Genomic DNA, 56782 nt, shown 5'->3' on the forward strand with positions numbered 1-56782 from the left:
TCGAGTTTCTCTTCGAGATTCCAGTCATGGAGGATGTGCCCCATCACAAGCACGTCTGCTGCCGGGCAGGGGTCCTTGAAAAAGTTGCCCGCATGGAAGCGCACCCGTTCCTGCAAACCGTGCAACGTCACGTACTCGTTAAATACCGGGCCCACTTCCGGTAGATCGAAGCCACCACCGAGCAAGTGAGCATGAGCGAGCGCGATCTGCACAGGTAGCGCGCCTTGTGCCGTGCCAATGTCGATGAAAGTGCTGTAATTCTTCCAGGGGAATTTCTGCGCAATCGCCTTGGCCGCCCCAAGACTGACTCCGGTCATCGCTCGCAGGAAGCGCCGCAGGCCTGCTTCATCGCGATAGATCGTGTCAAACAGGTTGCCGCCGTGCTTCGCCTCGTTCTGTGGCCGCCCGGTGCGAAGCGCTTCTGTCAGTGACCCCCAGAACGGATACAGCCGGGCGTTGGCCATTTCAAGTAGTCCACCCACGTAACCGGGCTTGGTCATGTCCAGAAAGAGCCCGGTCTCCGGCGTATTGCGATATATCCCGGCTTCGCGTTCCAGCAGATTCAATGCAACCAGTGCGTCGAGAAAATCGAGGGCCGATCTCGGATGCAATCCGAGCGCCTCGATGAGTTCCGCCGCGTCGCTCGGACCGCTTGCGAGGCGCGTGAACACACCGAGTTCGACCGCGGACAGCAACGTCTTCGACGCCCAAAATCCCATGCCCAGTTGCAAAAGTCGCTCAGGAGTAGGTTCGGGTTGATACTTGACGTCAGCGCCAGGTCCCTGCTGACCCACGTTTGGTGTACTTGGCATCGATGCCTCCGGCGGACACGTGTGGTGAAGCGCCAGGTGCCATGGCAGGCGGCGCGACGTTCTAAGCGTAGTCATCGTATGAAACTAAGTCCAGCCGCTTACGTGCTGGCTAATATCGGACATTCGGTCAGGGAACCGCTGCAAGCGGCGTGTCTCCGGCCTACACTCGTAGTGTTGCGACCGACGCGAATCCTCAGACTAGAGAAAACTGAAATGACTCTTGACAACGCGGACCCAGGCGAGCTGATCACGGTCGGTCGTCTGACGATTCGGTACCTGATTGATGGAGCCGGCACAGGCGGGTTGGGCGTATTCGAGTTGACCGTGCCTCCCGGCTCGAGCGTTCCTCCACCACACAGTCACACACATAACGAGGAGTGCGTGTATGTGCTGGAGGGCATGCTTCGGTACTCTGTCGACGGAGTAGTCCGGGATCTGGCCCAAGGACAATGGATGCATTCCCGACGCGGATCGGTCCATCAGTTCAGCAATCCACACGGTGACACCGCTCGTGCCTTGATCATACTTACGCCCGACATTGGCGCGCAGTATTTCCGCGATGTCGGAGCCATAATCAATGCGGGTGAGCCGCCCGACCGCGCGAAGCTTATCGCTGTGATGTCCGGGTACGGACTGGTCCCAGCGTCGCCTAAATGAGTTGGAAGCGATCCACTGCGGCTGAATAACTACCGGCCGACGCGAAGACGCGGAAGCGACCGTTGGTCTCTGTTAGCTACCCTAATCGCCTGGCCGCACGACCGGCGGCACCGCGTCGCCTTCTGCCTTTCCCATACGCGCCTTGATTCACGAACGATCAAGGCGTGCGAGGGACTGGGTGCGGGCAGGAACAGTCATTCGCCTCCACCAGAAGTCGGCCGGTTGAACGTCACCTTCAGAATGCGGCCGTTTGACTGGGAGCACGCGGCGCGCATACTCCGCCTCGCGCCTAAATCTCCTATTGGCTTAGAAGCTGTTGCGAAATTAAGTTCTGGGGCTGTTAACTTTTCTGGCTTGGTGTTAACTTTCTGTCTTGTTTTGCCTGACAGGAAGCGATGTCTAAAGAACTCATAGACGACGAACTGTGGTCACTCATCGAACCACTTCTGCCTGCGCGAGCACCTCGCAATCGGCAATATGCCGGGCGCAAGCCAACACCCGACCGCGCTGTACTGACGGGCATCGTGTTCGTACTGCGCTCAGGCATTGCGTGGAATCTCCTGCCGCAGGAGATGGGGTGCGGCTCAGGCACTGCCTGTTGGCGACGGCTCGTCGCATGGCAGGAAGCAGGCGTCTGGCAACGCATCCACGAAACGCTGCTGGCCGAACTGCGTCGTCGTGGCGAAATCGATTTATCGCGCGCGCTCGTGGACAGTTCATCGATTCGCGCCGTGCTGGCGGGAAAAAAACCGGCCCGAATCCCACGGACCGGCGCAAGCTCGGCAGCAAACACCACCTCATCGTCGACGCGCAAGGCATCCCGCTCGCGGTCATCCTGAGTGCAGCGAACCGCCACGACATTACCCAACTCGATGCGCTGGTTGAGGCAATTCCGCACATCAGAGGCAAGCGGGGGCACCCCTTGCATAAACCACAAATCGTTCAGGGCGACCGGGGCTACAGTTCCGAACCACATCGGCAACGTTTGAGAGAACGCGGCATCACGCCGGTGCTCGCAAAAATTGGCTCGCCCCATGGAAGTGGTCTCGGCAAAACGCGCTGGCCAGTCGAGCGTTCGATTGCATGGCTTCACTCGTTTCGACGCCTGAAAATTCGCTACGAACGTTATGCCCATATCCATGAAGCCTTCCTGTCTCTGGCTTGTGCCTTAATTTGCTGGACACGTCTCAAGCCAATGTTTAACTAATTTCGCAACAGCTTCTTAGACGTTGGCCAGATGGTTGCTCGCCGTTGGAGCCATTTGGCGGCCCTCGTTTTTGCAGTGCCGCGGCGACATATATCACCATGCAGCCCAAACCATAACCAACGATCCCGGGAAAGATCTGTTGCTAGTTCTGCATTAATTTGAACGGCTTTTGGCCGTTAGCTAGGGAGTGACCTCGCACACGCCGTACCCTATTAGCTTGACATGCACACGTCGCATGCATCGGCCCCAAATTCACACCTTCTATCGCCATGATCAGAAATTTAAGCATTCGTGCCCGCCTAGCGCTGGCGATGGGTTTTCTTGGAATGCTGCTAGTCGCCGGTGGCATCATCGGTGTCGTTGGCGTGGCAATTGGCAACAACGATGTGAAGGAGCTGTATTCTAGCCGGCTGGCATCTTCAGAGGCTCTCGGTCAGGCAAACGTAGCACTCTCGCGAACCCGTCTATGGCTGTATCGCATCGCGCTTGACCCGGCCAGTCCAGATGTGCCCAAGGAAACTCAGACCGCCCGTGATCTGCTCACCGCCTCGAAGAGGGCGTGGGGTACATATCGCATGCTGCCCTTTTCCAGCTCCGATGAAGCACACCGTGCCGCCGACACGAACGCGAAGTTCGACGCATTCGTGGCAAACGGCCTGGAACCGATGTTCAGCGCCATTGCCACTCATGATGCGGCGAAGATCCTCGAAGTCTGGCTGCATGTACCGCCGTCGTTGTTTATCGATGTGTCCGACGGCATGGATTCACTCGAACAGATTCAAGTCGCGGCTGCACGAGCGACGTTTGATGCCGCGCAAGCACGCTTTCACTTGTTCGTTGGTATAGCCATCGCCGGTAGTCTGGTGGCGCTTGGTGCGGCGGCGCTCGCATGGTGGTCGCTGCAGCGGGCGATCGGCACGCCGCTAGCCCAGGCACTGTCCCACTTCGGGGCAATTGCCGACGGTGACCTGACCACGCTGGTCGAGGTCCACTCGGGGGATGAAATGGGGCAGCTGATGACAGGCCTGCAGGCGATGCAAAGCAAGCTGGTTCAGACAATCAGTATCGTGCGACAGGGATCGCGGTCGATCGACACCGCCGCCCATGAAATTTCGGCCGGTAATATGGACCTGTCGCAACGGACCGAAGAACAGGCCGCGTCGCTTGAGGAGACCGCCTCGTCCATGGAAGAACTGACTTCGACGGTTCGCCAGAACGCCGACAACGCGAAACAGGTTAACCAGGTGGTGAGCAGTACGGCAATGCTAACCGAGCAGGGCAATCAGGCGACGCAGGATGTCGTCCAGACGATGCGGGGTCTGTCCGACTCTTCCGGCAAGATTGCTGAAATTACAGGCGTAATCGAAGGGATTGCGTTCCAGACCAATATCCTGTCTCTGAATGCGGCCGTGGAAGCGGCACGCGCAGGCGAGCAGGGTCGCGGGTTCGCGGTGGTCGCAAGCGAAGTGCGCTCATTGGCCCAACGCAGCGCCACGGCGTCAAGGGAAATCAAGGCGCTCATTACGGATTCGCTGAGCCGCGTCGAAACCGGTGCGCAGCAGGCGGATCGCGCAACCCGGACGATGGCAGAAATCCTGACTTCTGTGCGAAGAGTCAGCGACCTGATCGGCGAAATTGCCGCCGCGTCCGAAGAACAGTCCAAGGGTATCGAACAGGTCAATCAAGCGGTCGCGCAAATGGATCAGGTAACCCAGCAGAACGCGGCGCTGGTCGAGCAGGCATCAGCGGCGGCGCTATCGCTCAAAGAGCAGGCGGGACAGCTGGAGACTACTGTTTCGGTATTTCGTGTCGGTGCCGTCAAGGATCCCGAGGGTGGATACGCCTCCAGGTAAGTAGCTAGACGGCGCCGGAAGCTGGGGGTCTGCAAGGCAGTATGTCGCACTATGGGCTGGCGTATCTGCATATCGTCCAGCCGCGTGTGCGCGGTAACGATGACGTCGACGCAGCGGCGTCCGCAGTCTCGGCGAAAGACCTGCGGCGCGTGTTCAAAGGCACAGTCATCGCTGCGGGCGGCTTTACTGCGGATAGCGCGCATCGCCTGATCGAAGCAGGCGATGCCGATCTCGTCGCGTTCGGGCGCCTGTTGATCTCCAATCCGGATTTGCACGAGCGACTGCGCGTCCAGGCACCGCTGAACCATTACGATCGCTCGACGTTCTATGGTGGCAACCCACGCGGTTACACCGATTATTCCTTTCACAGCGCGGCGCCGGTTATCTGAACCGGACTGCACGCATCGCGGACTGGCCCGGCCGCAGGATCGCCCGCGGCGGGGCCGTTTTGTGTTTGCAGATTGTGTTCGTCAATCGGGTTTGCGATGCAAATTGCAAAGGCCGCTCGACGCGATCAAATTCATCGTAGGTGTTCTGACGCGCTAGACTTCCGGCTGAATACATCGTAGCCACGACACGGACTTCACGGTCCTTCAAGGAGAAGCAGCGGCATGGACCGGATGGCAGCAATGGAAACATACGTCAGCGTCGTGGAGGCGGGGTCGTTCTCGGCAGCCGCAAAGCGGCTCAAGCTCGGGCAACCGGCCGTTTCGAAGTCGATCGCGCAACTCGAGGAGCGACTCGGCGTGCGGCTCCTGTTGCGCTCGACACGCGGCCTGACGCCGACCGATGCGGGTCAGCGCTTCTATGAGCACGCACGGCGCGCAATCGAAGAGGTGGACCTCGCCGAGCATGTCGCACGCGACGCGTCGACCGGACTATCCGGTGTGTTGCGCATCAGCGCCGCTGTGACCTTCGCGCGATTGCATATCCTGCCGGCGCTCAAGACGTTTCTGGACCGGCACCCTAACCTGCAGATCGATATCGTGCTGGACGATCGCACCATCGACCTGCTCGAAAAAGGCGTGGACGTGGCGCTGCGCATGGGATCGCTCGACGATTCGACGATGACCGCACGCCGCATTGCGCAAAGCCGTCGGCTGGTGGTCGGAACGCCTGCGTATCTCGCCGAAGCGGGCGTGCCGAAGACGCCTGCGGACCTCAGCCAGCATCAGGTGATCGTGTATTCGTTGCGAGGCGGCGGTGAATCGTGGGCGTTCAGCCAGCACGGCAAGGAAGTGGCAGTCGTCGTGTCCGGGCGCGTCAGCGTCAGCGCCGCCGAAGGCATGCGTACGACGGTGCTCGGTGGATTGGGTCTCGCGATTGCGTCGGAATGGATGTTCTCGCCGGAACTTGCCGACGGGTCGGTTCAAGCGGTACTGCCCGACTGGGAACTGCCCTCGATCGACTTATGGGCAGTTTTCCCGGCCGGACGCCTGGTGAGTGCGAAGGCGCGAGCGTTCATCGCCTTCGTCGAAGAGATACTCGGTGCCGGTGGTAGCGGCACCGGCGGCGCGCCCTCAGAAAGCCAGCTTGCCGATTGACGCTCCGCCGTCGACGTAAAGCGTCTGACCGGTCATGAAAGCGGCCGCGTCGGATAGCAGAAACCCGATCGTCGCGGCAATTTCATGGGGCTGACCGAAGCGGCCCATCGGTACTGCGGACAGATAGCGCTTCTCGCCCTCGCTGCCGGGCGGATTGTTCGCGCGAAACAGCACGGTCTCGGTCGGACCCGGGGCGACGGCATTGACCGTAATACCTGTCCCTGCCAGTTCCAGTGCGCACGAACGCGCAAAACTCACTAGCGCGGCCTTCGCCGCTGCATAGGCCGTGCGTTGCGGCATGCCGAGAATCGTCAAGCTGGAAATGTTCACGATCCGGCCCCAGCCGCGTGTGCGCATACCGGGAAGCAGCGCCTGCACCGTTTGCACGGCAGGGTGAAGATTCAGCGCGAGAACGTCGTCGAGATCGTTTAGCGCGACTTCACCCAGATGCTGCGGCCTGACTAGCGCGACGTTGTTCACCACGCCATCGAACGCATGACGTCGCACGAGCTCATCAAGCACCGCACCGGTTGCAGCACGGTCGGCCAGATCGACGCGGACCGGTTCACCCGCAAAATCGCTTGCTTCGCGGGCGAGACCCACCACGTGGTGGCCATCGGCAATCAGCCGTTCCGTCAACGCGAGGCCAATGCCCTTGGTCGCGCCGGTTATGAGAAATGTACGCTGTGTCATCAAATGTCTTTTAGGAGCCGGAAGGAATCGAAATGCCGCGCCGGGTTCTGCGGCGCGGAGTGGCAACCGCGTGGCGTTGAGCGGTAAGGCTCAGGCATTGGCCGTCGCTTTTTCCAGAACCGGGAACATGTCCGACGGGTCCGGACGACGCGTGTAATCCGGGTTGACCTCCGAATACAGCACGATCCCATCCTGTCCGATGACGTACCGCGCTGGCATCGGCAAGGTCCAGCTGGGGTCGTTATTGAATGCTGGTAGATCGTTTTTCAGGTTTTTGTACAACTCGATCAGATAGTCGGGCAAGGCGAAACGCAATCCGAAGTCGGCGCCCGTTTGACCCTTCACGTCGCTCAGCACCGGGAAGCCCAGTTCGCTGGTGCGCACGGACTTGCGGCTGTTGACCGGCGTCTGCGGCGAGATCGCCACGACATTCGCGCCGTAGGCCTGAATCTGCGGCAACACCTCGTTCATCGCCTGCAATTCGATGTTGCAATACGGGCACCAGACACCGCGATAGAACGTCACTACCAGCGGCCCCTTCACCAGCAACGCTGCGGAAGATACGTCGTTGCCATCCTGATCCTTGAGGTTGAAATGCGGGGCGCGGTCGCCGGCCTTGATCGCGCGGCCAGCTTGTCCGCTGGCGATCAGTTCTGCCGTGGCGCGTTCCATCACCGGATGAATCTCCGCAGGAGCGTTAAAGGGCGGCTTGCCCGCCTTGAAGTCGGCCCGGAATGCGTCGAGTTTGTCTTGCAGTGACATGAGTGTTCTCCGTCGAGAGTAATAGAGGAATCAATAAATTCAGGCGGCGTTCTGTGCTGCTGCGATGCGCGCCACTTCGGCCGCGGTGATGCCTTCGAGCGCGAGGCCGTAGCCGATGCCCTCGTCGATGACGCGACGCAGGCGTTGAGTCAGGCCGATGCGGGTGTATTTGGTGGTGAGCGGCGGTTGCTTTGCGATCGTCGCGGCGATGGCATGCGCGCGATCGAGCAGTTGATCCGCGGGGACAATTTCATTGACGACGCCCAGAGACTTCGCCTCTGCAGCGTCGAGCTTTTGCTGCGTGAGCACGAAGTACCGGCCGCGAATGCTGCCAATCATTTCCGGCCACAGCAGATGCACGCCATCGTTGGGAGCAATACCGAATGCGGCATGCGGCATGTCCTGGAACACGGTCTCGGGCGTCGCCACCACGATGTCGCACAGCAGGACATATTCCGAATGCAGCAGGACCGGGCCGTTGAGCGCTGCAATCATCGGCACTTCGATGTCGAGGATGTTCATCAGGATCTTGCGGCCTTCGCGGAAGATCTTGTCGTAGCCACGCGGCGTGAAGAAATCGAAACCTTCCGGCGAGATCGCGTCCATGAATGCGTCGCCGCTTCCGGTCAGGATGACCACGCGGTTATCCGGATCTTCGCCGATCTGATGAAACATATCGGTGAACTGCTCATGCGTGTGGCCGTTGAAGACGAGCTTCGCGCCTTCGGTATGGAAACGGACTTCGAGCACGCCGTCGGGTGTACGGGTCAGGCGGGCATTGGGATAAGCGTCTTTGTAGCGGTCGAACGTGGACATGGCGGTTTCTCGGGAGGTTCGGTATAAGATGGTCGGGAGTCGCGAGGGCTCCCAAAGACGGCCTAGGCCGCTGCAGCGGTAGCGACCGGTTTGGTCCACTCGTTACCGGCCATGAAGCCGTCGAGTTCGGTGTGGACGATGTGGTTCGTGTAGTTGCTCATCACCTTGGTCGCCACACCCAGAATCACTTCGAGGACGTTCTGACGGGTGTAGCCGGCGGCGAGGAACGCGTCGACATCTGCGTCCGGGACGAAGCCCCGCTCACGTACCACGAGCGTCGCGAAGCGATGCAGCGCTTCGAGCTTTGCATCGGGCAGAGGCGTGCCGGCACGCAATGCGGCGATCACGCCCGCGTCCATCTCGATCATCTTTGCCAGCGTGCTGTGACCGGCCATGCAGTAGTGGCAGTTGTTCTCGAAGTTCGAGTTCAGGTAGACCACCTGCTGTTCGTGCGGTGTCAGCGTGCTTTTTGAGAACAGGTCCCATAGCGCCGAGTAGCCAGCCAGCAGCGCGGGCGATTCCGCCATATGCGCCTGAAGATTGGGGACGAAGCCAAAGGTGCGTTTCGTGTTTTCGAGGCTGGCCTTCGAGGCGGCCGGTGCGTTATCGATCGTGTAGGTTTGGAAGTTGCTCATCGTCTTGCTCCTGTTGGTTGACGGTGAGCAAATGATGAAGGTCAGCGCCCCTTCAAAGAAGGCAGGCGCCGTCGATAACAGTCATTCCTGGGAGGCATAAAACGATTGCTGGGCTGGTGAGCTGCACACGCTTGAAGAGCGCAGATGGTCCCACGTAACGCAGCGAAGTGTGTGGAATCTGGTCGAGGGGTTTCGATATATCAACGTCAGGACGGGACCGACCGTTCTAGGTTCGAAAGCGGCGACACAGGTCGCGGAGGAGCAATTGGCGGCTCCGGGTCGGCCAGCGGCATCCGCCTGCGCGGCAGACATTGGTGGTCTCCAGCCGTACGCTTGCGCATAGGAGCGAACGAGGCTGGCTCCAATGATCCGACGTACCGCTCGTCCGTATTGCTAAGACGAACGTGTGGCAGGCGAAGCTGCTGCTCGATCTCGACGCACTCGGTGTCTGTTTTCCGATGCCGACGATGCGCGTTGCTGCTCAGGTGGCTGTAAGGGCTTTTCGTTCTCCCTCGAAGGGCGAGCGGTTCTGGGGTTTCAACTCGCGCCCAGCTGCTTGCGCAGGAACGGTACGATCATGCGCGCGACGGCGTCAGGGTCGTCGATGAAAGGCCAGTGCCCACTGTCGCGCAGGATCAACACCTCGGCACGGGGAAAGAACTTGCGCTGTTGCTCGGCGAAGTCCACGGAAATATAGGGATCGTGGGCGCCCCATACAACCTGTGCAGGCAGATCCAGCGGACGCAACGCGTTGGCGATGTCCTGCATGGCGCCGTTCGTCTCGCGAGTGTTGCGATAGAGCCGCAGCACTGCGCGTCGGGTGCGAGCGTCGAAGTTGCCAAACGCCCGGTCGACGTATTCCACCGGCAAGCCTCGCGGGTTCCCGTGCCGAAGCAGGAGCCGCATCCCGGCACGCGTTGTCGTGGCCATGAACAATTCGCCCAGCCACGGCGTCTGCCAGATACGCGCGAGATAGTGCCACCGGTAGTCAAGCAAGATACCTGTGTTGATGAGTGTAACGCTGGCGATAGCGCGAGGGTTGGCAGCGGCCCAAGCGAGGCCCCAAGGGCCGCCAAAGTCGTGCATGACGAGATGGGCACGAAGGACATTGCATTCAACCAGCAGACGACCGAGATGTCGTGCGTAGCCCCGCACGCTGTAGTCAAACTGTTCAGGTTTGTCGGCAGCGCCGAAACCTGGCATGTCCATGGCGAGGGCGCGGCCGAATTCACCCACCTCGGACACCAATCGCGTCCAGTCAGCAGTTGATCCCGGATTGCCATGCACGAAAACGACTGCGTCGACGGCGTCAGGCGGTCCCGCCTCCAACAGGGGGGAGCGGATTCCATCGACGCGGACGGATGTCTCTTTCATGGCTTTTCAGGGGAGAGACGGCGGACGCGTCGTTCAGACCGGCGCGTCAGGTTGCGCGGACCGCGCGGCGGGCCGACGTAGATCGACCCAAGCGGCCCTCAGCAGAGCGCCGGGCGACAAGAACTTTGCCGGCCCGATCAGACGGGCGCCAAAGGCGTGCAGATGTCTCGCCGCTGCCGCGTCTTTCGCTGCCGCCGAGAAGTTCAGCCGTTCGATCGCGTTGAGTCCGCGTCGGCGTGCAAAATCGACTATGAGAGAGCGATGTCCATTGAGTTCCCGAGAAACACGCTTCGCGTAGCTGTGCAGGGCCGGCGCAATCGCCCGCTCCTGTCGTAGAGCTGGGGTAAGCGCATCAACCAGCCACTCCGCCGTCTGGAACGCGAACCCGCAACCAACGCCCCACAGAGGGTCGATACTCATCAGCGCATCGCCCACGAAAGCGATGTTGCCGACAGCTGGCCGCCGCCATAAGTTCGGATAATCCTTGACAAGCAGCGCGTTACCGAGCGGCTCGGCGGAGGTCAGATCGGGGGCATCTGGAAACCCAGCCATGCTTCGCTCGAGTGCTTCACCCGGATTGGCGCGAAAGCCGTCGAGCTTGTCCTTGGTCGCCATGTAGGCAATCACGGTAATGCCGTGGTCGTTGGGAAATACGTAGCCGACCTCAGGGCCGCGCAACCACATTTGCGAGCAATTTCCCCGCCGCAGTGCCACGCCGCGATAAGCGCGAATCGCGCCGAAACGACAGTTCTCCGACGACGCGGGCTTGATACCGGCGAGCGTCGCCAGCGGCGAACTTCGACCATCCGCAGCGACGATCAGTGGGGCTGAGACCACTCCCGTGCGGTCCCCGCCGAGATCGACACCACTGACAACTCCGTCCTGTTTCACCAGCGCACGCACGCCGCACCCTAACAGGGATGTGACGCCTGGAGTGTTCGTCGTCAGTCGGCGCAGGATCGGATCGAGGGTTCGGCGCTGAATGTTGTACCCGAAGACAGGCTCGCCGTTCTCGTCGAGCGGGGCGAGGTCTCCGGTCCAGCCATAGCGTGTCCAGATATCAACGCCGTTGCGCAGGCCGCCAGCGTCCTCAATGAGCGGGGCAAGACCCAGATGCCGCAGCGTTGCCGTGGCCGAAGCCTGGATAAAATGTGTACATAACTGCTTGAAAGCGTCCACGTCGGCATGATGTTCGACCAGCGCGACGCGTAGGTCCTGCAACCCAAACAACCGCGCGGCGGTACACCCAGCGAGACCCGCGCCTATAATTACGACATCAAAGCGCTCATTAATCCGCGTGCCAGATGGTGGCGGTTCGGTGTTGCAGGCTTCGGTATTGTTCACCCCGTTCTCCCGCTAGAATCAGGCCCATACAAGGCGCGAACTCTGTTCAGTATAGGCGGCGCTTGGGTATGAACCGTCGCTATCCGGGTGATTTACTTCGTTTGGCGTATGACGCCGAGTGATCACTTGTCGCGCACGAGCTGGCGTGCGATGACGAGCTTCAACGCATGCATAGCCTGCGCGATCACACTACGCGGCGGCGCATGCAACGCACACGCGAAGCCGGCCGGCAGCACAATGATGCGCGTTGCACTAAGCGCCCCGCCACCGCCACCGCCACCGAGATCGGCGTATTGGTGGCGACGCCGCCATCGATGAGATCCACGCCTTCAATTCGCACCGGCGGGAACACCCCGGGGATTGCTGCGCTCGCCAGGACGGCGTTCACCACCGGACCAGTAGAATGAACAATTTCGCCGCCGGTAGCCATATCGGTCGCGGCGATGTGAAGCGGCGAGTTCGCCTGCTCGATGCGCTGATACGACAGATGCTTCTCCAGCATCTGACGCAACGCGTTCGCCTCGACGAGGTGCGCACGACCGCGCAGGATCATCGCGAGCAGTCCGAGCATGGAAACAGGCATGATGTCCTGCCGCCGGATCTTGCATCAAAGCGCTTCGAGCATTGCTACGCCACCGCCGTCCGGTTGCCGGGCAAAATATGCTGCGTCGATCGCGCCTGCCGAGGCGCCCACCACGCAGCCCGGATGCTCACCGCGTTCGGGCAGCATGCGAACCTCGATCGCGCCAAGGCTGCCACCGCCAGCGAAAACAAAGACGGTAAAACCCGAAAGCTCGGAGTTCATAGTTAATTAAAAACATCTGCCTGTGGTCAACGCCAGTTGCGCCGGCAGCAGCACGCTGAGGCAGCCTGAGCAATTCATCGCCACGTCGTCTTCATCCCTTTGATCGGACCCCGCAGTTCAGTCTGCATCGTATGCCCCTTTTCAATGTATCCGCCAATCGTCGATAGGATGAGGCGATATCTCTTGGTGTGTCCGGCAGCGTACTGCACGTTAAGGCTGCTGCGCAGGTTCTGGAGACAATCCGCAACTGTTCGCGGACATTGCCGCCGCCGAAGGTGCGGTCGACCGTTGGTCCCAAGGAAGCTATCGTCGGAGTGGGCTCTGTCCAGCGGTCGGAGCGGCTCGCCTGCCGACGGTCGTTGGCAGGCAGAGGACGGCCAGGATCGGACGTTCGGCATCGGCCGTCAGGTTGGTAACAATCGGAACGGGGACGGGCTCCGGTAGACTCCAATTCTTGCCCAACCTCGTCGCGATAGCATGGACACCCAGCTTTTCATCATCTGCGGACTTACATTCGTAATCCACGTCATCGCGACGCTGGCCTATGCGGTACGGATCGCAGGCGTTCGCACGCGGCGTATCGCCGTGTCGTTCTCTCTGTTCGGGATCATCGCCCTTGTCTCCCGAACGGCGAACTCGTTTCAAGGGCCGTTCATCGCCAAACGCGTCGAGCTTGATATCGCTCAGCATCTGGAGGGCGGGTTGCTCAGTGACTTTCGGCTCTTTCTCGTTACAGCCACTGCGGCGAGCATAGTCGGCGCGTTGCTGATCCCAACGTTCCAGCGCTATTTCAGTCGCGCAGTCGAGCACTTTCAAGCCAATCGTTCATTGCCGCGCCTCTTGCTCCACATTTTCAGTCGTGGCGGCATCAACTATATGCGTGACGGTGCACGTATCCCGTCACGCCAAAACATCTCGCAGCTGACGAGCGGTGCGGGTGTCTCTGGAAGGGTGATAGCTCTCAACGTCTTCGCGATGGCCATCTGGACGGTTGGCGTTTTCGCGTCACTCTACGCGGGATACTTGAAGCCAGATTTGCGCGTGACGTGCGCCAATCTATCGTCGGTCATTAATGGATTTGCGACTGTGGTTCTGGCGGTGGTAATCGACCCGCAGGTTTCTGTCATGACGGACGACGTGATCGAAGGCCGAATCTCCGAGAACAGCTTTAGGCGGGCTATCACTACCCTTGCCGGTGCACGTGTTCTCGGGACCGTGTGTGCACAAGTAATCCTCGTACCGGCTGCGCTTCTCATCGTACGCGTCGCCGAGCTAATCTAGACGATAGAACTGGGTGTACGTGCATCGGAATGGCCGCTTCGGAGCAGCTCGGCTGTCCCTTGTGGGTCGAGGCCGTGTGAAAACGCGCGCCGAATGTGGTCTCCTGAAAAAACGAGACCCTTCAGATCGCGCTGTATTGGCTTGGTTGCCACTTGGGAAGTGGTAAAGCGACACCCGAAAGCCGAGTACTTTCGCGTTTTCACACGGCCTCGGTCGATAGCGGGCGGACGGGAAATTGACGAGCGTAGGCCGTCGCGCAAAGTCTTATCTGGCGCAGAGGAGGTACCGCTGCATCACGGGAGAATGGGGCACAGGCGCTACGGCAGTTCTAAAGTTGCTTTGGCCCACGAATTTACCGGCCACCGCTCGTCCGGCATAGCTACGCTGCCTCCGAAAAGGAGTTGAACCCGAATGCTTAGTCCCGTCTCCGGTTAATCAGGTCGGCTACGCCAGCATGTATGGAGATCTCCCGGATATGGCTTCGCGAACATTCGATTCCCATACGCTGTTGAACCACTGCACGTAGGCGTGCATTGTTCCAATGGTCGCCGTCCATGCCGTGTTTCGGGCCGACTGCTTCACGGTCATGGCTGTACATGCAAGCAGTTCTTCGTTGACTGCAAGACGCTTTTCAGCGCGCCGTTTCGGCGGGTGTATGCGATCAACTAGTCCCGGTTTCGCAACCAGCTGAAGAACGTAGCCGTTGGCATAGTCGATGTCGAACTTGCGTTTGATCAACCTGTATCAATCGTCCCCAGATGGATCAGCGCCGGCGGGTTGATTCGCCGGCGCACCCTGCTGTTGCGCCGTGAGGCAGGGCAAAACCCACTCTGCTTCAGAGTTCCTTAGAAGCGCGTGCGCATCCCGACCGTGCCGACCACCTGGTTCGCCGTCGACGACGCACCACCCGACGTATTGATGAAGGCGACAACGTTATGGCCGATTGCGTGCTGGTACATGCCTTCGGCGTAAACGTCCGTGCGCTTGGAAAGCGCATAGACAGCCTGCAGGTTGACCTGATTCCACTTCGGATCCGTGCCGTACTGCGTACCGGTTGCATTGAACGCGCCTGATAGATGGGCATCGGTGTACGTGTCAGTGATGCCCAGCGTAACTGCCGGTGTCAGCGCGTACTTGGCGTTCAGTTCATAGTTGTCGAAGCGCTGCGAACCGTTGTTGAGGTTGAACGATTGCGTGCCCTGATAGTGGCTATTCGTATACACGAAGCCGAACACTGCCGGGCCGAACGTGTAGTTCAGACCTGCACCGATCACGCGCTGAACGTCCGCCCCGAACCTGAATCCACCCGTCTGCGCAGGCGCTTCGCCGAGGTCAACCGCGCCGCTGGTGTTCGCTTGGGGCACGGCTCCGTTGCCATTGATCTGCAGGTAGCCGGCGGCCAACTTGAACGGGCCATACTCGTAGCTTGCACCCGCGCTGTAAGCACGGTTCTGAGTGAAGTCCGTGTTGTTGGAGAACGCGTAGAGGCCGCCGAACTTCAGGCCTGCGTAGTTGCTGCTCGTGTACTTGACTGCGTTGCTGATGCGCAGCGTGTGGTTCAGGTTGTCGTTGTCATACGGGTGCGCGAAGCCCGTGTCGCCGAACGTGCCGGCCGTACCGGACAGCGGGGCCACGAAGTCGACCACCGAGTCATACTGGCGGCCCAGCGTCACCGAACCGAAGTCGTTGCTGCTCAGGCCGACAAATGCCTGGCGACCAAACAGCCGGCCGTTCTGGCCCAGCTTGCCGTTCTGCACGTTGAACCCGTTTTCCAGCACGAAAATGGCCTTGAGGCCGCCACCGAGGTCTTCGGCGCCGCGCAAACCGAACCGGCTGCCGTTAATGGTGCCGCTGGTTGCCTGAAAAAGGCTGCCGTGCGTAGTGGCGGAAGTCTTGACGTTGTTGGTATACATCAGACCAGCGTCGATTAGGCCGTACAGGGTTACCGAACTCTGTGCATGGGCAGCCGAAGCGGCGATTGCAGCGGATACGGCGAGGCCGACAGGGACTTTTTTCATGACTTCACTCCAAGGGACGGATTTCAGGCAGAAAGGAGGGGCGCGAGGATCAGAGGCAGGGAACCCCATGATGTCATTTCCGCGCCGGATTGCACCGGGACGTTTTGCCGGGACAGTTCGTCATAAATCCGAAATAACCTTGATGAAACCCTTGCCAGAAAAGGTCCGGGCCACTTTATTTCATCCCATCCGGGACGCATTGCCGTTGTATTGAAGCGACGGTATCGGGTTCACGGGTATCCCAACAACGAAATCTCACGGTGATATAGAGCTGAATGTTATGCAGCGGTTAATTCAGGCTCCGCGGGGTTCGCCAAGGGCGGGACATTCGGAGAAGCTCATCGAAGGGCAGAAACGGATTGGGTATGAAGATTCGGTCCAGACTATCGCCCAGGCGTTCAAGCTCGGACCAGGTACTTCCGGGTTCGGCCAATTCCGGGCTTTTTGCCCGCGTATTTGGGTGGAGAGTCAAATCCAGTTCTGCATGCCTTAGCGGACATCGGCGGACGCGCGGTGCGCACGTGAAGTCGCAATGCCGCGTGATGCAGCGGGGCGTCACCCCGTTGTCAGAGATCGTCCGTCGAAAGCGTTATCCGTTCGCCGGTGCCCGGCAACGCTTTGTGCTCTACGACCTTCAAAAGCCGGCGCTTGCCAAGCTCGAAGGCAAGCATCAATTGTTTCGGGGATTCGTTCGCAGCACCGAGTTTTTCACAGACCGTTTCAGCAGGGAGCGCGAAGGCGCAGTATCCCCAGCCAAAGCCGTAAGCCGAGAACCAGAGAGTCGAGTCGGCGGTAAGGAGCGGTGCTGTAAGGTTCGTATGGTGCTGGTCCATGGCCGTCACTTCCCGACCGATAGGGATGGGTGATGACCTTCGCATAGGGACTTACAAGAGTCCTTCTCTCGTGGCCTCGGCGGTGACCCGCTAGCGGTTTCGCTATTCACCAGGTTGCCCAGCGCTCGCTCCCCGTCCTTGCGGGCGGCGTCCTCAGTCGGGAAGGTGCTGTCACTGAAAGCAATGAGCTTGAATCCGCTCCCTCTTGCACGCGGCACGGTGATGCCCCAATGCCAGGCTCCGGCTTGCTCGAAGACATGCAATACGGGGGCGGCTGGCTTGCAAGCCTGGGAAGTTGTCATCGCACGTTCTCCTGTCATATCGCGACCGCCGGAGGACGATTGCAGATGCTCTGCCTTCAGACTACTGCTATTCAGCTGCGCTGCAATATGTCGATCGTGGTAAAAATGTCGAATCATGAGGCGTCACAATTTTGAAATGATTCGCCTCGCGCGGAGATGTGCGAACATGCATTGACGAGCTTTTGATCTGACATAATTCACGGGGGCTCCATGGCTAGCCATTCGCTCATCTGGGCAGCGGTGCCACACAATAGTGACGGCGTCGTCTTTCAGATTCGTATTGCCCACCGTCTTCAACGTTTCCACGTATCGCGCCGCGTGCTCGAGGATATATTCGACCTCGAACCCGCTGCTTCGGATGCGAGACTACTCGAACACTTCTATTTGCATCTGAATCGCTTGCTGACTCATGCTGGCGCGAAGCGCTCAACTGCCAGTTCAGGCACGGTTCCGCTTCACGCTATCGATTTCACTTCCACAAGCAAGGAACAACGCGGGTCAAATCGACATGCAGTGGCACGAAACGCGGCCTGAGCGACGGTATTGGATAGGGAGTATCAATCGTATCTCTGGGGTGCCGTTGTTTTGAAGGATCACCGTCTCGGCTTGTGTCCGACCCGCCCTTCGGCGAATCCATGAAAGTGTAGATTGCCAATCGCGGCCGACCAGGCGTTGACGCCGGCAAGTAGCGCGAGTCATTTCAACCGCCGAATCGGCGCGGATAAGACGGACCGTTGCGATACGCAGGCGAGCGATCGCGTATTCCCTCCGTGCACATTCCCGACGAGGAACAGGTGTGTCTTCAGGCATCACCGACCAGGACTGCCGGCGTGCGCCCCATGCGTGAAGACCGGTGTCTCGTCCACATGTCGGCGGATAAAGTACGCGATCGGGATGATCAGCAAGCCAAAGACGAACGGAATCCGCCAGCCCCAGCCTGACAGCTGTTCGGGCATGAGAAACTGGGTCAGTAGTGTTCCGAAAAGCGACGCGAGAACTGCCGTACCACCCTGGGCAGCCATCTGGAAGCTTGCATAGAAGCCGCGCCTGCTTCGTGGCGAATGTTCGACGAGAAAGCTGGTGGACGCTCCGAATTCGCCGCCGGCAGAAATGCCATGGATCAGGCGCCCCGCCACGACGATGATCGGAGCGACGATCCCGATCGATGCATAGGTGGGCGTCGCGGCAATCATCAGCGTACCGAGCGCCATCAGCGCGATGCTCAACGAAAGCCCTTTCTTGCGGCCATGACGGTCCGAATAGGAGCCAAGTATGAGCGCGCCGAGCGGCCACATCAGGTAGGATCCGCCGAACGTCCCCAGCGCAACGAGCAGCGACGTCAGTTCATGCGTGGACGGAAAAAAGACCTTTGCGATTACTACGGCAAAAAAGCCGTAGACGACAAGATCGAACCACTCGAGGGCCGTCCCGATGGTCGCGGCGGCCACGACCAGGCGAAGCCGTCACCGCGCGGCAGGACCAGCGTTCGTGGCCTCGTACGCCATGCTTGCCATTTTCATGTCCCTGTCGTCTCCGCTATAAGAGGTAGGAGACAGGTATTGACAGCGAAATTGGTGGGGCAAGCATCGGCCTTTCGCACTCAATAACCAACGGTTATCGTGAATCTGGATGATCTGACATATTTTCTGGCGATTGCCGAGACGGGACTGCTGCATCGCGCCGCGCTGAAGGTCGGTATCAGTCAGCCCGCACTCACGAAGGCCGTGCGCCGGCTTTAAGCGGAACTGGGCGTGCCGCTGTTCGAGCGCTCCCCAAAGGGCATGCAGTTGACCCGCTACCGGATCGAATTCGAGCGCAATGCTGTAAATCTGCGCGCAGCGTACGAAGACACGCTGTGCAAGATGGCGGAACTGCACTCCGCAGAGCTCGCCAAGATCAGGATTGGCGCGACACCCGCAACCGAGCCGCTAGTCAATCGCACGTTCCTCGCTTTGCTAAAGCGCCGTCCAGCCCTGCGGCTTGATCTGAACGTACAACTGTCGGACGCACTCATGCAGGCGCTGCTGCAAGGGGAGATCGATCTGGCGGTTGCCCCGATGCCTGTGAAACTGCCCGAGGATCTGGCTGCAGTGCGACTTCTGAGAGAATCGATCGAGATCGTATGCCGTAGCGGGCATCCCCTGATGGCTCTTGAAAAACCCGCCACGCCCGAACAGTTGAGTGACTACACCTGGATACTGCCGGGGCAAAGCGTGTCGGCAAGGCAGCAGATTGATGCGCATTTCGAGCGACACGGCGTCGACGAGCCCATCGTTCAGGTCCAGAGCAACTATAGCTCGCCTGTAGGCGTTTTTTCGTTGATCGCGAACACGGACATGTTGGGCATATGCAGTACCCAACACAGGCCCGTTGCAGAGCAGTACAGGTTGCAGGCCGTAAAGGCGAGCCGTGCGGACTGGCCTCGCGAAATCGCCTGCCCTGTACGTAAGATCGGACCGCTTTCGCCTCTGACATCCACTTTCAAAGAGCAACTGCTCCAGGAGTCGGCCCGCATCGAGACGAAACCAAAGCGGGCGAAGTTCACCTGAACGCGCGTCGCGCAAGCACTTTCATCTCTCAGGACGCCGAGGCCGCACAAGAACAATCGGGTCTCGTCTTTCGCGGGAAAGTCCGCTTATGGAGCAGTTAGGGATCGCCGCTTCACGATGGTGTTCGTCCGCTTCGGATCGTCTTGCGACGATCGCCTGTCGCCATCGTGCTTTACCTTTCAGTTCCTGAAGCACCTCCTATCACCGTCGGCGGTCATCGAAAGAGGCCTGTCGGCCGCGGACCGCGATGCCGAGCGTCGCGACACCACGGTCGGCGCCGTGCTGACCCGGTTGCTGACCGCAGCCGTGCCGGTCACGATGGCGGCGCGAAGAACGCCGGGCAGGTGCTCAACGCTTTGCTGCTGCCGTTGGTTGCCGAATAGCCGATCGCGCTGGCGGGCGGCCTTGTGTTGCCCGCTCGCAGAGCAAGTCCGCGGCGCGTTTCGCGTGGCGCCGATCATTGGCGCGTGCATCGCGTGCGACATGGCATCGTCGGGGCGCCCGGCGTGTTGCTGTGAGGCCAATCAGACATGCCGGGCGATCATCGGCCGGCATGTCAACAGTCGGCCACGATAAAGCGTCGCAATTGACGCACGAACTCCGTGCGGGCGGCGGCGGGCAGTTGACGTCCGACGGGAATACGCTGCCAGCCGTCGCAAAGGTAGACGGCGCCATCGCCGTCGCCGAGAGACACGGCGAGGCGGGCCGCATTCATCCGATGTATCGTGCGGCGTCCGCGCTCGTGTACTTCGACGATCACGAACGGGGGCGCGAACGTCAGCACCTCGCCGTCCGTCGCGTGTCTGGAGTAGGCGATAAAGGCGATGCCGATGGCGACGGTGCAAAGCACCGAGAAGGGCAGCGTGAGCCACGCGCCGAATGCGAATGCCGCCACCACGCCGGTCGCGAGGTCGAGCGCCATGAGGAAGACGGTCGCGGCGAGCGACTGCCGCGGCGTGAGGGAGCAGTTGCGCTTGATGCGCCACTCGCGGCTTGGCACATCTCCCTCGTCGTCGAAAGGGCCAGGCCCGTACGACCGTCTGAAGTATGCGTACATGATCGAAAGTCCCGCTCCGTTCGGGCGCTGGCCGATCTTCCGGCTGGGCTTTTCTTTCGTCTCGTCGGGCCGACCATTCCTATCTCGACGAGGTGCTCATGTTATTGCGCGGCGAGCCCTTTCTGCCTTGGAGACCGGTCGATCAACGCCGCACCGGACTACGAGGGGCCGCCCACGTCCGCCTTCACCCCGCGGGACGTATTGCGCTCCAGTCTCATGTACATGTTCGCCGCCACGATACCGAACACGATGTGAACGAACAGGCTGGACCAGTTGCGTGCTTCTGCGAACCACGGAAAAAACTGTGTCATGCCGTAGAAATTAATCAGGTAAACGACTACAGCGAAAGCGCCGCCCGCCAATGAAGCCATCCCCATGCTCGAGTCAAGGTTGAATGACGTCATGATTAGACCGAGGACAAGCGCGAATACGATGGCAAGGGCAAAATGCACCACAAAGGCCGCGAACACGATGCCAATCGAGAATGCTTGCGGCGATTGCAATGCGCCTCGTCCCAGCATGATCGCGGCGACCATACGTGGGGGCTCCAGCAGACTTGCGCCCGTCATCAGGGCCATCAGGACAACCCCTAACGCCAGGAACACAACGCCCGCGATGACGCCTGCCAGCACGGCTGCCCGCCAGTCAGGATGGCCGTGTGTGAAATGATGGGAATCCATGTGAAGTTCCACAATTTCTCTCCCGATTGATTCGGATAATTCATTCTAGTCCTCCAGTTCGCGACACTGATAGTGCCGCATGGCTATCGTCACCCCGACAAATGATCATCGTTCCTCGCACCCACCGATTTGGTGCTGGCCCCCGACGCGTCGACGGCGAACCGGTTGAGTGTGGCATTGCCGCCGAGGCGCTGGAAGATCGTTTCGGCGCCCATTGCGCGCTGGAATCCGTCTTAATGGCTGCTTTCGACAACGACCACAATCTATCTGTTCGGTTTGCGCGGAAGCGATCGACCAGAACGGCGGCAAAGGAGTAGTGTTACAGAGCGGACTGTTCACAGCGGACGGCATGGAACCCGATTGCGGCAGCACGGCATAGTCCCGGCGCGTGCCACCGCATGCACCTCTGGCTCGGCGCGAGCGAGGTGGGGCGGCACATAGTCTGCAACCGCTAGTCAACGATGGAAGGAGGCCACATGTCACTCATCGTCGCAGCACGCTTTACGACATTCCCCGCCGCTGAAGACGCGGTGCAACGGCTCTTCAATGCCGGTTTTGTGGAGGAGGACGTCACACTGTTTTTCGTCAATCCGATCGGCCAGCACGCGCGTTTTCGGCCTGGCGGCGATATCAGCGCGGACGCAAACGCGAGGGAGGCGCCGAGGGGGGCCGAGATAGGCATCGCGATTGGCGCCGCGGTTGGCGCCGTGGTCGGCGTCGGCATCTTCGCGGCGTTTTCGGCGCCGCTTATCGTGTCGCTGATCGCGGCCGGGGTGAGTGCGTATGTCGGTTCATTGGTCGGCGCGATGATGCGCACGCATGAAGCCGGCAGCGAAGAAACCCGTGATTCCGGCGTGCTGGTTGCCGTGCACGTGTCGGTGGACAGCCAGTTGGACGCCGCACGGGTGCTGCGCGATGCGGGAGGCGCGGCGATCGAACGCGCGACCGGCCGCTGGCAACAAGGGCGGTGGGCCGACTTCGATCCGCTCAAGCAGCCTGTGCCGCTCAATGAATTCAGTGAGAAGCACGCCTGATTTGAAGGTGTTTTTCGTCGAGATTTTCAGCGAGCCAGGAAACAGGAGCGGCCCGGCATGTGTGAACTGTCCCCGCAAAGTTGGACACTGATCCAACCTTCGGGGTGCAGTTCATTTGTCGGATCGTTTTGTATTCAGAGCGGTGCGTTCCAGGCACTCGCCTGAGGAACGGTCGGCGCAATCATCAGTGGAAGAAGAGTTCCCGCATGCCGAAGGTGTGATGCGCTTCGGCAGCCATCAGCACCATCAGCACCAGCAGGCCCAAGGGCGGTATCAGGATGGCGTACACCAGCGCCAACCGCTCCCACATCATGTGCATGAAAATCGACACGATCAGCCCGGCCTTGGCGATCATGAGCACGACAATGAGTGCCCAGCGCAGCAGGCCCTGCACGTGGAAGTAATCCACCATGTACGACATCGTGCTCAGTACGAACAGCAGGCCCCAGATCTTCAGGTAGATGCCGATCGGATGCTGCTGGCCGTGCGCGGTGTCGGGTCGATGGGCGGGATCGGTGTGGTCCATGGTCTGCCTCACCACAAATAGAACAGCGCAAAAATGAACACCCACACCAGGTCGACGAAGTGCCAGTACAAGCCGGCAATCTCTACGATCTGGAAGTTGCCGTGCTCGGTGAAGCCCGGCTGCACGATCTTGCGTGCGGTCAGCAGCAGGTAGATCACACCGCAGCTCACGTGAAAGCCGTGGAACCCGGTGATCATGAAGAAGCATGCGCCAAACTGCGCCGCGCCCATCGGGTTGCCCCAGGGGCGGATGCCTTCATGGACGATCAACTTGGTCCATTCGAAGGCCTGCATCGACACGAAGGTCGCGCCCAGCAGCGCGGTCGCCAGCAACAGTGCGGCGGCGCGCTTTGCGTTACGCCGGTAGCCAAAGTTGACAGCCATCGCCATGGTGCCGCTGCTGCTGATCAGGATGAACGTCATGATGGCGATCAGCAGCAAAGGCACATCCACGCCGCCCACCGTGAGCGCGAACACCTTGGAAGTGTCGGGCCACGGCACCGTGGTCGACATCCGCACCGTCATGTAGCCGATCAGGAAGCTGCTGAAGATGAAAGTGTCCGATAGCAGGAAGATCCACATCATCGCCTTGCCCCACGGCACCTTGAAGGCTTCCCGGTCGGCCGACCAGTCGGTGACGATGCCGCGCCACCCGTCCGGCCCGGCACCCGTGGGCGTGGCGGCAGCGGATTCGGTGGGGAGTGTGGGCGTGGTCATGGCGCGGCTCCATACAGTGGTCCGCAGATGGCGACGACGAGCTCAGGGGTGATCCACCACATCGCCGCCAGCAGCACGAGCCAGACAGCCAGCAGGAAATGCCAGTAGATGGCGCAAAGCGCGATGGCGCGGTGGGCCCGGAAGGGGTCCGCTCGCTGGAGAAGCGCGATCGTCACGGCCCAGGCCGCCAGCCCGCCCAGCACATGCAACCCGTGCAGGCCGGTGAGCAGGTAGAGGAAGCTATTGGAAGGATTGACGGTGACGGTCTGCCCGGCCGCCGACAGCATGCGCCATGCGGCCAGTTGTCCGGTCACGAACACGGCCGCCAGCACACCGCCTGAGACCAGCCACGCTGCGCGGTGCAAGGTAATCTGCCGGGCACGCTGCATGGCAATGCTTGCCAGCAGCAGCGCACCGGTGTTCCACCACAGCAGCGCTGGATGCGGGATCGGCTGCCAGTCGGGCTCGCGCATACGCATCGCATAGGCGAACAGCAGCAATGAAAACAATGTCGTTGCCACCGCCATGAAGACGATCAGGCCGGTGCGGCTTGCATTCGGCGAGACTGGTGGCGCGTCAGGAACGAAGGAGCGGGGCAGTGTGGTCATTCGCGTGCCTCTCCGGGTTGAAGCGTCGGGTGGGCGGCCGGTTCACGCGCCGTCGCAGGCGGCTGGTTTTGCGGGACGAAGTCTTCCTCCTGCCCCGGCGGGCTGTATTCGTACGCCCCGCGGTAAACGACGGGCAGCGCGGCGCCCCAGTTGCCATGCACTGGCGGCGTTTGCGGCGTCTGCCATTCGAGCGTGGTGGCCCGCCAAGGGTTGCTGTCGGCACGCTTGCCGCGCACCAGGCTCCACGCCAGGTTGTACAGGAACAGCAACTGCGCCACTGCAACGATCAGCGCAACGACGGTGATGAACGTGTTGAGCGTCTGCGCCGAAGATGGAATGAAGCTGTAACCCTCATACGCGTAATACCGCCGCGGCATGCCCAGGATGCCGAGATAGTGCATCGGGAAGTAGATCGCATAGGTGCCGAGGAAGGTGACCCAGAAGTGCGCGCGTCCGAGCGTGTCGTTGAGCATGCGGCCCGTCACCTTCGGATACCAGTGGTAGATGCCGCCAAACACCACCAGGATCGGCGACACGGCCATCACCATATGGAAGTGAGCCACCACGAAATACGTGTTCGACAGCGGAATGTCCACGCTCACGTTGCCGAGATAGAGCCCGGTCAGCCCACCCAGGACGAAGGTGCTGATGAACCCGATGGCAAACAGCATCGGCACGGTCAGGTGGATATCGCCGCGCCACAGCGTCAACACCCAGTTGTAGACCTTGAGGGCGGTCGGGATGGCGATGATGAGCGTGGTGGTCGCAAAGAAGAAGCCGAAGTACGGATTCATGCCGGCGATGAACATGTGATGCGCCCAGACCACGAAACTCAGCGCCCCGATGACGATGATGGCCCACACCATCATCCTGTAGCCGAAGATGCTCTTGCGCGCGTGCGTGCTGATGAGGTCCGACGCAATGCCAAAGGCCGGCAGCGCGACGATGTAGACCTCCGGATGCCCGAAGAACCAGAACAGGTGTTGAAACAGCAGCGGGCTCCCGCCAGCATGCTTGAGCGTCTGCCCCATCGACACCACGGCCGGTATGAAGAAACTGGTGCCGAGTGTCCTGTCGAGCAGCATCATCACCGCCGACACGAACAGCGCCGGAAACGCCAACAGTGCCAGGATGGTCGCAATGAAGATGCCCCACACCGTGAGCGGCATGCGCATGAGCGTCATGCCGCGCGTGCGCGCCTGTAGCGTGGTGGTGACGTAATTCAGGCCGCCCATCGTTGCCGCGACAATGAAGATCGCCAGCGACACCAGCATCAACACGATGCCCCATTCCACGCCCGGCGTGCCCGCCAGGATGGCCTGGGGCGGATACAGCGTCCAGCCCGCGCCGGTCGGCCCGCCGGGCACGAAAAAGCTCGCCACCAGCACCAGCACGGCCAGCAGGTAGACCCAGTAGCTCAACATGTTGAGAAACGGGAACACCATATCGCGCGCGCCCAGCATCAGCGGGATCAGGTAGTTGCCGAAGCCGCCCAGAAACAGCGCCGTCAGCAGGTAGATCACCATGATCATCCCGTGCATGGTGACGAACTGGTAGTAGTGGTTGGCGTCGATGAAGCTGAACTTACCCGGAAAGCCGAGCTGCAACCGCATCAGGTCCGATAGCACAAGGCCGACGAGGCCGACGGCGATGGCCGTCAGCGAATACTGCACGGCGATGACCTTGTGGTCCTGGCTCCAGACATAGCGGGTCCAGAAGCTTTGCTGGGCGTGGTTGGTGTGCGCGTAGGGCATTGCGTCTGCTCCGCTAGGGTTTGGCTGCGCTGATGGCGCCCGGGCCGCCTTGCGATTCGATGTAGGTCACCAGCGCGGTCAGCTCCTGCTCGCTCAGGTCGAAGGTCGGCATGATGGGTGCGAAGCCCTTCACGACGCGGGCCTTCGGGTTGCGGATAAAGGCGCGCAGATAGGCTTCGTCCACCTTCGCGGTACTGCCGTCGGCCATCGTTTCGGTCTTGCCGTACAGGCCCTTCCAGGTGGGGCCCACGCGCGGACTGCCGTCCACGGTATGGCAGGCGAAACAGCCCTTGGCCTCCGCGAGCGCCTTGCCCTGGTCAGCAAGCGTCTGGGTGCTGCCGCCCGCAGCGGCGGTTGCGGCCTGCACCCTGGCCTGCTGCCGCTGCGCGAACGTGCTCTGCTGTGCCAGCCAGCGCGAGAACGATGCTTCGTCTTCCACCACCACCACGCCGCGCATGTTGGAGTGCCCGATACCGCAAAGCTGCGCGCACAGGATGTCGTAACGCCCTGCCTTGGTCGGCGTGAACCAGAAGGTGGTCACCATGCCGGGCACTATGTTCATACGCGCACGGAAGGGCGGTACGTAGAAGTCGTGCAGCACGTCGCGCGACCGCGTCAGGACCTGGATCGGTCGGTTGAGCGGCAGGTGCACCTCGGGCGTCTCGATCAGGTAGTTGTCACGGCCGTTGGGATCGCCGGGGTTCAGGCCGAAGGGGTTGTCGTTGCTGATGTAGCGCACGTCCGTCGTGCCCAGCTTGCCACCGGGGCCGGCAAACCGGAAGCGCCATTGCCATTGCTGGGCGAGCACTTCCATCTGCAGCACGTTGCGCGGCGGCCGTACATAGTCCGCGTAGACGAAGAGCCCCGGTGCCAGCAACGCCGCCACGCCGACGGAGGTCAGGCCGATCAGCCACCATTCCAGCCGCTTGTTGTGCGGCTCGTAAGCAGCGCGATGACCCCCGCGGTGGCGGTAGCGCACCAGTGCGATCACGATGAACAGGTTGATCGCGATGAAGAGCGCGCCGGTAATGACGAGGGTGATCGTCAGCATGTCGTCCATGCGCACCCAGTTCGACGCGATCGGTGTGATCCACCAGGGACTGGCAAAGTGAAACCCTACCGCCAATACGATGATCAGGCTCAGGGCAATCGCAAGCGCCATAGTCCACCTCGCTGCGCGTCACTCGCTGGAGCCGCTGACAAAAAAGCTCCTGACATGATTGTGCCGCCTTGCCGTACTTCGTACTGCCTGCGCCGGCACTTCTGCCAGGACCGCTTCGCTGAGCGCTGTAAGCGGCTCTAAATCAAAGGTAGTCCTCTCCTTTGCATCGTGCAAGCCAGCGCCAGGGAAGCGCGCCCCATATACGGATCGCGCGAATGGAGGAGTCGCTTGGTGCGATGCAATGCAAAACGGCCGGCTCCAGTATCGGTTGCAGAGGCGGCCGTCTTCCGAGGGCACCGGATGTTTAGGGTCCGTTCACGTGTGCGACATGAGTACGATGAATTGCTGCAGTTGCGGATCACATCGCGACAAATTCATGTCCTCGGGAATCACCGTGTCGCACTTGAACAGCCACCCCGCCCATCCTTGCTGCAAAGCAGCGACCTCGTGCACTCGCCCGAACGCGGCGTGGTGCCCGGCGGTGCGACCGGCGCGCTTCTTGGCCTCGTGGCACGGGTGTACCGCGCCCGCGGAGCTAGCCATTGCGGGCGGCTCCGTCGTTGCATTGACGTTGGCAGGTGCTGGCTGCGGGGCCCACGATGATAGGCGTCGAGGAACCGAAAGCGCGGTTCGAGCGCTTCGTGGCGCCATACGTGACGGCCAGTTTTTGATCATGGCCGACACGTCGCCGCCCTTAGCCTTGGCCCCAATCGATTGCCGAGAACGGCGTGCTAACTCTTGACCAGCCCACCGTCTTCGAGCGCGTCAGCGGGGATCGAGTCGTCGATGCGCGGCCACTCCAGCTCGACATGGGCGTTCCAGTGGCGAAGCGCTTTCGCACGACCATCCTCATCGAGAGCGAATTCAAACGTGATGTCCGGGAAGTCGCTGCTGCGAAATTGCAGACCTTTGAATGGTTTCAGGACATCGGCCGGTTCACCCGGATGGAACAGCGAGATATCGCCGTCTCGACTCAGCTTGACACCCACCTTCCTGCCAAGAGGCGTTTCGTACGTGCCGACGAGTCTTGCGAGGACGTCCGCATCGGGTCGCGTTGGCCGACGGGCGAACACTGCTTCCGCCTGATCAAGCCATATCGCAGCGCGATCTATATCGCCGAGCATGCTCGTGAGGAACGAAACTGACCACGCGCCATTTGTCTCGTCATCAGCCGTGTCAAAGCGGTCGTAATGGAAATGGTTAAGGGGCAGCTTGACCTGACGGAATCCGAACTGGAGTTGCGTGCCGTCAGTGCTGATATCGAAAGTTCCATACGCCGGGTGCTCGTACGAGCCGGCGTAATCCGCCAAGTCGTGCGAGGGCTGCGTGTTCGGAACCGCACGTGGCACGGCACGTTCTCGTGCCTTGCGCATGGTCGCCTTTGCCTTCCTGCGAAAGTCGAGCAGCCGCGCCGTCCAGTCGGTCTCTTTGAGGCCAAGCGCGCGGCTATAGATATCGAAGCCGATTGCGTTGCTTAGCGGGGCGCAATGGTCGCCTATCACGAAGACAGAAACACCGATCTTCTCTTCCGGCAGATACGACACCTGTGAATGAAACGCACGCAACGTGCCGCCGTGACTCGTCAACAGATGACCCCGAAACGCGGCCGTCATGCGTCCCATGCCATAGATGCCGTTGAGATCGGTTTTGAAGCCGAACACGTCACTCATTTCGGTCGGCCACGGCAACCCGGGAGCGAGCGTCGCTTTTAGAACGCTCTCGGGTATGGCTTGCTTGCCGTCGATCAGTCCGTCGTTCATCAGCACGATCGACCAGCGCGCGATGTCCTCCAGGCTGGAGACGATGCTGCCCGCCGGACTGCACCCGTCATCTTTCGGCGCAGGTGGTTGCCAGAATTCATTGCTGTTGCGTCCCTCGGAGAAAGGTAACGCGTAGTCTCCCTGTTCGTCGGCTTTTGCGTCGCCATACGTGAACAAGGTTCGGTGCATACCGAGGGGCACCAGAATCTCGTCGCGGATGAATTGTTGCCATGGTTTACCGCTGATCAACTCGATGATATGGCCGACCGCTTCGTACATCATGTTGTTGTAGATGAGCCGCGAACGCAGCGGAACAATCGGCTTCATGAACCGGATGCGATCAAAAAGATCTTTCGTCGAGTAGTCCGATTCGTACCAGATCATGTCATAACGCGGCACACCGGTTTTGTGCCCAAGCATGTCGCGCAATGTGACTGCCGCATCGAGTGATTGATCATAAAACCGCAGACTGGGCACTGCATTACGAATCGGTTCATCGAAACTCAGCAGGCCGCGTTCAACCAGCAATCCGGCGGCGACAGCGGTAAAGAGCTTCGTATTCGACGCGATTGGAAACAGTGTCGAGGAAGTAAATGGCCGCGCGTTCACAACGTCGCGATGGCCGTACCCCTGCGTAATCACGACCTCGTCGTTCCTGACAATACTCACACCGACTCCCGGCACGTGCCAGTCACGCACGAGAGTTTCCATATAGCCCTCCAAGTCGCCCAAATCCAGTTTGCTCGAATCGCTAGACATAGAGTCTTCCTTCTAATCAAAAGTGGATTGCTGGAAAAGCGGAATGTATTGGGAGCAGCGTGACGGAGCGGTTGGCAGCCGGTGATTCTAGCGGGAAAAATAAAGCAGCAACGCAATGGCAAACAAAGTCGCCTGAATGACGATTCAGGATGATTGCCGCTTCGCGTCAAGGCCGCGCAGGAAACTCGCCTCGGTGAATATTGAAAGGCCGCCATTTGCAATTCGAAAGGCCACTCAGCGTCGATTTATGTTTTCTGCATACATGCCGCTCTCGGTAAACGCCTGCGCGCGAATCAGTGGATGAGCATGCCAGAGCGGTTAATATGCGACTTCTTCGACCGCAAGGGAATTCATCTTGAATTTAGCAAAGCGCGTTATGTGTGGTTTTGCGGGGGCAGTTTTTCTGGGCTTCCTGGCAATACTGGCGCTGCACCACAACGGCTCGATTGAAACAGAGACCTTGATTGACAGTTCACCTCAGACGGTGTGGACGGTCCTCACCGCGACCGACGACTACCCATTGTGGAATCCGCAGATTTCACGATTACGAGGGCAGCTTCGTGAGGGCAACGTCATCGAGTTTGTGGAGGGGACGGGGCCAGACGCAATGGTGTTTCATCCCAGGATATTGGCGGTGCAGGCTGTTCGGGAATTACGTTGGAAAGGGTACGTTTGGTTTCCCGGTCTTTTTGACGGCGAGCACCGCTTCATTCTCGAAACCGTGGGTAACAAAACGCGTTTTATCCAGGCTGAAACGTTCACCGGCATTCTTGCTGGCACCCTGACTCAGAGTGTCCTAAGGGACACGGTTACTAGCATGCAGGCGATGAATGACGCATTGAAAAAGCGAGCCGAGCTAGCGTCTGGTCAACCGCTGAAATAGTCGGTTAGAGCACCTGGGCAGCTCCCTGCTGACTGATTGATACCGGATGTCCGTTGACGAGCACGGCAGCTGACCGCCTCGGGTCGGCTATGCCAATCGCAGCAAACGGTAGCCGGCTACGAGCGGTCGTTCGACATCAGCGTCAAGATCGTCAACAATCAACCAGTTCCTCGTCCGCCTCGCGTTCACCGAGTCGCCAATTAACCAATTGTCAGGATAGCGCCATGCTCGAGGGCCCCCTTCGTCTGTATGCCGATACACAGTTCGCAAGCCCGTACGCAATGTCCGTGTTTGTGGCTCTCCAGGAGAAACAATTGCCTTTTGAGCTGTTCGCGGTGGACCTCGGGACTGACGCCAATCGTGAAGAGAGCTACGCCGCCAGCTCATTGACTCAGCGCGTGCCCACATTAACGCATGGCGATTTTGCGCTTTCCGAGTCATCGGCGATTACGGAGTACCTGGACGATACTTTCGCGCAGACGCGCCTTTATCCGCAGGATCGACATCTCAGGGCTAGGGCACGCCAACTCCAGGCGTGGCTCAGAAGCGACCTGATGCCCATTCGTCAAGAGCGCTCGACGGAGGTCGTGTTCTACGCGAGGCAGGCCGCGCCGCTTAGTGCCATGGCGGAGCTCGCAGTGCAGAAACTATACTTTGCGGCGGATCGGCTTCTCCCAGAAAATGCATCGAACCTATTCGGCGATTGGTGCATCGCCGACACCGATCTGGCCTTGATGCTAAATCGCCTCGTCATGAATGGCGATGACGTCCCCGCAAAGTTGTCGACGTACGCAGCGCATCAATGGGAGCGAGCGTCGGTGCAGCAGTGGGTCATGCTGGACCGGCCTCAGCTCTGACCACCAACGCAAGCGGCAGACTTCTACGTGGAACGACTGCCGGCAAGGGAGAGACTTCCGACATACCTCCATGAATTGCTGACAACCGCCAGCAGATGATCCGCCCGTTGCACAGACACAGCAACAGGCGCTCGCGGCACCGATCCCGTTCGAGATGAAGATATTCGGCCACGGACAAGACGTCCCGCTAAACGCCCGGGATGTACAGCGGATCGATTTCGATCCACCATTGAACGCGTGCCGTCATTCTATGGCCGCGCGGTGAAGTTGCCGCCAGTCGCCGGGCGTCACGCCCATCCGCTGAGTAAATACCCGCCGAAAGGCAGACACCGACTGATACCCGACAAGATCGGCAACCGCCTCGGTCGACGAAGTCGATTTTCGCAAAGCATTGGCCGCCGCGCTCATTCGGATATCGGTCAGGAGATCCAGTGCGGAGCGGCCGAGACTCGCCTGGAAATGCCGTGTGAATGTGGCGCGCGACATGCTGCAAAGTCCGGCCAGTTCAGGAAGCGTCCATGCGCGAGCTGGATCACTGAACATGGCGGCAGCCGCGGGTGCGAGCCTCGGGTGGGCGGCTAGTGCCAGCATCCCGGTGCGGGCCTGACCGGCCTCACCCGCCGTCCGCAGCGTCAACGCAAACAGAGCGGACGACAGCGCGTTCAGCACGGCGCCGCTGCCCGTTTCGTTGTCCATCGCTTCGGCTCGCATCAACGCGACCAGTCGGCTCAGGCGTTCGGCTTGCGGCAGACTCTGCGTAGCGGTGCCGCTATCTTCGGTCCGCACCACGAGTTCCAATGGCAGGTAGCTGCGGGTCAACCTGTCATGAGGCGGCGCGACGACAAATCGGCCGCATAACATATCGAATGCCTCGCCATCGCCGCCACTTTCGTTGACAAGGAGGCTGCCTGAGGTGTGAACCTTCGTCGGCGCCGGTGCGGCGCCGCTGCCGTCGTGCAACACGTGCGCCGAACCGTGTGGCAGTAGAGCGATATCACCCGGTCGCAAGTCGTAGGTTGCACCGGATTCCACGTTCTCGAACACGGCCCTGCCGGTCAGCACAACGTGGTACGGCAATTCCTGGGCTCCGGCCTGAGCGTATTCGATTGCCCAGGGAACTCGCATCGCACAGCGAACTTCCACTTTCCCCGTGACAGTCACGAGCTCCATGAAACGGGTGAGCCAGTCGGCCTGATCTTGCATATCGGACCTCCTTTTTGAACGCGACAAGACGACTTCCCGTCGTTCATTGGCCGGGTTTGACGAGCCTGACTAGCTCGTTGCGCAGCGCCGCGACAGCCTTTTGCACTTGGGCGAATTTGTGCGGTGCCATGCACCACACCCCTGAGAGTTTCATCCGCGGGGCCTGGTCGCACCAGCCGACGCCGCTTTTGTCAGGAGGATCCGCACCTGGCGCTGGTCTTCCGGATTGCGCTTTTTGCAGGTCACCCGCCACCTGGAGCTTCTTCAGCATTGGCGTAAGCGTGTTCGATGCGAGAAGAAGCTTTTCTTGCCCAGTCCACCGACGGTCTGATTGTCCGCTTCCCACAGCGTAAAGAGTGCGAAGTAATGCGTGTAAGTCACCTCAAGCTCATCGAGTATCGGCTCATGTCTTGCCGAACGCCAGATTTGCGGCGTAGGCCGCCCAGGCACAGCGAATCGGAAAGCGTAAGCCCTTGCTCAGGGTATTGCATCTGTGTCCTTGTGGACTCAAGCATGACGTCTCGCGATGGAATATTGCTGCGTGCCCAATCATTCGCTTCAGTCAGGTTCGCGATACAAGGCACCAAGCTTGTTGCCGTCTGGATCGCGCAGATAGGCGAGATAGAGGCTGCCGTATGCGGTCTCACGCACTCCGGGCGGCGCTTCAGCCGAAGTTCCGCCATTGGCGACGCCGGCGGCATGCCACCGGTCGACCTGTTCGACCGACTGGCAGGCAAACCCGATCGTCCCACCGTTGGCAGAAGTGGCAGGTTGACCATTGAGTGGCTGGGTGATGATGAAAAGCGTCGTGTCGGCGCGATAGACGTAGCGCCGACGCTGATCGTTGTCATCGCTGATGCCTTCGCCATAACCGAGTGGGCCCAGCACCGCATCGTAAAAGCGTTTTGCTGTCTTCAGGTCGTTGGTGCCGACCACTACGTGACTGAACATTGTGTCCATCCTTCCAAATAGACGACGACCTGTCCGATGCTGCGGCCGATGCGCACGAAGTGCGACCATGCGCGGCGGCCTCGCTGGAGTGCATTCTCACGGTCGAGCGGTGTGTGAAGAGGGGAATGCGCGCCTCATCCGGTCACGCCGTGACGATGTCCGTGACGACCTCAATGTTGCCGCGCACCGACTTCGAGTACGGGCAGATCTGATGGGCCAGGTGCGCAATCGACTCGACGACTTCCCGATCGAGGCCCGGCACACGAACAGTGAACTGGGCGCCGAGGAACCACGCGGAACCGGTCTGCCCGATGTTGACCTTGATGTCGACGGAATAATCCGGCGGCAGCGTTACCTTCTTTAGCTGGGCCGCCATCCCGAACACGGTGGTATAGCAGGCCGACCAGGCGCCAGCAAACAACTGCTCGGCTCGTGGGTGCGGCTCGGTGGCGACGAATTCGACGTTCTCGACATCGGGGGCGGTCAGTTTGAGGTCATAGACACCAAACTCGCCGCGCTGGGCGTCCGGATTGCGGTTGACCGTCGCGTGCGTGTTACCTGAATTAAGGACTTTCTCGATCTTTTCCATGATGGTTTCCTTCGTAACTGTAAGTATCAAATCTGATTGAGTCGCTAGCGATATAATCGCATGCGATTTATATATCAAAACGAAAATACGAGGCCTGCAAGGCGAATCAGGGTCAATTGCAAGCGCGATGCAATAGACATGAACGAAAGCCTTTCGTTAGTCCAATTTTCGCTAGGCAGTCGGTGAGCTTCACGTGCGTGGTTCGATCACACCGTGACCACCGTCATGCCGACCTCGATGTTGCCGTGAACAGCTTTCGAGTAAGGGCAGATCTGATGGGCGAGATGCGCGATCGACTCGACAGTTTCTGGCGCCAGACCCGGTGCTCGGACGGTGAATTGCGCGCCGAGACAAAACCCTTTACCGACCGAGCCAATGCTGACCCGAATGTCGATGGAATAGTCCAATGGCAGCGTGACCTTTTTAATCGAGGCCGCGATCTCAAACGCGCTGATGTAGCAGGCCGACCATGCGCCCGAAAACAGCTGTTCTGCCCGCGGGTGCAACTCTGTGCCGATGAACTGGTGTTCCTCACCGCCGGGAGCGGTCAGTTCGAGGTTCAGAACGCCATGCTCACTGCGCGGGATTTTGGGGTCGTGATTGAACGTAGCGTGGCTGTCGCCTGAGAAGAGGACTTTATCGATCGTGGTCATGTTGAACTCCTTCGATGCGTGGATAGGAGTCGCCACTTTAAATGGAGGTATTGCGCTTGCCGAGTCGCGAATGGCTCATAGGCATGCTCGAAAGGATCAACCCGTGGCTGGCGGTGTCGTCGCTCGGCGATTTAGCGACGACACAACCGTCCTCTTGATTTCGGTACCGCTCGCCCCGTCCAGCCGGCGTCGTCACGCGGTTCCGTGAACGGCTGCGGCGCCCACGGCCAACTTCCTGAGGTTGCCGACAGGGCCGCGACCCGTATGCCGAGACGAGACACTCCCGGATGCGGGTAGTGAGGTGCGGCTTGCAAAGGCGCAAAGAGTTGCATATGTTCATACGTAAGCCACCGACCGTGACTCTGGAATCTCGCTGGCCGACCCTTCACGCGAATGATCACTACATCTGGAGAGCATCGGTCATGGTCGAGAAAAAGTGGATTCATGTTGCGATTCTCGCCGCAGTGATCGCCTTGATTGCGCCGACGTGTCGGTCGGAAAACACCACGGACTGGCTGGCGAACACCTATGGCACGCTCGCCGCCCACGTGGGTAATACCGCGCGTTCCATGTGGGTCGCGCCCGAGGGTGTCATCTACACGGCCTCAATGTGGGACGAGTACGAGGGTGGTGTCGCCGTCTACCAGGCCGGCAAGAGCCTCGGCTCGATCGGGGCGCACGGAGAGTTTCAGGGTGGCGCGATCACGGGCAACGCGACGTCGATCTTCGTGGCACTGCAGCCCGGCGGGACATACGGAAGTGGTGCGGTGGGCCGATACAACCGCGCCACTAAAACGCGGGATATGTTGATTCAGGTCAGCGCATTTAACAACCTGCCCCGGGTCGACGTCGTCACTGGACTGGCCACGGCGGGCTCGCTCCTCTATGCGAGCGACTTCTATGGCAACCGCGTCCGGATATTCACTACCGACGGTATCTGGAAGCGGGACATCAACGTCACGGCCCCGGGTGCCCTCGCAGTCGATAGCGCGGGCAACGTCTGGGTCGCCCAGAAGGGCGAGGGCTCGGTCGTCGAGTTCAGTCCGGCTGGCGCGCTGTTGAACACCATCCAGATGCCGGGTGGGGCGCGGCCATCGGCGCTCTATTTCGATGCGTCATCGGGGCAGCTCATGGTGGGGGACGAAGGCCCTGACATGAACATCAAGCGCTACAAGCTCTCGGGTACGCCGGCGCTGGCCGGTACATTCGGCATCCAGGGTGGTTATCTCGATACCACGACGGGAATCAAAGGGCAGGTTGGCGACAAGCGCTTTACCCGCGTCACGGGCATCGGCAGGGACACCGCGGGCAACCTCTATGTGCTCAATAATCCGTGGGGCGGGAGCTGGGATCTGGGCCGCGACGGCGGCACCGACATTCACTCTTACACCAGTTCTGGCCGGCTGCAGTGGAAGCTTCAATCTCTCAACTTTGAGGGGATCGCCGCTGCGGACCCGGGTACCGACGGCGTCGACCTCTATGGAGGCACCGACATCTACACCGGCACCGCGGGGGGAACCTTCGTGGCGAACACAGTCGATCCGTTCGACTATCCCTCCGACCCGCGCATCAACATCAACGATCGCTCACGGGACGAGCATTTCGGTCAGCTTGCCACCGTCGGCGCAAACCGCATCCTCGTGGCATCCGGTCAGAATCCCGATACCTACTACTTCTTTCACTTCAATGCTGCGAATGGCTACATCGCAATCCCGGACGCCACGCTTCCCGGTGCGGCGTTCAACACGACCGCGGCGGTCAGGGCCGGATTTTGCATCGACAGCAAAGGAGGCGTGTGGGCCGGCCTGGACAAGACCGGGTACATCTACCACTATCCGCTGATCGGCTTCGACGCCGGCGGCAAGCCAGCATGGGGGCCCGGTATTCCCATTCGCATTCCCGAGAGCATCAAGCCGTTGACGCGCATTGTCTATCTCGCGGACAGCGACACCATGATTCTCGGACAGGGGATTGTCGGGAGTACGGACTGGACGTCGATAGGTACGCGGGTCGAGGTGTATCACGGCTGGAGCGCGGGCAACACCACGACACCCAATCCGGTGATCAACCTCGCTCACGCGGGCGCCAAGTCGATCGACGCGGCCGGCAGCTATCTATTTGTCGGTTACTGGTTCGGCAGCGGGCAAGCTTTGCCGAACATCGACGCCATCAATCTCGCTACCGGCAACCTCGACACTACCCTGGTCAACACCCGCACCAGTACCGTCGACGCCAGCAGCGCCATCGATTCGATGTACGGCGTCAGGGCATACCGCCGGTCGACGGGCGAATACGTGGTCACGAAGAACAACGTCAAAGGTTCCAGCATTACCGTTTATCGCTGGACGCCGTGATCCTGTGTTTCGTCAGCGGGAGAGCGGCTAATTATGATCGTTCCAGCTACGATGAAAAACGATCACCACAGGCACAGGCGCTCCAGACCCGTAACCCATCGGATCGTGGAGCGCTGGTGGGAGCGCGCGTCCAGCCATTGTTGAAACGCGATTGTGGCAATCGTCATCCAAGCCGGCCCGTTAGACAATGACCGGGCCGGAACACTAGTGGGTCGAGAAAACCGAGATGCCGCCGTTGGGGAATCCTGCCGCGCCGGGCTGGAACGGTACATACACTTGCCCAAGGGTGCTGTCGATGGCGACAGAATGCGCCCCTGTGCCCACCGGAATCTTAAAGAGCAACTGCCGTGAGGTGCCATCGATTACGCCCATCTGCGGGCTGAATCCTGACGCTGCAGCGGTGCCGCTCGTGACGTAGTGCCGGGCCGGCAGGAAGTAGCGGTTGGAAGCCGGATCGTAGTTGACCTGGTCTACCCCGCCAAAGGGCAGAGTCGCTAGAATTGCGCCACTCGAACGATCAAGGATCAGCGTGATGAGCGGGTCGCCGGCCGGCGGATCGCATCCCACGAGCACGTCGTTATTCGGGCCAAGCACGATTCCCGCCGGTCCGCATTTTCCTAGTGGAAACGATTTGCTGATAGAAGGACTGCCCGCCACGACAGAACTGCTGGTGATAACGTCGAGTTCGCCATCGGGATTGGCAGAGGTCCCGTCATTGTTGATCAAAAAGCTCTTCGAGGCAGGGTCATATGTGCATGCTTCGAGCCCAGACGAACCGTTGAAAGGAAGCTTCACCACCGCTTTTTGTGTCAGCGTGGAGATGAACGTGACGAACGGCGGCGAATCTCCGGGGCTCGTATACATCACGAGATGATCGTCGGGATCGTAGCAGCCCTCATCGACGCGGGATCCGGAATTGCTGACGGCGATGGTGTTGACCGTCTTTTGTGCAGCCGTATCGATCACCTTAACGGAGTCGACATCGCCGACATAGATGGTGTTCGTGCCGGTAATGCCTACTATTCCGTCGGGCCCGGACTCATTTGTTGTGGCGCCAGCACCGACGAATGGCCCAGGGATCTGGGCGATCAACGTGTTCGATCTGGTGTCCACGACATCGACTGCCTTGTTATTACGGTCGGTAAGAAAGTACTTGCCGGCCTCGACGTAGCCGATGTCGAAACTGAATGGTGGGCTCGAAGCATTGGGCACGGCGATGTTCGTCAGTAGCTTTGGCGGTGTTGGTGCACTGACGTTATCGCCACCTCCGCAACCGGCCAATGCGGTCGCAGCGAGCAACATCAAGGTCATCATGCGCTTTTCCATCGAATCGTCTCCTTTCTGTTTATCGGCCTGACCGTCGATCCATCAACTGGCCTGGGTGTTGAAATTCATTCAACCCATGGCCGACGACGATCAACGAGCGATTTCTTAAGGAATCTTAAGAAATAGAAGTCTGGCGAGATAGCCACGTTCCCATGGATGCACCTGGGCAGCACATGAATAGTGGCTATAGACTGGCTGTCTGGCTGACACAATGGCGGCGCGCCCGCAAATCGGAAAGTAAAACTTTTTTATGGTCTACATTACGCGGACGCTATACCCGTAATGAGTTTGAAACGTCCGTGAGTGTGTTGGTGAATTGCCGGCCGTAATGTTCGCGCTGCAAATCTTGCTGGCTCTGCGCGACGTGGGGGAGAGCAGTGAGCCATGCATGTCAGCTCACACAGGCGATCGGCTAATGCCTCGCGATGTGCGGACCTTGGGAAGCGGTGATCGAAAGCCGGAACGGGTCGATGAGCGCAAATCGCGGCCATGCAGTCGTCCGGCCGGTGTATAGCGCTATTCAGCGGCGGAGGACGTGCCGGAAAGTGATGCAGAGTTTCGGTAATCCCTTGGCGAATGTCCCGTCATCCTTTTGAAAGCGTTGCTGAACGCACTTTCTGACGCATACCCGATGGATTGCGCGATGAGCGAGACCGGACTTTTGTCCTCTCGCAAGGCCCGCTCCGCCAGGCGCATGCGCCACTCGGCGAGGTAAGTTAGTGGCGCCACGCCCGCCGCAGTTCTGAACCGCAGTGCAAAGGTGGTGCGCGACATGGCGCAGGCGTCGGCTAGCTCCTCCAGGTGCCAGCTACGCGCGGGTTCATCGTGCATCAGCGCCATGGCTGGCGCTAGCCGCCGGTCGCTCATTGCGCGAAACCATCCCGGCGGCATGACGGCAGCGGTCTCCATGTGCGCTCGCAGAATCTGAATGAAAAGCAGCTGCGCCAGGTGGGCGGACGCCAGACGTGCGCCCGGCTGATCATCCGCGCGTTCGCCAACGAGCTGGTCGAGAAGCCATCGAAATGTTGCCGCATGTGTCTTGGCCGCATCGATCCGAATCCATGCAGGCAGGACATTGGCCAGCAACAGGCCACTTTTGACATCAAGCAGCACGTGTCCGCCGATGTGCGCGAATTCATTCCCGTCACCGAGTTGAGCAGTCGATTTTCCAGCCGGGGAAAACAGAGTCATCGCGTCGACCGGAACCACGCCCGGTTCGCTTGCCAAAACGAAAGATCGGGGCGCTGCCATCAATCCCACATCCCCCTCGCCAAATCTGACAGGCGCCTGTTCCCCATCGATGCTGGCCCAGCAATGGCCTCGCACGACGGCGAAAAATTTGATCGTGGTGGGTGCCGGAAAACGGATTGCCCATGGACCTCCGGCCGTGAATCCGCCCGTTACGAGTGATTCGGCATTGGTCAGCTTCAGGATATCGGAAAGGGGATCAGCGCTCATTTCCGCACTATCGCGCAAGTAGGTCGCACTTACAAGCATTCTGCATACGGGTGATTGCTTCTAATCTAACGTCTCTTAACGACGACTGAAAGGAGTGAATTCATGAGCGATGAACTCGTACTTGTCACCGGCGGTACAGGCTTTATCGCGCAGCATTGCATCCTGGCTTTGCTGGACCGCGGATACCGGGTGCGAACCACCGTTCGCTCGCTGACGCGGGAGCGAGAAGTGCGCAACCAGCTCGAAGTCGGCGGGATCGCGGCAGACGCCCCACTTTCGTTCGTCTCTGCCGATCTGACAGATGACTCGGGATGGAGGGAGGCGGTGGCAGGGTGCGTCTACGTGCTTCACGGCGCATCACCGACACCATCGGGCGATCAGGTTAGCGAAGATGACTGGATCAAGCCGGCGGTGGAAGGCAATTTACGCGTGTTACGCGCCGCGCGCGATGCCGGCGTGAGGCGTGTTGTCCTGACCTCTGCTTTCGGTGCGATCGGCGTGGGCCATCGACGCGATTACCGACGCCCTTTTGACGAGACTGATTGGAGCGATCTGACTGGCGACGTCGCACCGTATCAAAGGTCGAAGACGCTGTCGGAACGCGCGGCCTGGGACTTCATCCAGCGCGAGGGTGGCGGTCTCGAGCTTTCGGCCGTCAATCCGGTAGCCGTGCTTGGGCCTGTGCTCGGCGCCGACTTCTCGCACTCCATCCGCTTGATCAAGCATCTGTTGGACGGCCAGCCCGGATGTCTGAACATCAATTCGGGTTTCGTCGATGTGCGAGACGTGGCCGATCTGCATCTGCTCGCCATGACGGAGCCTGCGGCAAGCGGTGAGCGCTTCCTCGCTACCGCAGGCGAAAGTATGTGGATGGTCGATGTTGCGAAGGTGCTGCGAGAGCGACTTGGGGCGGCGGCGGACAAGGTGTCGTCTCATGTCTGGCCGGACTCGGAGGTGCGCAAGCACCCAGCTATGAAGGCATTTGCTCCGCTGCTGGACATCGACATGAACGCTTCGAGCGCGAAGGCTATCCAGTTGCTCGGCTGGAGGCCGCGATCAAGCGACGAGGCAATCGTCGCCAGTGCTGAAAGCCTCGTGCGGCTTGGGTTGCTTGGCGATTAGCGATCTGACGCCGGAGAGAAAGACGGAAGACCGTAAGTCGACGTCTGGATAGGACCCCGCAGCTCGACGTCGTCGCGGCACGACGGCGCTGCCAGCGCACGGGTTGCGTCAGGCAGGAAAACCGCCGGCTGCGTTCGGCGACTTCTCGTGCTCATCAGGCACGAAGGCTATGCCGTCCTTTCGGCACATACGGCGCACCGCGCGCCGTGCGGTAATCAGGCCAGACGGCAGGCCGCCGCCGGGCATGACCCACTGGCCGATCATGAGGAACCGCCGCAGGCCGGGCAGCGTTGGCGGCAAGGGTCGTACACCCGTCTGCGGCGTGAGCAGCCAACCTTCCATGCTGCCTTGCCAATTGCGCGTGCAGCGGACCACGGTGGCGGGAGTCGACACGTCGACCACTTCTATCGCTTCGCGCACACCGGGCGTCGACTTGTCGAATATCGCGATCACGGCGTTCGCCACGCGCTGCTTCTCCGCTTCATATCCCTGCGGGTCGTGCTCACTCAACCGCGACCAATAGCCCACGTTTCGCGTGGGCAGCGTGCACGTCACTGCGGTCTTGCCTGCAGGCGCGAACGTCGGATCGTAGTGGAAGAGCCGGAAGGCGATCTGATGCAGCACTGTCTGCGGGTCTAATGTGAACGGCGTGTCGAGCAGTCGCATCACATATCCGCACTGCTGCGAAAGATCCCGCGCCACGCCGAGGCTCACCTGCAGGAACGAAGGGAAGGGCTTGTACGTGCGATAGACGTGCGCCATGCGCGGGCCGACATACCGTCCGTCGAGCATGTTGTAGACGGTCGTGTGCCCGTCGGCGGCGGAGACGACCCAGTCGGCGTCGATGCGCTCGCCGTCGTCCAGTTGCACACTCACTGCAGTGTCGTCTTCCACGAGAATCTGCTTGACGCTCGAGCCCGTGCGCAATACACCACCGAGCTGCTGCAGGTTCTGCGCGATCGGACCGATTACCGCGTCCGAGCCGCCAATCGGATAGCCGGCGTTGCGGTTGCTGACCCATGCGAGCGCGAACACTAGTGCAACGACCGCGAGCTGCGCGTTTTCTCCTTCGCCGAAGAAGCCTCGCAGCAACGAGTCGTTGAAACGCTTGCCATAGTCTTCGGCAGTAATGTGCGAGAGGTTTTGCAGAAGAGGCATGTGGCGAAGCAATTGCAGCCCAGTCGTGAGGCGGTCCTGCCAGGCGCTGCTCAACGACGGCAGCGGGCAGTGGCTCAGGCTGCGCACGGCATGCATGAACTGGTGGATCGGTGCTTCGTCCTGCGGTGCGTGCCGCAGCAGCTCCGCTTCGAGCCGCTCGAGATTCGAGTAGATGGACAGACTATTTCCGTCTTCGCTTTCCACCCGTATCCATTCTTCCGGGTAGACGAAATGCAGGCGGTCGATGTCGAACACTTCGCGCCATAGCGCGTGCATGGGGTCGTGCAAATTCGACCCGAGCAGCCAGTGCAGACAAGCTTCGAACGTATAGGCGCCACGCTGCCAGCTGGTGGCGAGTCCGCCGGGGCGTTCGTGCTGCTCGAGCACGGTCACGGCGTATCCGCACTTGCGCGCGTAAACCGCGGCGCACAGGCCAGCAATACCGGCGCCGATGATGACGACCTTTCGAGGGTTGGGGTTCATGGCTGCGACTCCAGCGGGATGAGGAGAGCGAATGGCGCGTATTGCGACGCGTACGGGCCGTATGTGAAAGTGAGGGACGTTGGATGGACGCGCGCCACACACATCAACCAATGTGCTGCGCGGTACGGGATGACTGTTGATCTGCATCAAGTGCGAAGCGAACGACACCACGAGCTGGCCGTCCGATGCAGTGCTCGTGTTGCACGCGCTGACTGCATTCGCCGGCGCGACCCCGGTTGAATCCGCCCCCGCAAGCGGCCGTTAATGGCGCGCCGTTCCGGCCGTCCGTTGCCGCTCACTCACTGCTGTATCCGCTGGGAGCCCATTACTGCGCGGGCCGTCGATCGATCGCAAGTGCCTTGATGGCTTCTTTCTGGAATTGGGTTGGCGTCACGCCAGTCTGCTTCCGGAAGTAGCGGCTGAAGTAGGCGACGTCGGTAAACCCGAGATCATGCGCGATTTGCTTGACCGACATATGCGAATAGACGAGATCCCGTTGTGCCTCACGCACGAGGTGCTCGTTGATGACGGTAAGAGGAGAGCTCGAAATCTCTTCGCGACACACCCGGCCGAGTTGAGTCACGGTCATACCGAGCTCCTGCGCATAGAAATCCACGGGACGATGCTCGCGGAAATGCGCGACGACAAGTTCTCTGAAGCGCCTGATCTGTCTGGCGCGCCGTTCCGTGGCGGACACGTTCGCGGCGGCCGTCGAGCGGGTGACCAACGCTCCTTCGCACAGGCGCTCGACATGCACGAAAAGTGCAATCAACAAGGGCAACCCTGCCGCCATATGTCCGCGATCCGCCGCGCGGTACTCTTTCTCCAGCAGTTCGACCAGCGGCATGAGAACGCTGTCATGCGTCTGAACATTCACGCGCGCTACGCCCGCGCGCTGCAATAAGGGTACGAGCGGAGGCGCGACCATCGCGGCGAGCGTTTCCAGCGAACGCTGCGCAGCCGTCAACACGAGACCGTCCACGTCCGGTGCGAAACTGAAGCCGTGCACCGTTTGCGCAGGCAACATGATGACGCAAGGCGGTTCAATCGGAATACGCGTGTTCTCGATGAGCACGTCGCCAGAGCTGCCGCCGCCGCGTATGTAAAGAAACTGCAAGAGCGCGTCGTGACGATGCGCATCGATATGCCAGTCGTTCGGCGCACTGCGCTCCGCGATCCATTCGAAGTTGAAAGCGTCGTACCACGGTGGCCGCGCCGACTCGCCGTAGAGATTGTAGTTAGGGATTTTCCTTAGCACGTCTTGTCTCCTTTGCACAAATTGTCCTGTCGTCTGCTGCCTTTGTCCAATTTTTTGTGCAAGGCCGTGAATATACTTTTCTCACGGAAGAGGTGGCACGCGGCAGCGCGGAAAACGCCTTGTTCTCAAGCTCAAAAGGAGAGAAGGATGACTAAGGAGACGATTAACGGCGCCACGCGCGATGGCATCGCGCCGCACTGGCTCGGCCTCGATTCGAGCCTCTGCGTGGTGACAGGTGCGGCGGGCGGTATCGGTCGTGCAATAGCCACCACCCTGGCCGATGCCGGCGCGCGCATCGCGCTGCTGGATCGCGATGCAGCGGGTTGTCATGAAGCGGCGCGCGCGCTGCAGGCAGGCGGCACGGAGGCGCTCGCCGCCGAATGCGATATCAGCGATGCGGCGAGCGTCAAGCGCGCATGCGAACAGGTGGAACGCAAGATGGGTGCTGCGGACGTGCTCGTCAACAACGCCGGTCTCCTGCGCGCGGGCGGGATCGAGGATATCGGGTTGGACGCATGGAACGCGATGCTCGCCGTCAATCTCACCGGCTATATGCTATGCGCGCAAGCGTTCGGACGCGGCATGCTCGTGCGTCGCAAGGGCAGCATCGTGCATATCGCGTCGATTGCGGCGCATCACCCGCAGACCTGGAGCGGCGCCTATAGCGCGAGCAAGGCCGGCATCGCAATGCTCTCGCGGCAGATCGCCGCCGAATGGGGGCCGCGCGGCGTACGCAGCAACACACTGTGTCCCGGCATGATCCGCACGCCGCTGTCCCAAGCCTTTTACGAACAAGGCGATGTCGAAGCGCGCCGCAGCGCGATGACGGCGAGCCGGCGCATCGGCGAGCCGACCGACATTGCCGAGGTCGCGGCCTTTCTCGCCAGCCCGCGCGCGGCCTATGTCAACGGTGCGGAGATCGCCGTGGACGGCGGCTTCGAATGCATGTTGATGGACCTCGTGCCGCGCCCCGGCTACGCAGCGAAACACGCCGCGTAACGCGTTCATTCGCGGGCGCGATCGCGCCCGATTCAATCTCAAAGGACACGATGATGACTACCGTAACACGGTCGTCCGATCTCGCTTGCGATGTGCTCGTGATCGGCGCGGGCGCCGGCGGTCTTTCCACCGCCATCACCGCCAGGAAACAGGGGCTCGACGTAATCGTCGTCGAGAAGGAAGCGTACTTCGGCGGCACGACGGCGTTCTCCGGCGGCGTGCTGTGGATTCCCGGCAATCCGCACGCGAAGCACGCCGGCATCGAGGATACGCGCGCCGCGGCGATCGATTATCTGCGTCATGAAACCGGATCGATGTTCGATCAGACCGCTGTCGATGCGTTTCTCGACAACGGCCCCCGCATGATCGACTTCTTCGAGCGCGAAACTTCGGTCGAGTTTTTGCCGACGCTCTATCCCGACTACCATCCCGATGCGCCGGGCGGCGTGGACGTCGGCCGCTCCATTGTCGCGAAGCCGTTCGATGCGCGTGCGCTCGGCCCGGATATCGCACGCTTGCGTCCACCGCTCAAGTCGATCACGTTCATCGGCATGATGTTCAATTCGTCCAGCGCGGATCTCAAGCACTTCTTCAACGCGACGAAGTCGCTCGCTTCGGCGTGGTATGTCGCGAAGCGTCTGGCGAGCCATCTCAGGGAGCTCGTGTTTTACAGGCGCGGCGTGCAGGTCACCAGCGGCAACGCGCTGGCCGCACGCCTCGCGAAGTCCGCGCTCGATCTCGGCATTCCGATTCACACCGGCACCGGCGCAAAAGAACTCATCACCGACAAAGGGCAAGTGAGCGGCGCGATCGTCGTCGCGAACGGAAGCGAGATGCGCATTTCGGCGCGTCGCGGCGTCGTGCTCGCCTGCGGCGGTTTTTCACACGATCTCGCGCGCATCGCAGCGGCCTATCCGCATCTGCAACGCGGCGGCGAGCACGTCTCGCCCGTCCCCACGGGTAACACCGGCGACGGCGCACGCATGGCCGAGCGAGTGGGCGGGCGCGTCGATCTTCGTTATCCGCAGCCTGCCGCGTGGATGCCCGTCTCGCGCGTGCCGATGAAAGACGGCAGCTACGGCGTTTTTCCGCATCTGCTCGATCGCTACAAGCCGGGCGTGATCGGCGTGACGCGCGGCGGCGTGCGCTTCACCAACGAATCAAATTCGTATCACGACGTCGGCGCGGCCATGATCGAAGCATGCCGCGACGAGCGCGAGACCGCGATGTGGCTCATCTGCGATCACACGACGATCCGCCGATACGGACTTGGTTTCGCAAAGCCCGCGCCGCTTTCGTTGAAGCCGCATCTGAAGAATGGCTATCTCGTGAAGGGCCGCACGCTCGCCGAACTGGCGCAACGCGCAGGCATCGATGGTGCAGCCCTCGAAGCCACCGTGCGCGAATACAACCGCGACGCGTTAGTCGGGCAGGACCGCGCTTTCGGCCGCGGCACGACGTCCTTCAATCGTTATCTGGGCGATGCCACGCATGCCCCGAATCCATGCGTCGCCCCGATCGGCGAAGGGCCGTATTACGCGCTCAAGCTCGTGATGGGCGATCTCGGCACCTTCGACGGCATCGCCACCAACGCGCATGGGCAAGTGCTGAAGGGCGCCGAACCGATAGCGGGTCTATACGCCGTCGGCAACGACCGCGCGAGCGTCATGGGCGGCAACTATCCCGGCGCGGGAATCACGCTCGGTCCGATCATGACCTTCGGCTACCTCACCGGATTGCATCTTGCCGGTCGTGCCGATACGCACAACACAGTGAGCCAACTGAGGAGCGCCGCATGAGCCACAAGTCATTCATCGACCATCGCATCTACACCATCAAGCCGCGTGGCATGGTCGAGTTCATCGACGTGTTCGATCGTCTTGCGATGCCGATTCAACTCAAGTATCTGGGCGCGCCCGTCGGCTTTTATATGAGCGATATCGGCGCGTTGAATCAGGTCGTGCATCTGTGGGGCTACGAAAGCATCGCGGATTACGACCGGCGCCGTACCGCGCGCGACGACGATCCCGAATGGCCGGCGTATCTGCAGGCGTCGGCGCATCTGATCGTGGCGCAGGAGAGTCGCATCATCAGGCGCGTCGAGTTCAAGAGCCTGTCGGCCATGGCGCGCTAGATCGCACGTTCCAGGGAGGAGACGATGAACGAAGAACGGCAACGCGTCGCGCTCGTCACGGGCGGCGCGAGCGGGATCGGCTGGGCGACGGCGCGCGCGCTCGCCGCGCAGGGATATCGCGTGGCGGTCGCGGACTTGCATCGCGATGCGGCGCGGCATCGTATCGAGGAACTCGACGGCGCCGGGCATTTCGCTATCGGAGCGGACGTGTCGTCGGAGTCCGATGTCGTCGCAATGATTGGCGACATCATGAGCGCGTGCGGACGGCTCGACGTGCTCGTGAACAACGCGGGCATCGGCGAACAGGCGAAACCGACGGTCCAACAGAGTGTGGCGGCCTTCGACACGCTCATCGGCATTCATCTGCGCGGCACGTTTCTCGCCAGCCGCGAAGCGGCGAAGACGATGCTCGCGCAAGGCCGCGGCGCGATTGTGAATCTCTGCTCAATCGCCGGGCTTTCGGGCATACCGCAGCGCAATGCCTACGGCGCGGCCAAGGCAGGCATCGCGGCCATGACCCGTTCGATGGCATGCGAATGGGCCCGCGAGGGCATCCGCGTGAATGCGGTCGCGCCGGGCTATGTCGCGACCGAACTCGCACAGAAGCTCGCGAAAAACGGGCAGATCGACTTGCCGTCCATCGAGCGCCGTACGCCCATGGGACGCCTCGCGCATCCCGACGAAGTGGCGCAGGCCATTGTCTTTCTCGCCTCCGATGCGGCGAGCTATATCACCGGCGCGGTGCTAAGCGTGGACGGCGGCTGGCACGCATCGGGCGCGGCATGACGGCTCACAGAACGCCGCTTGCCTCGTGTACGCATTAAAAAAGATCAACGGAGACGAACCGCAATGAAAACGCACAGCCTCGAAATCCAAAGCTTTATCGATAGTCAACGCTTCTCCCCTTATCAATGGATCATTCTGGTCCTCTGCTTTCTGGTCGTGGCAGCCGATGGTTTCGACACCGCGGCGGTAGGCTTCATCGCGCCTTCGCTGATCGGCGAATGGGGCATCACGCGCGCCGCGCTCGGCCCGGTGATGAGCGCGGCGCTCGTCGGTCTGGGCATCGGCGCGCTCGCGGCCGGGCCGGCGGCGGACCGTATCGGACGCAAGGCCGTGCTCGTGTTGTCGGTGTTTTTCTTCGGCGTGTGGAGTGTCGTCTCTGCGCAAGCCGGTTCCATCGAATCGCTTACGGGGTGGCGCTTTCTTACCGGACTCGGGCTGGGCGCGGCCATGCCGAACGCGGTCACGCTGATGTCGGAATACGCGCCCGCCCGGATCCGCGCCATCGCCGTCAATGCGATGTTCTGCGGTTTTTCCGTGGGGCTCTCGATTGGCGGCCTGAGCGCGGCGTGGCTGATTCCGCATTTCGGCTGGCAGAGCGTGCTGGTGATCGGCGGCATCGGGCCGCTCGTACTTGCGGCGCTGCTCGTCGCGATGCTGCCCGAGTCCGCGCAATTCATGGTGATTCGCAAGCTCCCGGCGGAGCGGATCGCACGCGTGCTGCGCCGCATTTCCGACGACCCGCGCCTGGACGATAGCGCCTCGCTCCGCTTCGTCGCCGCCGATACGCGCGCTGCGACGCAGAAGAAGTCGTCGGTGTCGTTGATCGTGTCGACACCGTACCGCTTCGGAACCGCGATGCTATGGCTTGCGTACTTCACGGGCCTGATGATCTACTACCTCCTCACCAACTGGCTGCCGACGCTCTTCAAGGATGCGGGCTTCACCGCGCAGAGCGCGGCGCTCACCACGTCGTTGTTTCCGCTCGGTGGCATTCTCGGCAACCTGTGCCTCGGCTGGGTGATGGATCGCGCGAATCCGCGGCGGGTCAATGCGTGTGCCTACGTGCTGTCGGCGGCGCTGGTGCTGACCATCGGAAGCGGTGTTTCAGACCGTTTCTGGCTCGCCGTCCTGATCTTCCTGACCGGCACTGCGGTGACGAGCGCGGTCACGTCCATGTCGGCGCTCGCGGCTGCTTTCTATCCGACGCAAAGCCGCGCCACGGGTGTCGCGTGGATGCTCGGGGTCGGCCGCATGGGCGCCGTGGCCGGGGCGATGACGGGTGGTGTGATGATGAGCATGGGTCTAAAATTCGGCGCGGTGTTCATGCTGCTCGCGGTTCCGGCGTTCGTCGCGGCGCTCGCACTGTTCTCGCTTAGCGGTATCGATGCAGCGAAGTTTAAACATGCGTTCTCCGAGAAGACGATCTCGCCCACGGAGTAGGGAGGTCAGAATCGCCTCATGACGGCGGCGATGCGCCGCGCGATGCCTGAACCGGATGCGCGTTCTTCGTCAAGGCGCCGGAAAGGGATTCGGTGCGGGTCCGAGGGTGGCACGGAAGCCCTGGAAGCGTATCTGGTGACCAGAGCCGTGTCGACCACCGGCCCCAAACGGACTTTGACCCGGATCTGGCCGTATCGGCAGCCCCTCTAACGGCCTTCCGATTGGCGAAGACGAACGCTCCGTCGTCGGCCATTGCTGACATGGAGACGGGCTGGATTCAGCGGCAACAATGTGTCCCATCGCTTGCCTTTATGTGGAGAGCGACGCTCCTCGAAGACGCGCTGAGCACTACCTGACTTTCGACGAGTCGCGCGCGCCGAGTCTCTCACGAATGCGACGCATGAGCGCCTGCCGCAAGTGCTGCGCGAATCCGTTCGTTGCGCGCTGGCGCGAGCGCCGGACCTTGCGAGCGAACTCGATCAGCACGCCCCCTCGCATCAACCACTGTCGGCGGCGTTGCGAAGCCGCCTCGGCGGGACGCTGCAGCCAACTGAATTCCCGTGGTACATGCGCCACCGTGCCGGGCGCGGCGAACACGACGATGTAGGCTAGACGTGCATGACTCGTCTGGTTCGGCCCGGCGCCGTGCAGCGTGCGTCCGCTATGAATCACGATGCCGCCAGCCTCGACAGGGCAGTAGACGATGTCGTCCGGATTGAATGCGTCGATGCATTCGAGCCCATGGACGCGCTCGTCTCCTTGATAGGGGCGATGTGCCAGGACTTCACCCAAATGCGAGCCGGCCACATAACGCATGCACCCGTTCTCGACCGTTGCCGCCGAGGTTGCCATCCACACCGCGATCTGCCGGCGCCCCTGCTCCGGGCCCGACTGGTATGCCTCGTCCTGATGCCACGGCGTTTGTGCGCCGTGCAGCGCGGGCTTGAGAATGGCATGGTCGAAGGCGAATTCGGCTTCGGGTCCGAGGATGGTTCGCGCAAGCCGAAGGGCGTCGGCAAAATAGCGTGTCTGATGCAGCTCGGGCGCATAGTTGTGCGGCAGCACAAGTTCCGTCAAGCTGTCGGAGCCCAGGGAATCGTTGGGGTCAACGAGGTCGCGCCGAGCCCCTTCCCTGAAACCCGTCCCATCGCGCAGGAGCTTGTGCAGTGTGGCATTGATGACCTGCACGTCGGCAGGCGACGCAAAGTCCGGTACGCAAAGGAAACCGTTGCGCTCCAGCGAAGAGAGGTATTCCGGAAACCGGCTGGGGGACCCGATGAATGCGTTGCCGCCGAGATCAGGAGCGTGTTGGGTCACCATGTCCATTCGGTTTCCTGATTTGTTTTTCGCGCGATCTGCGCCCTATGCGGCAGGGCTCGTAGCCAGCTTGGATACGGTCGCAAGCAGACTGTAATTTTCCCTGCCTGACAGTTTCTTTACAACGGGAGATGGATTAAAGCGGTTAGATCATATGGGCTATGGATGCGTTGTTCTGTTGGATCCCGAACATAGCGAGAATGGTTATGACGCAATCAGGTTGGGCAGAGGAAAAATCGCCAATGATAAGGATTCCTTGTACTTTCCGCCAATCGCTATGGAAATACGCGTTCCGCTCTTTCCGCGTCCATTTCGGCTCTGACTCGATGTGGGCATGAAGCGATCATCGGCCGGGGTGCGCTAAAACAGATCCTCATGCCGGCAATTAACGAGAATTTCCGCGACACTCGCCGAGTTCGGCATTTCGATCGTATTGGCGACCAACCGTGCGATATCCTCGGGTTGCGTCATCGCTTCCGGATCGAGATCCGCGATGCCGGTAGCCATTTCCGTGTTGACGAAGCCGGGGCATATCGCCGTCGCACGCAAGCCATCGTCCCAGCCGGCGCGCCGTACAGCATGAGTCAGTGCTATCGCGGCGTGCTTCGACATCTGATAGCCCGCGTTGAGGTTCTTCACTCGCTTGCCGGATAGCGACGCAATCTGCACGACGCGGGCACCGCCCGCGCGGCGCAAGTGCGGCAGCGCGGCCTGGATCAGCCGGAACGGCGCTTTCACGTTGATGTCGAGCGTTTCTTCGAGCAGTTCGTCGGTGCCGTCTTCCAGGCTGATGTGCTTGCAGATGCCCGCATTGCTGACGAGCACGTCGATATGGCCGAAGCGTTCGATCGTCGCCTCGACCCAGCGGCGGCCCGCGTTGGTGTCGCGTGCTTCGTATGGAAACACCAACGCATCGAACCGACAGATGAGCGCCGAAGGGTCACGCACGCCCAGCGACAACAAATAGCCGCGCCGCGATAACTCGGTCGCGATTGCCAGCCCGATGCCGCGACTCGCGCCGGAAATCATGGCTACCTTTTGCATGGATATCTCCGTGAAAGCAGTGCGTTAGAAACCCGCGTCGATAACGATCTTCGTACCGTCGCTGAAACGGTTGAGGCGAAACGCGTGCGGATTGACGAGCGGCGTGTCGTTCGTCACCAGATCCGCCATCAGCTTGCCGGCCGCCGGGCCGATGCCAAAGCCGTGCCCCGAAAAGCCGGTGCCGATAAAGAGGCCCGGCACCGCATCGACACCGGAAATCACTGGAATCGCGTCGGGCGTCACGTCCATATACCCCGCCCAGCGCTGCGCGATTCGCGCGTGCGCCAGATGCGGGAAGACCTTGGTGAACTCGCGCAAGCCGGCGTCGGTGTATCGGGTGATCGGTTCGGGATCGAGCGTGCGAACCGCTTCGAACGCGGTGGGACGGTCGAGCGCCCAATGACGTGGACGGCGCAATTCATCGAAGAAGCGGGCGCCGATGCCAATGCGCAACGAGCCCAACTGGCTCTTCAGCGCTTCGACATATTTGAAGAACAGGCGAAATGAATCGGGCGTGAGATCGCTATAGGTGCGAAAGCCGAACGCGACCGTATAGCCGCCATCGGCGCGCTTGCGAAACGCGAACTTCTTGTTGCTCGCGCTACAGGCCGGACCGCCGTCGAGCGGCTCGGTGCGAAGCACCGAGGCTTTGACCAGCAGTTGCGGTACATCGACATTCAGGTTGCCGCAGAACAACCGCGACCATGCGCCACCCGCGACGACGACGCTGTTGCAGCGGATCGTGCCATGCTCCGTGACCACCGCGCTGACACGCCCCGCGCTCGTTTCGATGCCTCGTGCGGCGCATGGCGTCAGAATCTTGACGCCGCGTTTGCGCAACGCGTTGGCGATCGCGGGTGCGGCTTTTTGCGGTTCGGCGCGGCCATCGCCCGCGGTGTAGAGTCCGCCCTTGAATGCTTTGGTTGCGCCGGGCAGCAGTTCGGCAACGGCACGCCCGTCGACCACACGCGTGTCGAACGTGTCACCCGCTACGTTGTGCGCCTTGTCGAGCCACACGTGATGACCGTCCATCACGGTGTCTTCGTCGGTCATGTAGAGGATGCCGCATTGATTGAAGCCGGTATCGATACCCAACGTCGCGTCCATTTTCCGCCACAGTTTCAGGCTTTCGATGCTCAATGCGAACTCACGCATGTCGCGATGCGTGACGCGAACCCAGCCCCAATTGCGACTCGATTGTTCGCCCGCAATATGGCCTTTCTCGCATAGGGCGACCTGCAATCCCTTCTCGCTCAGATAAAGGGCCGTGCTCACGCCGATAATGCCGCCGCCGATCACGACGACATCGACTTGCGCGGGCAAGGTGGTGTCGTCGGCAACTGTTTCTACTTTCGGTCCCATCGTGGCTAGTATCCTGCCGGTGAAGGCTAGTTATGTTGATCGGCGACGCCGGCCCTGACCGAGACGGTCGAACTGGCCGAAGCCTGCGCCTTGCGCTGCCGGCGTGACGATCCCGTTCTGGAATGGCCGCGCGCCGGATTCGAATGACGGTTTGTCCAACGGTCGATGTGGTTGATCGCGTGCGTGAGCGGCACGGTTACGAGCAGATACACCACGCCCGCGGCCACCAGCGGCGACAGGTTCGCGGTATTCACCGACGTGTTCTGACCGATCGTGAACAGATCGCGCTGCGAAGTCAGCAGGCCAAGAAAATAGACCAGGCTCGAATCCTTCACGATCGAAATGAACTGATTCGCAAGCGCCGGCAAGATGCGCCGCACGCCCTGCGGCACGATCACGTGGCGCATGCTGCTCCAGTACGTCATGCCGAGCGCCTGACAGGCGGACAATTGCCCGCGCCCCACGCTTTGAATGCCGGAGCGGAAAATCTCCGCGATGTACGCGGACGAGATCAGTCCAAGTGCGACGATCGCGAGCGGATAGGGATTGGGCCCAAAGATCGCCAGTCCCACAGGCGCCAGCCCTTGCCCGACCAGCAAGATCACGAGCGCTGCCGGCAGGCCGCGAAACACGTCGACGAACACCTGCGCGGGCAGCATCAACCAGCGCGTGTGCGACACCGCCATCAACGCGAGGACCATGCCGGCGACGATCCCCAGCACGGTCGAAAACACCGACAGCACCAGCGTGTTGACGAGGCCTGTGCATAGCAACGACGGCATCGACGAGATCAGCAACGGCCAGTCGAGAAAGTTCTGCAAGAAAGCATTCATGGTGCGCTCCTTGTTGAGCGTCGGCGGCGGGTTGAGCCGCCGGCCGGGCCTGATCAGCTACCGGCCTTCATCGCATAGGGCGGCAGGCTCGCGGGCTTCGGATAACCCGGGTGGAACTGCATGTACAACTTGACCCACGTACCGTCAGCGACCAGTTCGTCAATGGTCTTGTTCAGTGCCGCCTCGAGCTTCGTGTTGCCCTTGTGCACCGGGAAGCCGGCGGGCAGATTGACGGCGGAGATATCGAGCTTGTCCGTGATGTTCAATTGCGGGTACTTGCTCTGCAAGCCCTCGACGAGCGTCTTGTCCACGAAGTAGCCGTCGATGTATTTCGAACGCATCGACAGGAAGCCCGCGTTCAGGTTCGGAAAGCGCACGATCTGCGCACCCGGCAGGTAGCTGTCCGAGTAGGTGTCCTCGATGGTGCCCTGCACGACGCCAATCCGTTTACCTTTCACCGATGACGGGTCGCTCGTAATCGTGCTGTCGGGCAGGGTTGCCACGCTCAGCAGACCGGTGAGATAGCCCTCCGAGAAATCGACCATCTTCAGCCGGTCCTTCGTGATCGAAATCGACCCGGCGGCCAGATCGAGCTGCTGGTTCGCAACGCCCGGCAGCAGTCCACTGAAATCCTGCGCGCGGAATTCGGCGCTCAGGCCAAGCTTCGCCGCCACAGCCCGCAGCAATTCGACGTCGAAGCCCGTCATCTTGCCGTTGTCGATATACGAATACGGCTTGTTGTTCGCATCGACACCGGCGACCAGCTTGCCGGGCGTCAGCGTGCCGACATCGTCGGCACGCGCGTTGCCTGTCAACGTGAACGATAGAGGCACGACAACCGCAATGAGGCTGAGAAGATGGCGAAAACGCATGATGTTTGCTCCGTCGAAAAGACCTGCGATGGAAAGAAAATTACGTGGACATCACTGCAATATCCTGGAGAGAAAGTCGCGGCCACGAGCCGAGCGGGGACGATCGAAAAAAGCGTCCTTCGTGTCGTCCTCGACGATGGCGCCCTGATCCATGAACACGACCCGGTCCGCGACGCGACGCGCAAAGCCCATCTCATGGGTGACACAGAGCATCGTCATGCCGTCCTGCGCGAGTTCGGTCATCACGTCCAGAACCTCATTGACCATCTCGGGGTCGAGTGCGGAGGTCGGTTCGTCGAACAGCATGGCGACGGGATCCATCGACAACGCGCGCGCGATCGCCACCCGTTGCTGCTGGCCGCCCGACAACTGGGACGGAAACCTGTCCTCATGCGTGCGCAAACCGACGCGCTGCAGCAGCATGCGCGCCTTGTCGGCGGCTTCGTCGCGGCTGCGGCGCAATACGTTGACCTGCGCGAGCATGAGGTTCTGGCGAATATTCAAGTGCGGAAATAGCTCGAAATGCTGAAACACCATGCCGACCCGCGCGCGCAGCTTTTGCAGGTTAGCCTCGCGTGCCGAGACCGGCGTGCCGTCGACGACGATCTCGCCTTGCTGCACCGGCTCCAGTCCATTGACGGACTTGATCAACGTCGATTTGCCGGAACCGGACGGCCCGCAAATCACGACCACTTCGCCCCGGCCGATGTGGGCGGAGCAATCGGTCAGTACGCGCTGCTCGCCGTACCACTTCGAAACGTTACGCAGAGAAATCATCTGCTGCTCCTCAAGCCTGAAGCGCATCGGCTTCGGTTTCAGTGTCGACGTCCAGTTCAGGAGAGGGTGGCACGCACCCGGCCGCTCCAGAGATCGTCGAACGTATAGAGCGCCGTGCCGACCGGCACGCTCAGGCGGCTCGCCATGCCGGCCGGACTGATCGGGAACGCGCCTTCGCCGAATGCGCCGGACTTCGCATCGAATCCAAGCATGTGTTTTACGACCCGCGCGCCCAGATAGCTCATCAGCGCCACGCCGTTGCCGTTGCAACCCAGCGCGTAATGAATGCCTTCCCGTTCGCCGATATGTGCAAGCCTGTCGCCCGTCATCGCGACATAACCCTTCCACGCGTGCGTGATGCGCACGTCGCGCAAGGCGGGCCACAACTCGATCATCTTCGCGTGCAGCATCCTCGCCGCCACGCGCTCGCTCACCTCGCGAATCGCCGGGCGCGAGCCGAACAGCATCCGCGTGCCGTCGGGCGACGGCCTCGTGTAGAAGAGATTGCGTTTCGAATCGCTGATCATCCGGCGTCCTGGATTCAGCACGGCCATTAGTCCAGGCGGCAGCGGTTCCGTCGCAATCTGATAGCTCGCAACCGGCAGCACGCGCCGCGCGAAGAACGGCAGCAGCGCTCCCGTATAACCGTTGGTCGCGACCAGCACATGTTTCGCGTCGATTTTGCCCCGCGTTGCATGAACCCTGAAACAGGCGCCGTTGCGTTCGATCCGTTCCACGCCTGCATGCGAATGCAAAGTCGCGCCGCAACGCCGGGCGAGATCGCGTAGCGCGCGATGATATTTGGCGGTATGCAGGCCGCCGTATTCATCGACGAGAATCCCACCGTAGTAGTAGTCCGAGCCGATCAACGCATGCTGATCCGCGCGCGGCACCACGTGCACTGTCACGCCCGTTTTGTCGCGCAACAGTTCGCCCTGGCGCCGCAAAACATCGAAATGACGTGGCGTGAACGCGCCGAAGAAGCGACCGGTGATCTGCAAATCGGCGTCGAGCTGCTCATCGGCGACAAGGCGCTTCAGATAATCGAAGCTCGCCATGGACTCGCTCATCAGCCGTCCCAGCCGCTCCGCGGAGACTCCACGAATCGCATTGGTCAGCGCCAGCTTCTGTCCGCTCGACACCATCCCGCCGCTGCGCGTGCTGCCCCCCGCGCCGATTTCGGCGGCGTCGAGCACGGCGACGCTCGTGCCGAGCCGCGCAGCTTCGGCGGCCGCCGACAAGCCGCAATACCCGCTGCCGATGATCACCACGTCGACCCGGGACGGCAACGCGTCGCGCACGGTCTCGGGCGGCGCGGCGTCCCACCAGTAGGGGGTCACGCGAAAATCGTCATGAAACAGCAGGGCCTCGGAACGCATCGT

55 protein-coding genes and 2 pseudogenes (1 of these 57 only partly in view) are annotated in these 56782 nt (G+C 60.9%); 19 read left to right on the forward strand and 38 right to left on the reverse strand.

Features of this window, described 5'->3' with window-relative positions; all coding sequences use genetic code 11:
• Positions 1 to 812, reverse strand: the 5' portion of a protein-coding gene (locus CJU94_RS34795; RefSeq protein ID WP_095423188.1) for a methyltransferase. 250 nt of this gene lie to the left of the window's left edge; 812 of the gene's 1062 nt are visible here — the first part of the coding sequence; the start codon lies at positions 810 to 812; its stop codon lies off the left edge, out of view.
• 213 nt (positions 813 to 1025) lie between these two features.
• On the opposite strand from CJU94_RS34795, the gene CJU94_RS34800 reads away from it, so the two are divergent.
• From CJU94_RS34800 to CJU94_RS34820, 5 genes are all read left to right on the forward strand, one after another.
• Complete coding sequence (locus CJU94_RS34800; protein WP_095423189.1) at positions 1026 to 1469, forward strand: cupin domain-containing protein; 444 nt, start codon at positions 1026 to 1028, stop codon at positions 1467 to 1469.
• Positions 1470 to 1864: 395 nt separating this feature from the next.
• Positions 1865 to 2676 (forward strand): IS5 family transposase gene (locus CJU94_RS34805; RefSeq protein WP_095417314.1). Its coding sequence is split into 2 segments (ribosomal slippage): positions 1865 to 2204 and positions 2204 to 2676, totalling 813 coding nucleotides; the frame shifts between segments, so codons are not numbered across the junction.
• Between the two features lie 269 nt (positions 2677 to 2945).
• Positions 2946 to 4529: a methyl-accepting chemotaxis protein gene (locus CJU94_RS42345; protein ID WP_095423190.1), complete on the forward strand. Its 1584-nt coding sequence runs from the start codon at positions 2946 to 2948 to the stop codon at positions 4527 to 4529.
• 41 nt (positions 4530 to 4570) lie between these two features.
• A complete protein-coding gene (locus tag CJU94_RS34815; RefSeq protein ID WP_244221110.1) occupies positions 4571 to 4918 on the forward strand; it encodes an oxidoreductase in 348 nt (115 codons plus the stop codon).
• A gap of 222 nt (positions 4919 to 5140) precedes the next feature.
• Positions 5141 to 6073: a LysR family transcriptional regulator gene (locus CJU94_RS34820; protein ID WP_095423191.1), complete on the forward strand. Its 933-nt coding sequence runs from the start codon at positions 5141 to 5143 to the stop codon at positions 6071 to 6073.
• On the opposite strand, the gene CJU94_RS34825 is transcribed toward CJU94_RS34820, so the two are convergent.
• The 7 genes and pseudogenes from CJU94_RS34825 to CJU94_RS34860 form a co-directional block, all read right to left on the reverse strand.
• Complete coding sequence (locus tag CJU94_RS34825) at positions 6050 to 6766, reverse strand: SDR family oxidoreductase (RefSeq protein WP_095423192.1); 717 nt, start codon at positions 6764 to 6766, stop codon at positions 6050 to 6052. The genes CJU94_RS34820 and CJU94_RS34825 overlap by 24 nt on opposite strands.
• Before the next feature lie 90 nt (positions 6767 to 6856).
• Positions 6857 to 7528 (reverse strand): peroxiredoxin-like family protein, encoded by a 672-nt coding sequence (locus tag CJU94_RS34830; RefSeq protein WP_095423193.1) that lies wholly within the window; start codon positions 7526 to 7528, stop codon positions 6857 to 6859.
• A gap of 39 nt (positions 7529 to 7567) precedes the next feature.
• Positions 7568 to 8344: an enoyl-CoA hydratase/isomerase family protein gene (locus CJU94_RS34835; protein WP_095423194.1), complete on the reverse strand. Its 777-nt coding sequence runs from the start codon at positions 8342 to 8344 to the stop codon at positions 7568 to 7570.
• A gap of 62 nt (positions 8345 to 8406) precedes the next feature.
• Positions 8407 to 8979 (reverse strand): carboxymuconolactone decarboxylase family protein, encoded by a 573-nt coding sequence (locus CJU94_RS34840; RefSeq protein WP_095423195.1) that lies wholly within the window; start codon positions 8977 to 8979, stop codon positions 8407 to 8409.
• Between the two features lie 537 nt (positions 8980 to 9516).
• Positions 9517 to 10353 (reverse strand): alpha/beta fold hydrolase, encoded by an 837-nt coding sequence (locus tag CJU94_RS34850; protein ID WP_095423196.1) that lies wholly within the window; start codon positions 10351 to 10353, stop codon positions 9517 to 9519.
• 33 nt (positions 10354 to 10386) lie between these two features.
• Positions 10387 to 11697: an NAD(P)/FAD-dependent oxidoreductase gene (locus CJU94_RS34855; RefSeq protein WP_095423197.1), complete on the reverse strand. Its 1311-nt coding sequence runs from the start codon at positions 11695 to 11697 to the stop codon at positions 10387 to 10389.
• 128 nt (positions 11698 to 11825) lie between these two features.
• Positions 11826 to 12502 (reverse strand): annotated as a pseudogene (locus tag CJU94_RS34860) (patatin-like phospholipase family protein); the annotation flags it as partial.
• 477 nt (positions 12503 to 12979) lie between these two features.
• On the opposite strand from CJU94_RS34860, the gene CJU94_RS34865 reads away from it, so the two are divergent.
• A complete protein-coding gene (locus CJU94_RS34865) occupies positions 12980 to 13783 on the forward strand; it encodes a lipid II flippase Amj family protein (protein ID WP_095423198.1) in 804 nt (267 codons plus the stop codon).
• Positions 13784 to 14227: 444 nt separating this feature from the next.
• Here the strand turns inward: CJU94_RS34865 and CJU94_RS41095 are convergent, their stop codons facing one another.
• From CJU94_RS41095 to CJU94_RS34895, 4 genes are all read right to left on the reverse strand, one after another.
• The gene (locus tag CJU94_RS41095) at positions 14228 to 14521 is read right to left on the reverse strand and encodes a hypothetical protein (RefSeq protein ID WP_157763850.1); all 294 of its coding nucleotides are present in this window, start codon (positions 14519 to 14521) and stop codon (positions 14228 to 14230) included.
• Positions 14522 to 14628: 107 nt separating this feature from the next.
• A complete protein-coding gene (locus CJU94_RS34870) occupies positions 14629 to 15801 on the reverse strand; it encodes a porin (RefSeq protein WP_095423199.1) in 1173 nt (390 codons plus the stop codon).
• 566 nt (positions 15802 to 16367) lie between these two features.
• Positions 16368 to 16634, reverse strand: coding sequence for a hypothetical protein (locus CJU94_RS34880; protein ID WP_095423201.1), 267 nt, complete (start codon positions 16632 to 16634; stop codon positions 16368 to 16370).
• A gap of 1111 nt (positions 16635 to 17745) precedes the next feature.
• Positions 17746 to 18384 (reverse strand): MFS transporter, encoded by a 639-nt coding sequence (locus CJU94_RS34895; RefSeq protein ID WP_425272238.1) that lies wholly within the window; start codon positions 18382 to 18384, stop codon positions 17746 to 17748.
• Between the two features lie 171 nt (positions 18385 to 18555).
• Here CJU94_RS34895 and CJU94_RS34900 point away from each other — a divergent pair, with 171 nt between their 5' ends.
• On the forward strand, positions 18556 to 18675 hold the full coding sequence (locus tag CJU94_RS34900) for a LysR family transcriptional regulator (protein WP_157763851.1): 120 nt from the start codon (positions 18556 to 18558) through the stop codon (positions 18673 to 18675).
• A gap of 12 nt (positions 18676 to 18687) precedes the next feature.
• Positions 18688 to 19485 carry a LysR substrate-binding domain-containing protein gene (locus CJU94_RS34905; RefSeq protein WP_095423204.1) on the forward strand — a complete coding sequence of 266 codons (798 nt, stop codon included), beginning with the start codon at positions 18688 to 18690 and terminating at the stop codon, positions 19483 to 19485.
• Positions 19486 to 20041: 556 nt separating this feature from the next.
• On the opposite strand, the gene CJU94_RS34915 is transcribed toward CJU94_RS34905, so the two are convergent.
• The 3 genes from CJU94_RS34915 to CJU94_RS42350 form a co-directional block, all read right to left on the reverse strand.
• A complete protein-coding gene (locus tag CJU94_RS34915) occupies positions 20042 to 20485 on the reverse strand; it encodes a DUF2244 domain-containing protein (protein WP_157763852.1) in 444 nt (147 codons plus the stop codon).
• A gap of 215 nt (positions 20486 to 20700) precedes the next feature.
• A complete protein-coding gene (locus CJU94_RS34920) occupies positions 20701 to 21222 on the reverse strand; it encodes a hypothetical protein (RefSeq protein ID WP_244221111.1) in 522 nt (173 codons plus the stop codon).
• 89 nt (positions 21223 to 21311) lie between these two features.
• Entirely contained in the window at positions 21312 to 21437 is a 126-nt protein-coding gene (locus tag CJU94_RS42350) for a hypothetical protein (protein ID WP_279636665.1), read from the reverse strand.
• Between CJU94_RS42350 and CJU94_RS42030 the strand changes: the two genes are divergently transcribed.
• Positions 21414 to 21539 carry a hypothetical protein gene (locus tag CJU94_RS42030; protein WP_244221160.1) on the forward strand — a complete coding sequence of 42 codons (126 nt, stop codon included), beginning with the start codon at positions 21414 to 21416 and terminating at the stop codon, positions 21537 to 21539. The genes CJU94_RS42350 and CJU94_RS42030 overlap by 24 nt on opposite strands.
• 159 nt (positions 21540 to 21698) lie before the next feature.
• On the forward strand, positions 21699 to 22256 hold the full coding sequence (locus CJU94_RS34930) for a hypothetical protein (RefSeq protein ID WP_095423208.1): 558 nt from the start codon (positions 21699 to 21701) through the stop codon (positions 22254 to 22256).
• A 184-nt stretch (positions 22257 to 22440) separates the two neighbouring features.
• Here CJU94_RS34930 and CJU94_RS34935 read toward each other — a convergent pair whose 3' ends face one another.
• The 7 genes from CJU94_RS34935 to CJU94_RS34965 all read right to left on the reverse strand — a co-directional run bounded on the left by CJU94_RS34935 (position 22441) and on the right by CJU94_RS34965 (position 29541).
• A complete protein-coding gene (locus CJU94_RS34935; RefSeq protein WP_095423209.1) occupies positions 22441 to 22782 on the reverse strand; it encodes a cytochrome C oxidase subunit IV family protein in 342 nt (113 codons plus the stop codon).
• Positions 22783 to 22790: 8 nt separating this feature from the next.
• Positions 22791 to 23498: a heme-copper oxidase subunit III family protein gene (locus CJU94_RS34940; protein ID WP_095423210.1), complete on the reverse strand. Its 708-nt coding sequence runs from the start codon at positions 23496 to 23498 to the stop codon at positions 22791 to 22793.
• Entirely contained in the window at positions 23495 to 24106 is a 612-nt protein-coding gene (locus CJU94_RS34945; protein ID WP_095423211.1) for a cytochrome c oxidase subunit 3, read from the reverse strand. Before CJU94_RS34945 ends, CJU94_RS34940 begins: the two co-directional genes overlap by 4 nt.
• Positions 24103 to 25860: a cytochrome c oxidase subunit I gene (gene ctaD, locus CJU94_RS34950; RefSeq protein ID WP_095423212.1), complete on the reverse strand. Its 1758-nt coding sequence runs from the start codon at positions 25858 to 25860 to the stop codon at positions 24103 to 24105. Before ctaD ends, CJU94_RS34945 begins: the two co-directional genes overlap by 4 nt.
• Before the next feature lie 13 nt (positions 25861 to 25873).
• A complete protein-coding gene (locus CJU94_RS34955) occupies positions 25874 to 27022 on the reverse strand; it encodes a c-type cytochrome (RefSeq protein ID WP_095423213.1) in 1149 nt (382 codons plus the stop codon).
• A 315-nt stretch (positions 27023 to 27337) separates the two neighbouring features.
• Entirely contained in the window at positions 27338 to 27565 is a 228-nt protein-coding gene (locus CJU94_RS41600; RefSeq protein WP_208645433.1) for a hypothetical protein, read from the reverse strand.
• A gap of 188 nt (positions 27566 to 27753) precedes the next feature.
• Positions 27754 to 29541 carry a serine hydrolase gene (locus tag CJU94_RS34965; protein WP_095423214.1) on the reverse strand — a complete coding sequence of 596 codons (1788 nt, stop codon included), beginning with the start codon at positions 29539 to 29541 and terminating at the stop codon, positions 27754 to 27756.
• Positions 29542 to 29896: 355 nt separating this feature from the next.
• Here CJU94_RS34965 and CJU94_RS34970 point away from each other — a divergent pair, with 355 nt between their 5' ends.
• Together CJU94_RS34970 and yfcF are read left to right on the forward strand one after the other, a co-directional pair.
• A complete protein-coding gene (locus CJU94_RS34970; protein WP_157763853.1) occupies positions 29897 to 30424 on the forward strand; it encodes an SRPBCC domain-containing protein in 528 nt (175 codons plus the stop codon).
• A 224-nt stretch (positions 30425 to 30648) separates the two neighbouring features.
• A complete protein-coding gene (gene yfcF / locus CJU94_RS34975) occupies positions 30649 to 31281 on the forward strand; it encodes a glutathione transferase (protein ID WP_095423216.1) in 633 nt (210 codons plus the stop codon).
• Positions 31282 to 31524: 243 nt separating this feature from the next.
• Here the strand turns inward: yfcF and CJU94_RS34980 are convergent, their stop codons facing one another.
• From CJU94_RS34980 to CJU94_RS35000, 5 genes and pseudogenes are all read right to left on the reverse strand, one after another.
• Positions 31525 to 32484, reverse strand: a complete 960-nt coding sequence (locus tag CJU94_RS34980; protein ID WP_095423217.1) for a cupin domain-containing protein — start codon at positions 32482 to 32484, stop codon at positions 31525 to 31527.
• A gap of 43 nt (positions 32485 to 32527) precedes the next feature.
• Positions 32528 to 32975 (reverse strand): annotated as a pseudogene (locus CJU94_RS42635) (transcriptional regulator, SarA/Rot family).
• Between the two features lie 67 nt (positions 32976 to 33042).
• The gene (locus CJU94_RS34990) at positions 33043 to 33435 is read right to left on the reverse strand and encodes a VOC family protein (RefSeq protein ID WP_095423218.1); all 393 of its coding nucleotides are present in this window, start codon (positions 33433 to 33435) and stop codon (positions 33043 to 33045) included.
• 142 nt (positions 33436 to 33577) lie between these two features.
• Positions 33578 to 34024, reverse strand: coding sequence for an OsmC family protein (locus CJU94_RS34995; RefSeq protein WP_095423219.1), 447 nt, complete (start codon positions 34022 to 34024; stop codon positions 33578 to 33580).
• A gap of 206 nt (positions 34025 to 34230) precedes the next feature.
• A complete protein-coding gene (locus CJU94_RS35000; protein WP_095423220.1) occupies positions 34231 to 34677 on the reverse strand; it encodes an Ohr family peroxiredoxin in 447 nt (148 codons plus the stop codon).
• A gap of 422 nt (positions 34678 to 35099) precedes the next feature.
• Between CJU94_RS35000 and CJU94_RS35005 the strand changes: the two genes are divergently transcribed.
• Positions 35100 to 37031 (forward strand): SMP-30/gluconolactonase/LRE family protein, encoded by a 1932-nt coding sequence (locus CJU94_RS35005; RefSeq protein ID WP_095423221.1) that lies wholly within the window; start codon positions 35100 to 35102, stop codon positions 37029 to 37031.
• Between the two features lie 204 nt (positions 37032 to 37235).
• Here the strand turns inward: CJU94_RS35005 and CJU94_RS35010 are convergent, their stop codons facing one another.
• Both CJU94_RS35010 and CJU94_RS35015 read right to left on the reverse strand, forming a co-directional pair.
• A complete protein-coding gene (locus CJU94_RS35010; RefSeq protein ID WP_095423222.1) occupies positions 37236 to 38357 on the reverse strand; it encodes a YncE family protein in 1122 nt (373 codons plus the stop codon).
• A 516-nt stretch (positions 38358 to 38873) separates the two neighbouring features.
• Positions 38874 to 39854 carry an AraC family transcriptional regulator gene (locus tag CJU94_RS35015; protein WP_095423223.1) on the reverse strand — a complete coding sequence of 327 codons (981 nt, stop codon included), beginning with the start codon at positions 39852 to 39854 and terminating at the stop codon, positions 38874 to 38876.
• A 63-nt stretch (positions 39855 to 39917) separates the two neighbouring features.
• Here CJU94_RS35015 and CJU94_RS35020 point away from each other — a divergent pair, with 63 nt between their 5' ends.
• Positions 39918 to 40937 (forward strand): SDR family oxidoreductase, encoded by a 1020-nt coding sequence (locus tag CJU94_RS35020; RefSeq protein ID WP_095423224.1) that lies wholly within the window; start codon positions 39918 to 39920, stop codon positions 40935 to 40937.
• A 108-nt stretch (positions 40938 to 41045) separates the two neighbouring features.
• On the opposite strand, the gene CJU94_RS35025 is transcribed toward CJU94_RS35020, so the two are convergent.
• Positions 41046 to 42578, reverse strand: a complete 1533-nt coding sequence (locus CJU94_RS35025) for a phytoene desaturase family protein (protein ID WP_095423225.1) — start codon at positions 42576 to 42578, stop codon at positions 41046 to 41048.
• A 325-nt stretch (positions 42579 to 42903) separates the two neighbouring features.
• Positions 42904 to 43836 (reverse strand): helix-turn-helix domain-containing protein, encoded by a 933-nt coding sequence (locus CJU94_RS35030; RefSeq protein ID WP_095423226.1) that lies wholly within the window; start codon positions 43834 to 43836, stop codon positions 42904 to 42906.
• A 147-nt stretch (positions 43837 to 43983) separates the two neighbouring features.
• On the opposite strand from CJU94_RS35030, the gene CJU94_RS35035 reads away from it, so the two are divergent.
• The 5 genes from CJU94_RS35035 to CJU94_RS35055 all read left to right on the forward strand — a co-directional run bounded on the left by CJU94_RS35035 (position 43984) and on the right by CJU94_RS35055 (position 49195).
• Positions 43984 to 44835 (forward strand): SDR family NAD(P)-dependent oxidoreductase, encoded by an 852-nt coding sequence (locus CJU94_RS35035; RefSeq protein ID WP_095423227.1) that lies wholly within the window; start codon positions 43984 to 43986, stop codon positions 44833 to 44835.
• 53 nt (positions 44836 to 44888) lie between these two features.
• Entirely contained in the window at positions 44889 to 46634 is a 1746-nt protein-coding gene (locus CJU94_RS35040) for an FAD-dependent oxidoreductase (protein WP_095423228.1), read from the forward strand.
• Complete coding sequence (locus tag CJU94_RS35045) at positions 46631 to 46969, forward strand: NIPSNAP family protein (RefSeq protein ID WP_095423229.1); 339 nt, start codon at positions 46631 to 46633, stop codon at positions 46967 to 46969. The genes CJU94_RS35040 and CJU94_RS35045 overlap by 4 nt, the downstream gene beginning before the upstream one ends.
• Positions 46970 to 46993: 24 nt before the next feature.
• Positions 46994 to 47755 (forward strand): SDR family NAD(P)-dependent oxidoreductase, encoded by a 762-nt coding sequence (locus tag CJU94_RS35050; RefSeq protein WP_095423230.1) that lies wholly within the window; start codon positions 46994 to 46996, stop codon positions 47753 to 47755.
• A gap of 63 nt (positions 47756 to 47818) precedes the next feature.
• Complete coding sequence (locus CJU94_RS35055; protein ID WP_095423231.1) at positions 47819 to 49195, forward strand: MFS transporter; 1377 nt, start codon at positions 47819 to 47821, stop codon at positions 49193 to 49195.
• A 348-nt stretch (positions 49196 to 49543) separates the two neighbouring features.
• Here the strand turns inward: CJU94_RS35055 and CJU94_RS35060 are convergent, their stop codons facing one another.
• The 7 genes from CJU94_RS35060 to CJU94_RS35090 all read right to left on the reverse strand — a co-directional run bounded on the left by CJU94_RS35060 (position 49544) and on the right by CJU94_RS35090 (position 56779).
• The gene (locus tag CJU94_RS35060) at positions 49544 to 50521 is read right to left on the reverse strand and encodes a phytanoyl-CoA dioxygenase family protein (protein WP_095423232.1); all 978 of its coding nucleotides are present in this window, start codon (positions 50519 to 50521) and stop codon (positions 49544 to 49546) included.
• A 351-nt stretch (positions 50522 to 50872) separates the two neighbouring features.
• Entirely contained in the window at positions 50873 to 51556 is a 684-nt protein-coding gene (locus CJU94_RS35065; RefSeq protein WP_095423233.1) for an SDR family NAD(P)-dependent oxidoreductase, read from the reverse strand.
• Between the two features lie 24 nt (positions 51557 to 51580).
• Complete coding sequence (locus tag CJU94_RS35070) at positions 51581 to 52918, reverse strand: NAD(P)/FAD-dependent oxidoreductase (protein WP_095423234.1); 1338 nt, start codon at positions 52916 to 52918, stop codon at positions 51581 to 51583.
• A gap of 26 nt (positions 52919 to 52944) precedes the next feature.
• A complete protein-coding gene (locus tag CJU94_RS35075; protein ID WP_095423235.1) occupies positions 52945 to 53751 on the reverse strand; it encodes an amino acid ABC transporter permease in 807 nt (268 codons plus the stop codon).
• Between the two features lie 53 nt (positions 53752 to 53804).
• Positions 53805 to 54623 (reverse strand): substrate-binding periplasmic protein, encoded by an 819-nt coding sequence (locus tag CJU94_RS35080; protein WP_095423236.1) that lies wholly within the window; start codon positions 54621 to 54623, stop codon positions 53805 to 53807.
• Positions 54624 to 54674: 51 nt separating this feature from the next.
• Entirely contained in the window at positions 54675 to 55400 is a 726-nt protein-coding gene (locus tag CJU94_RS35085; protein ID WP_095423419.1) for an amino acid ABC transporter ATP-binding protein, read from the reverse strand.
• 56 nt (positions 55401 to 55456) lie between these two features.
• A complete protein-coding gene (locus CJU94_RS35090; RefSeq protein ID WP_095423237.1) occupies positions 55457 to 56779 on the reverse strand; it encodes an NAD(P)/FAD-dependent oxidoreductase in 1323 nt (440 codons plus the stop codon).
• Positions 56780 to 56782 lie beyond the last annotated feature (3 nt).

This window comes from Paraburkholderia aromaticivorans, assembly GCF_002278075.1.
GTDB classification, from domain to species: domain Bacteria; phylum Pseudomonadota; class Gammaproteobacteria; order Burkholderiales; family Burkholderiaceae; genus Paraburkholderia; species Paraburkholderia aromaticivorans.

Bases quoted from the DNA above. Each gene is read 5' to 3' on its own strand.
- CJU94_RS35080 (WP_095423236.1), bottom strand. From the start codon at position 54,623: ATGCGTTTTCGCCATCTTCTCAGCCTCATTGCGGTTGTCGTGCCTCTA.
- CJU94_RS35005 (WP_095423221.1), top strand. From the start codon at position 35,100: ATGGTCGAGAAAAAGTGGATTCATGTTGCGATTCTCGCCGCAGTGATC.
- CJU94_RS34835 (WP_095423194.1), bottom strand. From the start codon at position 8,344: ATGTCCACGTTCGACCGCTACAAAGACGCTTATCCCAATGCCCGCCTG.
- CJU94_RS34930 (WP_095423208.1), top strand. From the start codon at position 21,699: ATGTCACTCATCGTCGCAGCACGCTTTACGACATTCCCCGCCGCTGAA.
- CJU94_RS34870 (WP_095423199.1), bottom strand. From the start codon at position 15,801: ATGAAAAAAGTCCCTGTCGGCCTCGCCGTATCCGCTGCAATCGCCGCT.
- CJU94_RS34990 (WP_095423218.1), bottom strand. From the start codon at position 33,435: ATGTTCAGTCACGTAGTGGTCGGCACCAACGACCTGAAGACAGCAAAA.
- CJU94_RS34965 (WP_095423214.1), bottom strand. From the start codon at position 29,541: ATGTCTAGCGATTCGAGCAAACTGGATTTGGGCGACTTGGAGGGCTAT.
- CJU94_RS35010 (WP_095423222.1), bottom strand. From the start codon at position 38,357: ATGGAAAAGCGCATGATGACCTTGATGTTGCTCGCTGCGACCGCATTG.
- yfcF (WP_095423216.1), top strand. From the start codon at position 30,649: ATGCTCGAGGGCCCCCTTCGTCTGTATGCCGATACACAGTTCGCAAGC.
- CJU94_RS35035 (WP_095423227.1), top strand. From the start codon at position 43,984: ATGACTAAGGAGACGATTAACGGCGCCACGCGCGATGGCATCGCGCCG.
- CJU94_RS34865 (WP_095423198.1), top strand. From the start codon at position 12,980: ATGGACACCCAGCTTTTCATCATCTGCGGACTTACATTCGTAATCCAC.
- CJU94_RS34800 (WP_095423189.1), top strand. From the start codon at position 1,026: ATGACTCTTGACAACGCGGACCCAGGCGAGCTGATCACGGTCGGTCGT.
- CJU94_RS35085 (WP_095423419.1), bottom strand. From the start codon at position 55,400: ATGATTTCTCTGCGTAACGTTTCGAAGTGGTACGGCGAGCAGCGCGTA.
- CJU94_RS35050 (WP_095423230.1), top strand. From the start codon at position 46,994: ATGAACGAAGAACGGCAACGCGTCGCGCTCGTCACGGGCGGCGCGAGC.
- CJU94_RS34945 (WP_095423211.1), bottom strand. From the start codon at position 24,106: ATGACCACACTGCCCCGCTCCTTCGTTCCTGACGCGCCACCAGTCTCG.
- CJU94_RS34840 (WP_095423195.1), bottom strand. From the start codon at position 8,979: ATGAGCAACTTCCAAACCTACACGATCGATAACGCACCGGCCGCCTCG.
- CJU94_RS35090 (WP_095423237.1), bottom strand. From the start codon at position 56,779: ATGCGTTCCGAGGCCCTGCTGTTTCATGACGATTTTCGCGTGACCCCC.
- CJU94_RS34815 (WP_244221110.1), top strand. From the start codon at position 4,571: ATGTCGCACTATGGGCTGGCGTATCTGCATATCGTCCAGCCGCGTGTG.
- CJU94_RS35075 (WP_095423235.1), bottom strand. From the start codon at position 53,751: ATGAATGCTTTCTTGCAGAACTTTCTCGACTGGCCGTTGCTGATCTCG.
- CJU94_RS41600 (WP_208645433.1), bottom strand. From the start codon at position 27,565: ATGGCTAGCTCCGCGGGCGCGGTACACCCGTGCCACGAGGCCAAGAAG.
- CJU94_RS34830 (WP_095423193.1), bottom strand. From the start codon at position 7,528: ATGTCACTGCAAGACAAACTCGACGCATTCCGGGCCGACTTCAAGGCG.
- CJU94_RS34820 (WP_095423191.1), top strand. From the start codon at position 5,141: ATGGACCGGATGGCAGCAATGGAAACATACGTCAGCGTCGTGGAGGCG.
- CJU94_RS34980 (WP_095423217.1), bottom strand. From the start codon at position 32,484: ATGCAAGATCAGGCCGACTGGCTCACCCGTTTCATGGAGCTCGTGACT.
- CJU94_RS34880 (WP_095423201.1), bottom strand. From the start codon at position 16,634: ATGGACCAGCACCATACGAACCTTACAGCACCGCTCCTTACCGCCGAC.
- CJU94_RS35040 (WP_095423228.1), top strand. From the start codon at position 44,889: ATGACTACCGTAACACGGTCGTCCGATCTCGCTTGCGATGTGCTCGTG.
- CJU94_RS35055 (WP_095423231.1), top strand. From the start codon at position 47,819: ATGAAAACGCACAGCCTCGAAATCCAAAGCTTTATCGATAGTCAACGC.
- CJU94_RS42345 (WP_095423190.1), top strand. From the start codon at position 2,946: ATGATCAGAAATTTAAGCATTCGTGCCCGCCTAGCGCTGGCGATGGGT.
- CJU94_RS42350 (WP_279636665.1), bottom strand. From the start codon at position 21,437: ATGGGCGCCGAAACGATCTTCCAGCGCCTCGGCGGCAATGCCACACTC.
- CJU94_RS35060 (WP_095423232.1), bottom strand. From the start codon at position 50,521: ATGGACATGGTGACCCAACACGCTCCTGATCTCGGCGGCAACGCATTC.
- CJU94_RS35025 (WP_095423225.1), bottom strand. From the start codon at position 42,578: ATGAACCCCAACCCTCGAAAGGTCGTCATCATCGGCGCCGGTATTGCT.
- CJU94_RS34995 (WP_095423219.1), bottom strand. From the start codon at position 34,024: ATGGAAAAGATCGAGAAAGTCCTTAATTCAGGTAACACGCACGCGACG.
- CJU94_RS35070 (WP_095423234.1), bottom strand. From the start codon at position 52,918: ATGGGACCGAAAGTAGAAACAGTTGCCGACGACACCACCTTGCCCGCG.
- CJU94_RS35000 (WP_095423220.1), bottom strand. From the start codon at position 34,677: ATGACCACGATCGATAAAGTCCTCTTCTCAGGCGACAGCCACGCTACG.
- CJU94_RS34850 (WP_095423196.1), bottom strand. From the start codon at position 10,353: ATGAAAGAGACATCCGTCCGCGTCGATGGAATCCGCTCCCCCCTGTTG.
- CJU94_RS34825 (WP_095423192.1), bottom strand. From the start codon at position 6,766: ATGACACAGCGTACATTTCTCATAACCGGCGCGACCAAGGGCATTGGC.
- CJU94_RS34940 (WP_095423210.1), bottom strand. From the start codon at position 23,498: ATGACCACGCCCACACTCCCCACCGAATCCGCTGCCGCCACGCCCACG.
- CJU94_RS34935 (WP_095423209.1), bottom strand. From the start codon at position 22,782: ATGGACCACACCGATCCCGCCCATCGACCCGACACCGCGCACGGCCAG.
- CJU94_RS35020 (WP_095423224.1), top strand. From the start codon at position 39,918: ATGAGCGATGAACTCGTACTTGTCACCGGCGGTACAGGCTTTATCGCG.
- CJU94_RS35015 (WP_095423223.1), bottom strand. From the start codon at position 39,854: ATGCTTGTAAGTGCGACCTACTTGCGCGATAGTGCGGAAATGAGCGCT.
- CJU94_RS34955 (WP_095423213.1), bottom strand. From the start codon at position 27,022: ATGGCGCTTGCGATTGCCCTGAGCCTGATCATCGTATTGGCGGTAGGG.
- CJU94_RS34920 (WP_244221111.1), bottom strand. From the start codon at position 21,222: ATGGATTCCCATCATTTCACACACGGCCATCCTGACTGGCGGGCAGCC.
- ctaD (WP_095423212.1), bottom strand. From the start codon at position 25,860: ATGCCCTACGCGCACACCAACCACGCCCAGCAAAGCTTCTGGACCCGC.
- CJU94_RS35065 (WP_095423233.1), bottom strand. From the start codon at position 51,556: ATGCAAAAGGTAGCCATGATTTCCGGCGCGAGTCGCGGCATCGGGCTG.
- CJU94_RS35045 (WP_095423229.1), top strand. From the start codon at position 46,631: ATGAGCCACAAGTCATTCATCGACCATCGCATCTACACCATCAAGCCG.